This window comes from Burkholderia sp. Bp9004, assembly GCF_003858025.1.
GTDB classification, from domain to species: domain Bacteria; phylum Pseudomonadota; class Gammaproteobacteria; order Burkholderiales; family Burkholderiaceae; genus Burkholderia; species Burkholderia diffusa.
Window position 1 is genome coordinate 1 of the sequence record NZ_QTQD01000029.1, and the last position, 57,671, is coordinate 57,671.

Here is a 57,671-nt window from a genome sequence, read left to right on the forward strand (position 1 = left end):
CAACCCGGCCTCGGCCGTGATCAGCGCCGCGATCTCGGCGGTGCGCGCGCGCACGATGTCGGCCGCGCGGCGCAGGATCGCCGCACGCTCGTGGCGCGTGAACGTCGGCCGGTAGGCACGTGCCACCGCGAACGCGCGCCGCACGTCGTCCAGCGTCGCCTTCGGCACGGTGCCGACGAGCGTTCCGTCGTACGGGTTACGCACGTCGACGACTGCGTCGCGCCACACGCGCTGCCCGTCGATGCGCAACGCTTCGTGCCGCACGTCGGATGCGGGAATCGGCTTCAGGACCGTACTCATGTCGTCTCCTTCCTGGTGCAGCGTGATCGTGGCCACGCTTTCGGTTAATGCAGCGCGGCATGGCGCACCACGACCAATCCTTCGTATTCGAGGCAGCGGCACAGCGTCGACCACGCCGGCGTAGCGGGCCATGCACGCGCGCCGGCGTCGATGCGAATCGGCTGCCCGAATTCACGCGCCGCGCACGCGAGAAGCGTGTGCGCGATGCCGCTGCGCCGGTAGGCGGGTTCGACGTATAGCCGCATGAGCGACGGCGATCGGCCATCACCGCCGCCTGCGTCATCGATGTCGAGTTCTCCGATCGCGTCGCCGTCGCGATACGCGACGAACGTCTTGCCTGCATCGTCGAACACGATGCGGATCACGCGCTCGCAGCGATCCCTGAACACGACGACGTGCATGGCGTCCCTCTCCTTTTCATCACGCTGCAGGCGAACGCGATGCACGCACGCCCTCATGCGCCCGCGTACCGGGGAGTTATCCGGATCGTCCGGGCGCGACGAGTTGAGTATCGTCTTGCCACGTCGGCGCGCAGTAGTGCCAGACAACACATTTCATTGAGTCCACATCCGCGGCGCGACGCGCGTATTCTCGCGAAACCGCGCCACTCGCGGGTCACGTGCACACCACGCGCACCGCCTCGCGTTTCCCGTACCGATCACAGGAGGAAGCATGTCGAGTCGTACCCCGACCGCCTTATGGGCCCAGCAGTTCCGGCGGTCGTCGGCGTCGAGCCTGCAGGACCAGATCCGGCGGATGCTCGTGGCCGCGATCCTCGACGGCCAGCTCGCCCCCGATGCCGCGCTGCCGTCGAGCCGCGAGCTTGCCGACCAGCTCGGCGTCGCGCGCAACACCGTCGTGCTCGCGTACCAGATGCTCGTCGAAGAGGGCTACCTGATCTCGCGCGAACGCAGCGGGCACTTCGTGAACCCGAAGATGCTCGAAGGCGTGCCCGGCTTCGCGCAGGCCCGGGCCGGCGCGCTGCCCGCCGGTGGCGACGACGTGCCCGGACGCCCCGCCTGGGAAAAGCGCATCACGCATCCGCCGTCGAGGCAGCGCAACATCGTGAAGCCCGCAAACTGGCAGCACTACGAATTTCCGTTCATCTACGGGCAGTTCGACCAGTCGCTGTTTCCGACCAACGACTGGCGCGAATGCTGCCTGAAGGCGCTGTCGGTGATGGAGATCCGCAACTGGGCCCCCGACCTGATCGAACGCGACGACGAATCGCTGATCCAGCAGATCCGCACGCGCGTGCTGCCGCGGCGCGGCGTGTTCGCGATGCCCGACGAGATCGTCGTCACGAACGGCTGCCAGCAGGCGCTTTACCTGATCGCGGACCTGCTGTGCGGCAAGCACACGACGGTCGGTTTCGAGAACCCCGGCTATCCGGATGCGCGCAACATCTTCGAGAACCGCGACGCGCGGCTGCTGCCGCTGCCGGTCGACGGCCACGGGATCGCACCCGATGCGCTCGGCGACACGCTCTCGCGCTGCGACTACGTGTACGTGACGCCGAGCCACCAGTGCCCGACCACCGCGACGATGCCGGTCGAACGCCGCCGCGCGCTGCTCGATTGCGCGCAGCAGCATGACTTCGTGATCATCGAGGACGACTACGAGAGCGAAAACACGTTCTCTGGCACGCCGCATCCGGCATTGAAGAGCCTCGACACGGCCGACCGCGTGATCTACGTCGGCAGCCTGTCGAAGACGTTCGCGCCGGGGCTGCGGCTCGGCTACGTGGTCGGGCCGCGCGAGCTGATCCGCGAGTTGCGGGCGCTGCGGCGGCTGATGGTGCGCCATCCGGTTGCGTATATCCAGCGGGCGTTCGCAACCTTTCTCGCGCTCGGCCATCACGACGCGTTGCTGCGCCGGCTCGCGCATGCGTACAGCGAGCGCTCGCAGGCGCTGATGGCCGCGCTCGACGCGCACTTGCCGGAAGCGCGCTACGTGCCGGTGACGGGCGGCGCGTCGTGCTGGGTCGAGGGGCCGCCATGGCTCGACGCGGCGCGGCTCGCGGTGGACGCCCAGGAGGCGGGAATTCTGATCGAGCCTGGCGGCGTGTTCTTCATGAACGACGACAGCGACGCGCGTCGATGCTTCCGGATGGGGTTTTCCGCGATTCCGCTGGAGCGGATCGAGCCGGGGGTGCGGGCACTCGCGCAATGTGTGCGGGCGCAGAAGCCCGATCAGTGAGAGATGCCCGCGATGTCGCGGGCTTTGTCAGGATGGCGTGTAACGTCAACGCCCGGCAGGGCTGGGGCTCGAGGTTGAGCAACAATGGTCCGGGCATCCCGGACCCACATTGACCTCCACGCGCCGCCCGCTTTGATCGATCTCCGGAACCGGCTGGTAGATTCGACCGATCAATGCGCTTCGCCTGCCTTTGATCGCGAACTGGTCAAGCGCATTCATGACGTTTTCAGCGCGTCGGTACGCCAACTGCTGCGCGTTCCGTTCCGTCGATTCCGAAAGCCCTACAAGCCAGACAACATCGATAATCGGAAAGCGATTGCGTAAATCGCTCGACCATGCTGACAACCGTGCCAGTTCGGTCCTGGACATCTCGCTTGAATCACTTTCAAAGCGAACGTCGATGTATTGACCGGGAAGGTTTTGTGGTCCTTCGCACGCAAGCGCTGCCTGCGCAAGGATCAACGCGAGCACGACAGCAGCCAGGAAGTTAGTCGCCATCTACGACGTACCCCGCGATGCTTTCAGCATTGTTGATCGCCAAATCCGGATGTGATCGCCCCCATGCTGGAAGGAACGGAGTGATGTAGTACTGCTCGTCGGTTGCCGCCATCGTGTCCAGGAAATGACTTGCTTCGTGAATGATGACCGACACTTGCGAATCGGCGTACGCAGTCCATGGGCGCATCGTGCAAAACTCGGCGCTGATCGAGAACGTGTGACTCGCGGTATCCGGTGCGCAGACATGTGCGGCTTCCTGATCCGTTCCGAGCGGATGGGGTGTGCATCCCGTCGCCAGATCGGCAGCGCTGCCGGTACGAACGACGTTGTGCTCGTTGAACGAGCGAACGACATTCAGCACCTTCGCCAAGCCGGTAAGAAGTCGCCTGCGGGTTTGATCATCGTCGCGACCGAACCACTTGAACACACGATCCCTCTCGTACCGCGACCACCCTTTCAGGGAGGCAACGCGTGCCTCGAGTCGACTTACCGCAAGCACCTGTGCCTTGGCAAACATCATCCGAAACTCGGAGTTCGTCATGTTCTCGCAGATCGGCCGCATGTCAACGTCCGCGAATCGTTGCGATCCTTCAATGGTGTTGGTTGTTGTCTCGGCAACGGTGGTTTGATTCGCCATCTTCTCAGTCTCCAACTACGAGCTTCAACGTTTGCGCACCTTTGGTGCTCACACGCACGGTACATCCCTGAGCGTCGCTCATGCCGGATGCAAGCACGTTGCCGGTTAGATCCTTGATCCAGTATTCAACGTTACTCAATGGTTGCTTCGTCCGCTTGTCTCGGATCACGAACTGGTCGTCATGGATCATCTGCGCAACGGTTTGCGTGAATGCACTTGACGAACGTGTGCTGACTCCGGTCGCGCGGTCTGGATCATCGTAAAAGATCGTGCAATCGCTGCCCGCAAGGACCATGTTCATTCCACATGGACAGAGCACGGGGTCACCATCGAGGACAACGTTGCGTTCGTTCCACGTCATGTGCACAGCGCTTCCAACGATTTTGAACAATCCATCGCAATTGCCGCATGTTGCCTCGTCGCCGCTCACGGCGACATGCTTCCCTTCGCTAAACATCGTTGCTGTCGTTGCGATGACGAAGCCTCCCGTCGTCGTCGGGTCGCCGTTTCTGACTGCGCGTCGCGACATAGTCGATTCCTCGAATGAAGTTGGTAAAAGGCCGATCGCACGTCTGCGCTCCCGATTTGATCGGCAGCGCTTTACGTCAACTGAATCGGGCAATGGTCACGCAGACCCAACGAAACATCGAGCGAAGAAACCGCGCGCGGACCAGCAGATACTCAAGCTGTCAGTCGACCAAGCAGCACATTGAATTTCGGATTATTTCGATTTCATTCGATCGAATTCGAACAACTTCGACCCTCCCCTTTAATCCAAAAAAAATCAATTCTTACTTTTCACATAAAAACGCCTGCCCCCTCTGAAAATCATCTCGACACCTCCGCATACTTTGATACCCAGGGAAATAATCAAAAAGTGTGACGCAAGCCACCCTCTGCCGCCCTGCAGATAAGCATCCGACTCTGGCCCAAGCGAAACCTCCCGACTGGCGCTACCGCCAAAAACGAGCGCTCACTAACGTGTCGATACCGCGTGCCGCATGCGCGCCAGCGCCTTGCGCACCGCCCATCATTCGACAGGAGACACGTTATGTCCGACACGCTCACCGCCCCCGTCACGGCCGCCACGCTCGCGGCATTTTCCGAAGCATTCAACCGGCACGACGCCAACGCGTTGATGGGCTTCATGACCGAGGACTGCGTATTCGACGCGGCCGGCGGCCCCGACATCCACGGCACGCGCTTCGTCGGACGCGACGCGGTACGCGCCGCGTTCGAAGCCGTGTTCAAGACCTTCCCCGACGCACACTGGGGTCACGGTCGCCACACCGTCGCCGGCGAGCGCGGCGTCTCCGAGTGGGTGTTCACGGGCACGCACGCCGAAGGCTGGCGCATCGAGGCCGAAGGCTGCGACCTGTTCGAATTCCGCGACGGGCTGATCGCCGTCAAGCGCGCGTTCCGCAAGGAACGGCCGAAACAGCCGGCCTGAGCGTGCGCCTCGCGCGTCACTCGCGCCACCGCCCCCGCGCGCATTTTGAAACGAATCATTTCATTTCATTCCACATTCGCCGACTGCGGGCGGAATGACTTGACCGGCCTTCCCCAGCAAATAGCATCTGGAACAAGACGTTCCGTTAATTGAACAATCGGAGACAACCCATGAGCGAACAATCCACTTCCCTGCGTGCATCGGCCAACGGTCCGCAGGACATGACGCCGTCCGAAGCCTTCGTCGAAACCCTCGCGGCCAACGGCGTGACCGATATGTTCGGCATCATGGGCTCCGCGTTCATGGATGCGATGGACATCTTCGCGCCGGCCGGCATCCGCCTGATCCCGGTCGTGCACGAACAGGGCGCGGGCCACATGGCCGACGGCTACGCGCGCGTGTCGGGCCGCCACGGCGTCGTGATCGGCCAGAACGGCCCCGGCATCAGCAACTGCGTGACCGCGATCGCGGCCGCGTACTGGGCACATAGCCCGGTGGTGATCGTCACGCCGGAAGCCGGCACGATGGGCATCGGCCTCGGCGGCTTCCAGGAAGCGAACCAGCTGCCGATGTTCCAGGAATTCACGAAGTACCAGGGTCACGTCACGCACCCGGCACGGATGGCCGAATTCACCGCGCGCTGCTTCGACCGCGCGCAGGCCGAGATGGGCCCGACGCAGTTGAACATCCCGCGCGACTACTTCTACGGCAAGGTCAAGGTCGAGATTCCGCAACCGCGACGGCTCGACCGCGGCGCCGGCGGCGAACAGAGCCTGGACGACGCGGCCGCGCTGATCGCGCAGGCGAAGTTCCCGGTCATCATCTCGGGCGGCGGCGTCGTGATGGCCGACGCGATCGAGGAATGCAAGGCGCTCGCCGAACGGCTCGGCGCGCCGGTCGTCAACAGCTACCTGCACAACGACTCGTTCCCGGCGAACCATCCGCTGTGGTGCGGCCCGCTCGGCTACCAGGGCTCGAAGGCCGCGATGAAACTGCTGTCGCGCGCCGACGTCGTGATCGCGCTCGGCTCGCGCCTCGGGCCGTTCGGCACGCTGCCGCAGCACGGGATGGACTACTGGCCGAAGGACGCGAAGATCATCCAGATCGACGCGGACCACAAGATGCTCGGCCTCGTGAAGAAGATCTCGGTCGGCATCTGCGGCGACGCGAAGGCCGCGGCGATCGCACTCACGCAACGCCTCGAAGGCCGCACGCTCGTGTGCGATGGCTCGCGCGGCGAGCGCGCCGACCAGATCGCGACGGAAAAGGCCGCGTGGGAAAAGGAACTCGACGACTGGACGCACGAGCGCGACGCATTCAGCCTCGACATGATCGAGGAGCAGAAGCACGAGAAGCCGTTCAGCGGCGGCCAGTACCTGCATCCGCGCCAGGTGCTGCGCGAACTCGAGAAGGCGATGCCCGAGGACGTGATGGTGTCGACCGACATCGGCAACATCAACTCGGTCGCGAACAGCTACCTGCGCTTCAACAAGCCGCGCAGCTTCTTCGCGGCGATGAGCTGGGGCAACTGCGGCTACGCGTTCCCGACGATCATCGGCGCGAAGGTCGCCGCGCCGCACCGTCCGGCCGTGTCGTATGCGGGCGACGGCGCGTGGGGCATGAGCCTGATGGAAACGATGACATGCGTGCGCCACAACATCCCGGTCACGGCCGTCGTGTTCCACAACCGCCAGTGGGGCGCGGAGAAGAAGAACCAGGTCGACTTCTACAACCGCCGCTTCGTCGCGGGCGAACTCGACAACCAGAGCTTCGCGGCGATCGCGCGTGCGATGGGCGCCGAAGGGATCACGGTCGACCGCCTCGAGGACGTGGGCCCGGCCCTCAAGCGTGCCATCGACATGCAGATGAACGAAGGCAAGACCACGATCATCGAGATCATGTGCACGCGTGAACTCGGCGATCCGTTCCGTCGCGATGCGCTGTCGAAGCCGGTTCGGATGCTCGACAAGTACAAGGACTACGTGTAATGCCGCGTCGCTGACGCACCCCCGTTGCCGGTCGCGCGCCCCTCTCGCGCGGCCGGCCCTCCGGCCGGACGCCGTGCCCCGTGCGGGCCGCCGCATCCGGCCGTTTTTCCTTTCCTATCCGAGCGAACGATGAAAGCCCTCGACCGCATTCTCGAATCCGCGCGCCGCCAGCCGATGCGCATCGCGCTGTGCGAAGCCGACGATCCGCGCGTGCTGCAGGCCGCCGCGCGCGCAACGCGCGACGGCATCGCCCGCATCGTGCTCGTCGGCAACCGTGCGGCGATCCACGCGGCGGCCGCGCGCGACGCGATCGATCTCGACGGCATGACGCTCGTCGATCCGGCCAGCGCCGCCCAATGCGATGCCTATGCGGACGCGCTGCATGCGCTGCGCAAGCGCAAGGGCATGACGGCCGATGCCGCGCGCGACGCGGTGCTCGATCCGCTCTGCCATGCGAACCTGATGGTACGGCTCGGCGATGCGGACGGCTCGGTCGCGGGCGCCGTGCATGCAACGGCCGACGTCGTGCGCGCGGCGATCCAGCTGATCGGTGTCGATCCCGCGTTCCGGATCGTATCGAGTTTCTTCCTGATGATGCTGTGCGAACCGTTTCACACGATCAAGGGCGGACTGATCTTCTCCGACTGTGCGCTGGTCGTCGATCCGGATGCCAATCAGCTCGCCGAGATCGCGATGGCCGCCGCCGACAGCGCGCACGCGCTGCTCGGCGAGGAACCGCGTGTCGCGATGCTGTCGTTCTCGACGAGTGGCAGCGCGCATCACGCGGCGGTCGACAAGGTGACGGCCGCGACCGCGCAGGTACGCGAACTGCGCCCGGCGCTTGCGATCGACGGCGACGTGCAGCTCGACGCGGCGATCGTTGCGGAAATCGCCGAGCGCAAGATCGCGCATTCGCAGGTGGGCGGCCACGCGAACGTGCTCGTGTTCCCGAGCCTCGAAGCCGGCAACATCGGCTACAAGCTCGCCGAGCGGATCGGTCGCGCAAAGGCCGTCGGCCCGCTGCTGCAAGGCTTGCGCCGGCCCGCGAACGACCTGTCGCGCGGCTGCAGCGCCGACGACGTGTATCACGTGATCGCCGCAACCACCGTGCAGGCGCAGGCGGCCGCGCAGCGCGCCGCGACCGGCGAGGCCGCACACGCATGACAGCCGACAAACTGGCGATCCTGATCGCGGTGATCGGCGCCGGCAGCTATTTCCAGACCGTCACCGGCTTCGGGCTCGGGATGATCGTGATGGGCGCGACGAGCGGCTTCGGTCTCGCGCCGCTCGCCACCGTCGCCACGCTGATGAGCGTCGTGTCGCTCGCGAACGGCGCGACCGCGCTGCCCGGCCGGCTGCATCACATCGACTGGCGCGCGGTGGGCGCGGCGACGCTCGGCATCCTGCCGTCGGTCGTCGCGGGCGTGCTGCTGCTCGAATGCCTGAGCCGCTCGGCGGCCGACCTGCTGCAGCTCATTCTCGGCGCAGTCGTGCTGTACGGCGGCCTGAGTGCGGCGCTGCGGCCGGCGCCGCTCACCGAGCGCTCGGACAACCGCAGCTTCTTCGTCAGCGGCCTGTTCGGTGGCTTGCTGAGCGGGATGTTCGGCGTGTCGGGGCCGCCGCTGATCTTCCAGTTCTACCGGCAACCGCTGACGCTCGTGCAGATCCGCTGCGCGCTGATCGTGCTGTTTACGACGACCTCGGCCACTCGCGTGCTATACAGCGCGTGCGAAGGCCAGCTCGATCGCGACATCTGGCTGCTGGCGGCGATCGCGACGCCGGTCGTGATGCTCACGACGGTGGCCGCGCGCCACTACCCGCCGCCGCTGTCGCCGGTCGCGCTGCGCCGGCTTGCGTTCGGCGTGCTGATGGCGATCGGCATCGGGTTGATCGCGACGTCGCTGCCGCCGCTGCTGCGCGGCGCGTGATGCCGCGCGGCGCATGCCGCAGCGAACCGGCCTGCATACGGCATTCGGTCGAGACGCGTGCGTGTTGCCGCATCCGCCTTGCAGGCCGTCGCCTGCTTCATCGCCGCGCGCCGATCCAGCGTGCGATTTCGACGAGCCGCTTCATGTCCGGCGCTGATGCAAGGTCGATCGCGAGCCGGTGCCGGTAATACGGGCCGAGATCGAGCCCGACGCCGAGCCCGAGCACTTCGACGCGGCCGGCCGCCTCCTGGCGCGAGACCACCTGCTTCAGATGGTTGTCGAGGTAGAACGGATCGTTTGCGAGCGCCGTGGCGCCGTCCATCGGGCTGCCGTCCGAGATCACGACGAGGATCCTGCGCGCCTCCGGCCGCGCCGCAAGCCGTGCGCACGCCCATTCGACCGCTTCGCCGTCGACACCCTCACGGAACAGATCGGCCTTGAACAGCGCGGCGATACCCGTGCGCGCATGCCGCCAGCGCGTGTCCGCATCCTTGAACACCAGGTGGCCGGTTTCGTTGAGCCGGCCCGGATGGCGCGGCTTGCCGCGCGAGAGCCAGTCCTGCCGCGCGCGGCCGCCGTTCCATGCGAGCGTCGTGAAGCCGAGCACTTCGGTCGCGAGACCGGCGGCATCGCCCGCGCGGGCCAGCGTGTCTACCATCAGCGCGACGCCGTCGATCCACGTCTTCATCGATCCCGAGCAGTCGATCAGAAACGCGAGCGCGCAATCGGCGTGCGGCCGCACGCGTTCGAGCCGGAACAGCCGCCGTTCGGCCGGCGAACTGACGAGCTGCGCGAGCCGGCGGCCGTCGAGGCGGCCATGCTCCTCGCCGAACGACCAGCCGTCGGCCTGCGGTACGACGAGCGCCGCACGCAGCACACGTGCGAGCCGCGTGACGTTGATCCGCTGCGCGGTGACCTGGCCGTCGAGCCGGTCGCGGTACTCGCGCAGCAGTGCCGCGCGGATCTGCGCGGCCGGCCGGAGCTCGCGGTCGTAACGCGTCGTATAAGCACGGTAGACGGCATCGCCGCCCTGCAGCACGGCGCTGTCGCCCGTCTCCACGAGGGCTGGCAGGTCGATGCCCGTGTCGTCGAAATCGACCCACAGCGAGAAATTCGTCAGCGCATCGTCCTGCTCGCGCGCGTCTTGCGTCTCCGTTTCCACGACGGCCGCCCGCGCATCGCGAATCATCGATGCAATGCGCTTCGCGAGCGTCAGCGCATGTTCCGCGAATGCGCGCTGATCGTGCCGGCACCGCTTGAGCCCCGCGAGCTGCACGCCGATCTCGGGCACGATCGCCGCGCGCGACGCTTCGATCAGGTCTTCCGTCTCCTCGAGCACCGGCCACCCCGTCAGCCGCGACCATGCGATCTGCGCGACCGTGTAAACAAGGATTCCGACATGCGTATCGGCCTGTCCCGACCGATGGAACGCGCGCGACCAGGTGTCGAAACGATGGCGCAGGTTCTGCACGACGCCGCGCATGGCGGGTGGCGCCAGCGATTCGCAGCGCAGTTGCTCGAGCATTTCGAACAGCACGCGTTCGACCGGATCGTCGCCGGACAACGCGCGATGCAGGTCCGCATCGGAATGCAGGATGCGCAGCGCGGCGCCGTCGGCCGCACCGCGCCACGACGCGAGATCGTCGTCGGCCGCCTGCGCGCGCACGTGCGGCGCATGGATCGGCAGTGGCCGCAGGTCGCGACACACGCGGCCCGCACGGTAATGCAGCGCCGCGTCGCGTGTCAGTGCACGCACGGTCGACGCGCCCAGCGCTTCGCGCGCCGATGCACGGCGCGCGGCGTCGCGATCGGCGCTCACCGCCCCGCTCCCGGCTCGCCGCCGCCGGCACGCGACGCGACCGCCAGCTCCTCGCCGAAACAGCGCTGGTAATACTCGGCGACGACCGGCCGCTCGGCGTCGTCGCACTTGTTCAGGAACGTGAGCCGAAACGCGAGCGCCGGATCGCGGAAGATCTGGCAGTTCTCGGCCCAGTTGATCACCGTGCGCGGCGACATCAGCGTCGACAGGTCGCCGGTCGCGAAGCCGTTGCGCGTCAGCTCCGCGAGGCTCACCATCGATTCGAGCAGCGGGCGGCCGGCTTCGTCCGCGAGTTCCGGCACGCGCGCGCACACGATGCCGATTTCTTCGTCGCGCGGCAGGTAGTCGAGCGTCGCGACCACGTTCCAGCGATCCATCTGCGCATGGTTGAGCATCTGCGTGCCGTGATAGAGCCCGTTCAGGTTGCCGAGACCCACCGTGTTCGCGGTCGCGAACAGCCGGAACGACGGATGCGGATGGATCACGCGGTTCTGGTCGAGCAGCGTGAACTTGCCGTCGCGCTCGAGAATCCGCTGGATCACGAACATCACGTCGGGCCGTCCCGCATCGTATTCGTCGAAGATCAGAGCGACCGGACGCTGCAGCGCCCACGGCACGATCCCTTCCTGGAATTCGGTCACCTGCACGTCGTCGCGCACGACGATCGCATCCTTGCCGACAAGATCGAGCCGGCTGATGTGGCCGTCGAGGTTCACGCGCACGCACGGCCAGTTCAGCCGTGCCGCGACCTGCTCGATATGCGTCGACTTGCCGGTGCCGTGCATCCCCTGCACGAGCACGCGGCGATTGCGCGCAAATCCCGCGAGGATCGCGAGCGTGACGTCCGGGTTGAAACGGTAGGCGTCGTCGATATCGGGCACGTGATCGTCGCGCGCGCTGAACGCCGGCACCATCAGGTCCGAATCGAACCCGAAGCGTTCGCGGACCGACACCATGCAGTCCGGCTTGTTCGCCACCCCATCCATGCGTTGCGCTCCTGTCGTTGCTGATCGCGCAGGCATCGATCGTCGCGCCCGCGCCAGCCGTGTTTACGGAACGATTCGTTCCGTTGCCGAAAGTTCGGACCGGTTCAACGGGCCCGCTGCCCCGCGCGGCCGGCCTGCCGGGCCGTTCGGTACAATGGCCGCAGTCCAGTTTCCGGAACGCCTGCCATGCTGCCCGCGGATACGCCCACGCTGCGCGCCTTCGCGCTGCTCGAACATCTCGTCCAGGCCGGCGATGCCGTGTCGCTCGCCGATCTCGCGCGCGACGTCGATATCCCGAAGGCATCGCTGCACCGGATGCTTGCGTCGCTCGAAGCCGGCGGTCTCGTGATCCGCGAGCCGGGCCGCAAGAACGCGTACGCGATCGGCCCGCGCCTCGCGCGGCTCGGCACCGGCGTGATGCTGCATGCGGGCGCGCGCCGGCTGCGCCACGCGATCCTCGAACGGCTCGTCGCCGATCTCGGCGAAACCTGCAACCTGACCGCGCTGCACGACACGGAAGTCGTCTATCTCGACCGCGTCGAGGCCGACTGGCCACTGCGGCTCGACCTGAAACCCGGCTCGCGCGTGCCCGCACACTGCAGCGCCAGCGGCAAGCTGCTGCTCGCGCTGCTGCCGCGCGACGAACGCGCCGCGCTGGTGCGCGCGCTGGCACTGCCGCGCTACACCCCGAACACGATCTCGGATCCCGAACTGCTCGAAGCCGAACTCGACCGCACCGCACACAAGGGCGTCGCGATCGACAACGAGGAATTCGTCGCAGGCATCGTGTGCATCGCGGCGCCGATCGTCGGCGACGACGGCACGTGCATCGCCGCGGTCGCCGTGCATGCGCCCGTGTCGCGCGCGCCGCTGTCGCGGCTGCTCGACCACGTGCCGCGCCTGCAGGAAGCGGCCGGCGCGCTCGCTCAAACGTTCTAGTTCCCGCACGGCGTGGCGGCGCGCACGCACCGTCATGACGCGCGCTGGTAGTAGATGTTCTGCGGATGCCGCGCATCCGCGAAGAAGAACCAGCGTTCCGCGACCAGCCCCGCATACTGGATCACGAACGCGGCGCCGAGCGCGACGGCCGCCGCGACCGACGTCGGCGCGAGCGCGCCCGCGCCGGTCAGCGCGAACGGCACCGCGAACGCGCCGATCAGGAAGCCGGCCTTCACTGCCCGCAGCGTGCCGTTGCCCTGCCCGTGAAAGAACTCCCGCGTATTGAACGCGCTGGCCGTGAAGCCGCGCGACTTCTGTTCGACCTTCGCATGGCGGATCCCGGTCGCGCTCTGCACGGTCGACTTCGGCCGCAACCGGGCATTGCGCGCAAGCGACGCGAGCCGCGCCACGCCACCGGCGAGCGTCAGCGCGCACGCGGCCACGGCGAGCCGGCCGACCAGCGCCGGCGCGAGCCACGCGGCGCAAGCCGTCGCCAGCGTGCAGCCCGACGCGCAGCCGAGCAGCACGAAGTTCACGAGCGTCAGCGGGCTCGCCCATTCCTGCAGGAACCGCAGGCACGCGTAGATCATCGCGGTACACACGAACAGAACGACACTTGCGAGCGCGCCCGCCGCGCCGATCAGCAACGTGCCGGGCCAGCCGAACAGGTGTGCCGCGCCATACGCGAACGCGCATGCGAGAAACATCGGCAGTGCGATACATTCGCGTGACAGCCACGATGTGCGCCACATCGCGATCGCGCGCCATGCGCGCTCGGGGTGGCCGAGATGGAAGAACGACGCGAACAGGCCGAGCACGCCGAGCACGACCGACAGCGCGGCACCCGTCACGTAGAACGACGCAGCGATATCGACGCCCGCCGCGCGCGCAAGTGCCTCGACGGTCACGAGCGTCAGCAGCAGGCCCTGTGCGGCACCGCACAGCGTGGTGAGAAAAACGACCGAAAAGGCTGGGCGCATGGAAACTCCGTTTTTTCGTATGAATGAAGGGCCTTGCGCTCAGCGCTGCGTCGCGAGCGACACGAGATCGATGTCGCCGCGCGCCGCGCGGGCTTCGAACGACGCGTCCTCGTCACGGCCGTTCGACGCGCTGCCGCATCCGCCGCTACTCCCGCAACCGCACGACGCTTCGGTCTTCACGCGCGGCAGATAATGGTTCGACGGTCGCGTGCCCCATTCGGGCATCAGCGCATAGCCGCCGCGTTCGCGGATCGCACGCGACACGTCCGATTCGGGATCGTGCACATCGCCGAACAGCCGCGCGGACGTCGGGCAGGCGAGCACGCAGGCCGGTTTCCGGTCGCGTTCGGGCAGCGCTTCGTTGTCGATGCGGTCCGCGCACAGCGTGCACTTCGTCATCTCCTTGCGGCCTTCGTCGAGCTCGCGCGCGCCATACGGGCACGCCCACGCGCAGTACTTGCAGCCGATGCACTTGTCGTAGTCGACCAGCACGATCCCGTCCGACTTGCGCTTGTAGCTCGCGCCGGTCGGGCATACCGGCACGCACGGCGGATCCTCGCAGTGCAGGCACGATTTCGGGAAGTGGATCGTGTCGGTCATCGGGAACACGCCCGCTTCGTAGGTCTGCACGCGGTTGAAGAACGTGCCGGACGGATCGTCGTCGTACGGGCGCAGATCGGCGAGACTGCCGGCTTCGCCCGACGTGTTCCATTCCTTGCAGCTCGTTACGCAGGCATGGCAGCCGACGCATACGTTCAGGTCGATGACGAGGGCCATCTGGGTCATGGTTGCGCTCCTTCGATCAGCGGTCGTCAGACTGAGGGCCGGCCGACGTCGCGCGCCGCAGCCGCGCGGCGAATGCGCCGGTTCCCGCGAAATATGCCTGCACGCGCTGCAGCACGCGCGGCGTGCCCGGCAGCGCCGGCATCGGCGCGAACTGCGGCAAGGTCGTGGCCGCATCGGCTTCGGCCGGATAAACCCGCACCTGCACGTCGTACCAGCCGGCCTGCCCCGTGACCGGATCGGAGTTCGACAGGCGTGCGCCGTCGCGCGCCGCATCCGGCAACTCGTCAGTAATCACGTGGTTCAACAGGAAGCCGCGCTGCGACTCACCCGCTTGAGGCCCGAGGTTCCACGCGCCGGCTGCCTTGCCGATCGCGTTCCAGGTCCAGACGGTGCCGGGCTCGACGGCCTCGCTGTAGCGCGCGCGACAACGCACCTTGCCCCACGGCGATTCGACGTAGATCCACGCGCCGTCGTCGATCTGCTGCGCGGCGGCCGTCACGGGGTTCACGAACAGATGGTTCTCGCCGTGGATCTGCCGCAGCCACGCGTTCTGCGAATCCCACGAGTGGTACATCGCCATCGGCCGCTGCGTGATCGCCGCGAGCGGATAGCGGCTCGCATCGGTCAGCCCGCTTTCGAGCGAGCGATGCCAGAACGGCAGCGGATCGAAATAGCGTGCGATGCGCTCGCGCAGATGATCGGGCGGCTGGCGGCCCGACGTGCGGCCCTGCGCGGCGAGCCGGAATTTCTGCATCACGTCCGAGTAGAGCTGGATCACGATCGGCACGCCGAACTTGCGCATCCCGTTGTCGACCGCCCACTGCATGTACGGGCCATTGCAGTTGCGCATGTACTGCAGCGGCTCCGGCAACCGGTGGTGGTACACGCAGTTGTTCTCCGCGTAACGCTTCCACTGGTCGGGGTTCGGCTCGCCGACGACGGCCTTGTCGCCGTCCTTGCCGCGCCAGCCGATCAGGAAGCCGGTGCCCGAATCGGGCGCGGTCTGGAAGTTGACGACGAAATCCGGATAGTCGCGGTATTTGCGCTGCCCGTCCGCCGTCGTGAAGGCCGGAAACTTCAGCCGGCTCGCGAGCTCGATCAGCACTTCCTGGAACGGCTTGCATTCGCCGGTCGGCGGCACGACCGGCACGCGTACCGAGTCGACCGGCCCGTCGAATTCGGAGATCGGCCGATCGAGCACCGACATCACGTCATGCCGTTCGAGGTAAGTCGTGTCGGGCAGGATCAGGTCGGCGAACGCCGTCATTTCAGACGCGAACGCATCGCACACGACGAGGAACGGAATCCGGTATTCGCCGTCGTCGCGCTTGTCGACCAGCATCTTGCGCACTTCCGTCGTGTTCATCGACGAATTCCACGCCATGTTGGCCATGAAGATCAGCAGCGTGTCGATCGGATAGGGATCGCCGCGCCATGCATTGGTGATCACCGAATGCATGAGCCCGTGCACCGCGAGCGGGTATTCCCACGAGAACGCCTTGTCGAGCCGCGCGGGCGTGCCGTCCGGATGGACGAACAGGTCCTCGGGGCCAGCGGGCCAGCCGAGCGGGCCCGTGGCAAGCGGCGTGTTCGGCCTGATCTGCGCCGGGTCGTTCGGCGGTTTCGCCGACGGCGGCACCGCGCGCGGATACGGCGCCTTGTGCCGGAAGCCGCCCGGCCGGTCGATCGTGCCGAGCAGCGACATCAGCACGGCGAGCGCGCGGATCGTCTGGAAGCCGTTCGAATGCGCGGCGAGCCCGCGCATCGCATGGAACGCGATCGGCACACCCTTCACCGACGCGTGCTCCTTGCCCCAGGAATCGGTCCAGCACACCGGCAGCTCGATCGCGTGGTCGCGCGCGACCGTCTCCATCTCGCGGGCGAGGCGGCGGATCGTGTCGGCCGCGATGCCGGTGATGTCGGCCGCCCATTCGGGCGTGCACTCGGCCACCTGTTCGCGCAGCAGCGTGAACGACGGCGCGACGGGCGTGCCGTCGTCGAGCGTATAGCGGCCATCGAGCGCCGGCTCCGCGCCTTCCGTGTGATGCAGCACCGCGCGGTTCGTCTTCGTGTCCCACCACATCCGGTTCTGCGGATACAGCGCGTTGACCTCCGGCGCGCCGGCGTCGCGCACGAACAGCCCGAACGTGTCGGCGCCGTCGCGCTGGTCGACCAGCTCGGCCGCATTCGTGAAGCGCGACACGAATTCGAGGTCGAACGCGTTGCGCGCGATCAGCTCGTGCATCAACGCCATGAACAGCGCACCATCGGTGCCGGGACGAATCGGAATCCATTCGTCGGCGATCGCCGCGTAGCCGGTGCGCACCGGATTGATCGCGATGAAGCGGCCGCCCGCGCGCTTGAACTTGCCGAGTGCGATCTTCAGCGGATTCGAATGGTGGTCTTCCGCGGTGCCGATCATGAAGAACAGCTTCGCGTGGTCGAGATCGGGGCCGCCGAATTCCCAGAACGAGCCGCCGATCGTGTAGATCATCCCGGCCGCCATGTTCGCCGAGCAGAATCCGCCATGCGCCGCATAGTTCGGCGTACCAAACTGTTTCGCGAACAGGCCGGTCAACGCCTGCATCTGGTCGCGGCCGGTAAAGAGCGCGAATCGCTTCGGGTCGGTAGCGCGCAGGTGCCCGAGGCGCTTTTCGAGCACGTCGAATGCGACGTCCCACGACACCGGCTCGAACTGCGCGTCGCCGCGCTCGGCGCCCGGCTTGCGCATCAGCGGCTGCGTGAGCCGCGCGGGCGAATACTGCTTCATGATGCCCGACGAACCTTTTGCGCAGATGACGCCCTGGTTCAGCGGATGCGCGGGATTGCCGTCGATATAGCGCACCTCGCCGTCGCGCAGGTGCACGCGGATGCCGCAGCGGCATGCGCACATGTAGCACGTCGTCGTCTTGATCTCGGCCTGCTCGTCGCGCTCGCGTGCCCGATGTTCCATCGTCTGTCCTCGTTCGCGGATGAGGGCGCGCCCTGCCGGGGCGCACCCGTGAATCGGTTCGTTCATGCTATGCCGGCACGCGGCCGACATAAAGTCGCATCCTCTGATCGGTGGTATCGGCCGGCCCGATAGTTGCGCCAGCAATCCATCGGATCGGGCCGGCAGCCGCATGCGCGAAGGCCCGGCTTGCATGCCGGGCCTTCGGCGTCATGCGTGGCCGCGCATTACCGCGGCGGATAGGCGAGCAGTTCGCTGTCGTCGAGATGCTCGCGGCGGCTGCGGCGCGTCAGCCCGTAGGCGACGACCAGCACACCGAGGCTGGCGACGCCGAGCCACAGCGGCTTGCGCTGGTCCGGGATGAACGCCATCGCGACGAGGATGCCGACCATGCCGATGATCGCAACCCAGGTCAGGTACGGGTACGCCCACATCCTGACGCGCAGCTTGCTGGCGGCCACCGGGTCGAGACGCTTGCGCAGGCGCAGCTGCGAGAACGCGATCAGCACGTACACGAACAGCGCGACGGTGCCGTACGAATTGACGAGGAACGCGAACACGGTATCGGGCGACACGTACGACATCACCACCGACACGTAGCCGAACACCGTGCCGAGCAGGATCGCGCGCACCGGCACGCCGCGCTTGTTGACCTTCGCGAGCGCGGCCGGCGCGTCGCCGTGGCGGGTCAGCGCGAACAGCATCCGCGACGCCGCATAGAGGCCCGAGTTGAGGGCGGACAGCACCGCCGTCAGCACGATCGCGTTCATCACGTTGGCCGCGGCCGGCAGGCCCATCACTTCGAGTGCGCTCACGTACGGCGTGGCCATCTGATGCGAATTCCACGGTACCAGCGCGACGACGAGCGCGACCGATCCGACGTAGAACACCAGCACGCGCGTGATCACCGAATTGGTTGCCTTCGCAACCGCTTTCGCCGGCTCCTTGGCCTCGGCCGCCGCGATCGTGACGATTTCAGCGCCGAAGTAGAACCCGGTGGCCGCGACCGCCCCGCTCATCACCGGCCCGATGCCGAGCGGCATGAAGCCGCCGTGGCCGAGCAGCGTCGGCAGCACGGCCGTCGTGTGCATCGACGCGGGCCACAGGCCGAGCACGTAGAGGCCGCCGAGGAACAGGAACACGATGATCGCGCCGACCTTGATCGACGAGAACCAGAATTCGAATTCGCCGTAGCTGCCGACCGAGATCAGGTTCGTGAGCGTCAGCACGACCAGCAGCGCCAGGCTGATGATCCACGCCGGTGTATCCGGCAGCCAGAACTGGATCAGCTTGGCGCCGGCCACCGCTTCGAGCGCGACGACGATCACCCAGAAATACCAGTACATCCAGCCGGTCAGGAAGCCCGCCATCTTGCCGGGCCCACGCCAGTTGCCGAACGCGAGCCGTGCGTATTCGTAGAACGAACCGACGGCCGGCATCGCGCAGGCCATCTCGCCGAGCATCCGCATCACGAGCACGACGAGCCCGCCCGTGATCAGGAACGACAAGATCGCGGCCGGCCCGGTTTGCTGAATCACCACACCGCTGCCGACGAACAGCCCGGCACCGATCACGCCGCCAAGCGCGATCATCGTCATGTGGCGCTGCTTGAGCCCACACTTCAGGTCACTCTGGTTCGAGGGTTGCATGTCTTCTCCATATCCAGTTGTCCGGACGCCGCCCGCTTGCCACCGTCGGGTGAGCGCGGGCGCCGCCGGCGACGGCGCGTGCAGGGGCGCCTGCAGCCCCGGCCGCACGGATTTCTGTTGCTTTTATTGTGTTGGACAGCCGGGCGCGGGTTACGTCACGCCCGGCGATGAGCACTGCGTTCAGGGCTTTTCGTCATTCCTGAAGTACGACAGGTAGAGCATCCGCTGCCCGATGCGCCGGAACGGCGCGAACGGGTGGCCAGGCAGCGGCGACGTGAAGATCGGCAGCGTCTGGCGTGCCCCCTTCCCCGCGATCTGCTCGGCCAGCCGGCGGCCGGCCTGCTGCGAGTACGACACGCCGTTGCCGCCGTAGCCGAGCGCGTAGTACACCGACTGCCGCGGGTCGGGCTGGCACACGCGCGGCATCATGTCGTGGCTGACGTCGACCCAGCCCCACCATGAATAATCGATCTCCACGCCGCGCAGCGCGGGAAACTTGCGCGCCATCCCTTCCTTCAGCAATTCCAGATGACGCGGGTTCGGCGCATCGTCGCCGGTGATCGCGCTGCGACTGCCGATCTGCAGACGGCGATCGGGCAGGAACCGGTAGTAAAAGCGCAGCGTACGCGTGTCGGTCAGCACCTGCGTCGTGCGGAAATTGCACGCGTCGATCTCCGCGTCGGTGAGCGGGCGCGTGACCATCGAGTTCGACAGGATCGGCATCACCTTGCTGCGCAGCGACGGATGCAGCGTCTGCGCGGTGTACGCGCCGGTCGCGATGCCGACCGCGCGGGCCCGCACGACGCCGCCGGGCGTGCGCAGGTGATGCACGCCATCGATCGTCTCGAAGCCGAGCACGGGGCTGCTTGTATGCACCTTCGCGCCGGCTTCGCGCGCGAGGCGCAGGTAGCCGAACGCGAGCTTCAGCGCATGGATGCCGATGCCTTCCGGCTCGTGCAGCGCGCCGGCCGCCTCGTGGTCGTTGATGAATTCGCGGCGGAAGGTTTCCGCGCTCAGCAGCTCCGACGGATAGCCGAACACGTCCTTCCACACCTTCGCCTCGGCCGCGAGCTTCGCCATGATGCGCGGACGGTGCGCGATCAGGAAATGGCCGCCCGGCTGCGGGTCGCAGTCGATTTCCGACACGAGCGACTTGAAGTGCTCGAAGCCTTCGAGGATCTCGTCGTGCATCTTCAGCGCGACGTCCTTGCCCCAGCGCTCGATCCACTGCGAGCGCGACAGCCGGCCCGACGCGTTCTGCCCCTGCCCGCCGTTGCGGCTGCTGCAGCCCCAGCTCGTGCGGTTGGCTTCGAGCACGACGGCCTTGATGCCGTGGTCCCGCGCGAGGCACAGCGCGGTCGCGAGGCCCGTATAGCCGGCGCCGATGATCGCGACGTCGACATCGAGATCGCGCGTGACGGGGCCGTCGTCGGGCGGCGGGGTGCCGGCCGTCGCGACCCAGTAGGTCGGCGCGTACTGCTTGCCGCACCCGGGCCCCGGCGACACGAGCGGATCGTAGGTCGGGTCGTAACGCGTATCGTTCGGCCGGCCGCCGGCGAAGGCGCTCGCGGTGCGTTCGATGGATGAGGTCGACATGGTCATACCTCCGACGCTGGCGTGCCCGCCGCGCCGCAACGGGCGCACGAGGCGATTCGACTGACTGATGCGGGGCGCGCGCTCGCCGCACGGGCGAATGCTGCCGACTGCGTGTTGGTCATGCCTGTCTCCTGATCGTTCTCTTCGGGTCGATCGTGTGCAGATGCTTCAATGCGGCGATCTGTCGAGGAAAGTGTAGGCAGGCCGATTTTTCACAGGTAGGGCCAGTGGACCGGATTCGCTTGGACCAGCGCGCGGGCGGCCGAGTGGCGGACAACAGCGGGCGACCGGCGGTGGGCGACGATCGGCTGCGGTCGCGGCGCGGGCGCGGCACCGCGAGGCAACCGGGACGCCGAACGGCGTGCCGCATCGGACAACCGGCTGACCGGCCGACGGCAACGGTCAGCGGCACGGACGCGGCACCGACCGACGACCGCGCCGCCGATACGACCCCGCGCCGCACCCCATCCCATCCACCCTGCCCGCCATCACATCGCGCGCGCCGCGACGCCGGCCACGCCGCCGCGCTTCTCGATCGCCCGCGCGGACACGATCGACAGGAGTGCAGACAACATCACGTAAACCCCGACGAGCCACGGCGCACCGCCGTTCACCCGCATCAACGCGGTCGCGACGATCGGCGTCAGGCCGCTCGCGAAGATGCCCGACACCTGGTAGACGAACGAGATGCCCGTGTAACGCACGTTCGCGTCGAACAGCTCCGCGAACAGCGCGGCCTCCGGCCCGTAGGCCATCGCGTAGAAGATCCCGAACGGGATCACCAGCGCGAGCCACACGGCGGGCAGGTTCGTCGATTGCGTCTGCAGCAGCCAGAATGCGGGCAGCACCGACAGCCCGCACAGGGTCGCGCCCCATCGGTACACACGCGCGCGGCCGAGCCGGTCCGACAGGCTGCCGAACACGGGGATGAACACGCACATCACCACCGCCGCGCTCATCACGCCGAGCAGCGCGTCGCCGCGCGAGATCGACAGGTTGCGCGTCATGTAGCCGATCGAGAACACCGCGAACACGTTGAAGAACACGCCGTCGATGTAGCGTGCGCCCATCCCGAGCAGGATCGCCTGACGATAATTTCCAAGCAGTTCGACGATCGGCAGCTTCGTATCGCGCCGCTGGCGCTTGAGCGCGACGAATTCGGGCGTATCGGCCACGCGCGTGCGGATGTAGAAGCCGACCGCGACGAGCAGCAGCGATGCCGCGAACGCGACGCGCCAGCCCCACGCCAGGAACGCGGCGTCCGGCAACGCACGCGACAGCGCCGCGACCACACCGGCCGCGAGACACAGCCCGATCGCGAGCCCGATCTGCGGCAGGCTCGCATACAGCCCGCGCCGGTGCGGCGGCGCGTACTCGTAGGCCATCAGCACCGCGCCGCCCCACTCGCCGCCCAGGCCGATGCCCTGCAGCACGCGCAGCGTCAGCAGCAGCACCGGCGCCCACATGCCGATCTGCGCGTAGGTCGGCAGGAACGCGACGCCGGCCGTCGACACACCCATGATCAGCATCGTCAGGATCAGCGCGGACTTGCGCCCGACGCGGTCGCCGAGATGGCCGAACAGCAGGCCGCCGAGCGGCCGCGTGACGAAGCCGACCGCGAACGTCGCATACGCGAGCATCGTCGACACGAACGCGTCGCCGGCCGGAAAGTACTGTTTGTCGAACACGATGCCGGCGACCACGCCGTACAGGAAAAAGTCGTACCACTCGACGGTCGCGCCAATCACGCTGGCCGCGGCCACGCGTCGGACGACCCGGGAATCGATTGCCATGCGAGCTTCTCCAGGTAAGGATGCGCCGCAACCTGCCCCGGCGCCGTGCCGGCGGGGGCATCGATAAACGCGCGGCGGCCGTCCGGGCGCAGGAGCACGGGCCGCGCGGGTGGATGGGCGGCGATGCCTTACGCGAGCGCCTCGGCGGCCGGTGCAGCGCTGCGGCCGCGATCGACCGCGCGTGCATCCTCGAGGATCATGTCGGACGCCTTCTCGGCGACCATCACGATCGGCACGTTGGTATTGCCCGATACGAGGGTCGGCATGATCGAGCAGTCGACCACGCGCAACCCGCGCGTGCCGTACACGCGCAGCCGCTCGTCGACGACCGCGAGCGGATCGCTCGCGACGCCCATTTTCGCGGTGCCGGATGGATGGAAGATCGTCTGCCCGTATTCGCGGCAGAACTCGAGCAGTTCGTCGTCCGTCTGCGCGTCCGCGCCCGGCCGCACCTCGCGCTTCATCAGCGGCGCCATCGGCTCGGCCGCCGCGACGCGCCGCGCGAAGCGCACGCCGGCCACCGTCGTGCGGCGGTCGCGCTCGATGTCGAGATAGTTCGGCTGGATCGACGGCGCGTCGCGCGCATCGTCGGTGCGGATTCGCACGGTGCCGCGCGATTCGGGCCGCAGCTGGCAGATCGAATACGTGCAGCCGGGAAACGCATGCACGCTGCCGCCCGCCGAATCGGCCGACAGCGTCGAGAAATGGAACTGGATGTCGGGCGTCGCCGATTCGTCCGGCAGCGCACGGCAGAACATGCCGCCCTGGTTGATGCCGATCGCGAGCGGGCCGCCGCGGAACAGCGCCCATTGCAGCCCCATCTTTGCGCGGCCGACCCACGAATTCAGTTCGTCGTTGGTCGTGATCGGCTTCGTTACTTCGTAGATCAGACGAATCTGCAGATGATCCTGCAGGTTCTCGCCAACGCCCGCGCGATCGGCGACGACCGGAATCCCGTGCCGGTTCAGCAGCGCGGCCGGCCCGACGCCCGACACCTGCAGCAGTTGCGGCGATTGCAGCGCGCCGGCCGCGAGGATCACCTCGCGCAACGCACGCACCTCGCGAACCTTGCCATGCTGGACATAGCGCACGCCGGACGCCTGCGCGCCGTCAAACAGCACCTTCAGCGCCTGCGCATCGGTTTCGACATGCAGGTTCGGCCGCCCGCGCGCGGGCTTCAGGTAGGCCACCGCCGTCGAGCAGCGCAGTCCGTTGCGCGTGGTGAGCTGGTAATAGCCGACGCCTTCCTGATCGCCCGTGTTGAAATCGTCGACCGTGCGCACGCCGAGCCGGTTCGATGCGGCGACGAACGCATCGACGAGTTCGTGCCGCTGCCGGATCACGGACGCCCACAGCGGGCCGCCGGTGCCGCGTGTCGGCCCCTCTCCGAGCGTGTTGTGTTCGAGCTTGCGGAAATACGGCAAGCACTCGCGCCAGCTCCAGCCGCGATTGCCGAGCGCGGCCCAGTGATCGTAGTCCTGCTGCTGCCCGCGCACGTAGATCAGCCCGTTGATCGAGCTGCAGCCGCCGAGCGTGCGGCCGCGCGGCCAGTACAGGCGGCGGTTGTGCATGTTCGGATCGGGATCGGTGTGGAAGCCCCAGTTGTACACGGGGTGGAACATCGTCTTGCCGTAGCCGATCGGCACGTGGATCCACATGTAGTTGTCGGCGGGGCCTGCTTCCAGCAGGCACACCGTATGGCGGCCGCCGTCGGACAGCCGGTTGGCGAGGACGCAACCGGCCGATCCCGCGCCAACCACCACATAGTCGAAGCTGCGTGTCATACGTGTCTCCGTCCCGGGGTATTGGAAAAATCCGGTATGTTTTGTCCAAATTTATTGAGCACACGGAACGCATACAAGCCGATTTATTGTCCACGGCGCGAATGTGGTACAAAAACCGTTCAATTCGTTTCATTTCCATCGCACACCATCCCGGGACGCACGCCGATCCCGATGGAGGAGACACATGCGCGAAACCGCCCCCGCGCCGCCCGATGGCGCGCTCGCCGACGACGCGCGCGTCCTGCGCGCCCTCGCCGTGCTCGAAGCGCTCGCGTCGGCCGGGCAGCCGTACACGCTGTCGCAGCTCGCCGCGCGGCTGCGCATTCCAAAGGCGACGCTGCTGCGCCTGATCGAGTCGCTCGAAACGCGCGGCTACGTGATCCACATGCCCGACTCGCGCGGCCACGACCGCGGCATCGCGCTCGGCCCGCGCGCCGCGCAGTTCGCGCTCGCGGCGCTGTCGAACAACACCTTCACGCGCGGCTGCCGCTCGGTGCTGCGTGCGCTCGTCGACGTGCTCGGCGAAACCTGCAACCTCACCGCGCTCGATGGCGACACGGTGCTGTATGTGGAACGCGTCGAGACGACCGAGCCGCTGCGGCTCGAGATGCGGCCCGGCATGCGCGTGCCGCTGCATTGCACGGCGAGCGGCAAGCTGTTCCTGTCGCAGATGAATGCGCTGGAGCGCAACGCGATGCTCGCGCGGCTCACGCTGAAGAAGATGACCTACCGGACGCTGACCGACGCGCAGTTGCTCGCGGCCGAGCTTGACCGGCTCGCGGCGCGCGGCGTCGGGATCGACAACGAGGAATTCGTGCGCGGGATGGTGGCTGTTGCGGTGCCGGTGAAGGATGCCGCAAGCGGTCGCGTGCTCGCGGCGCTCGCCGTGCATGCGCCGACCGCGCGCGCGACACTCAACGATTTACTGGAGAACGTGCCGAAGATGCGGGAGGCGGCTACGCGGCTCGCGCCGCTGTTGCATGCGAGCGATGGCGCGCCGCCGGGGTGAAGAGGCTATGCGCGGTCACGCGGTCACGCGGTCACACAAGGTGATAACGCAGCCAGAAGGTTTCACGGCATGCATTGTCGAACGTCATCCGCGTCGGGCCGATCGGTTGCGCATCGGGATGGCGGAGCACGTCGTAATCGATCCAGCATTCGGCGCACAGCAGATCGGACGGCGCGCGGTCCTGCTCGACCGAGCGGCGCACGATCGCGCCGTTGTCGAAGCGGTATTCGGTTTCGTCGCGCGTGACCTCGACATCGTCGTCGGTCCAGCGCTCGTGCGACGTTGCATGCGACACGATCGACACCGGGCCCGCGAGCCCGTGGATCGCGGCGATATAGGAAATGAGCTTGTCCATGGCGAGGCGGCAACGAAACGGATGGCCGCATCGCGCAACGCATGCCGCGCGATACAACCCGAGCGGCGAGTATAGCCGCGCGCCGAAGACCTTGCCGCCGGCGGGGTTTCGCGCGCTACGCCTCCAGCGCGAGCACCGCGAACGTCGCGAGCCAGTGCTCGCCCATGTAGTCGCCGGCCACGTGCGCGAGCGCGCTCGCGAGATGCCGGTCGGCCGCATCGAGCAGCTTCGCGCGTCGCGCATCGCCTTCCGGCAGCGCGCCGGCGAGCGAACGCTGGCACCACGCGCGGCTCAGGTTCAGCCCGTCGAGGTGCGCGATCTTGCCGTCGCTGCGATCGCTGACCGTTGCCGGCTCGAACAGCGTCGCCGGCTCGCCGCGCGCAAGATCGGGCAGGAAACGCGCGAACCAGCCGTCGAATTCGGCGGCCGGCAACACGCGCCGCATCAGCTCGGCTTCCATCAGCGCCGGCGACAGGAATTCGTCGCCCGACGGCTCCCACGCCTGGCAGGCGACGTCGTTCAGGTGCCAGCGCTTCGCGGTATCGACGATCAGCGCCGCAAGCCCGTCGCGCTGCGTGTCGCGCGCGAAGTCGAGTGCGAGCGCCAGCGCGAACGCGGTGTTGAAGTGCGTGCCGACGCGCAGCGGATAGGTCGCTTTCGGCAGGAAGGTTTCGAAGCGCGCCACGAACAGGTCGGTGAGCGGCGCCATCGTCTTTGCCCAGCGCGCGGCCTGCGGCAGCGCGCCCTTCAGCGCGAGCCGCTCGAGCTGCGCGGCGAGCGCGAGCAGCCACGCCCAGCCGTACGGCCGCTCGAAGCCGGCGTTGTGCGGCAGCGCGAGATACGCGCGCTCGCCGGCGACGTTCGCATCGGTGAAGTGCGCATCGACGATCGCGATGATTCGCTCGGCCTCGGGCAAGGCCCGATAGCGTTCGAGCACGCGCAGCACGAGCCAGTAGCCGTGCACGCACGAGTGCCAGTCGTAGCTGCCGTAGAAGATCGGGTGCAGCGCGCGCGGCGCCTGCACGTCGTGCGGCCCTTCGAGCGAATGCGTGAGCTTGTTCGGGTATTCGCGGGTCAGGTGCGCGAGTGCGAGCGACGCGAATGTCGAGGCGAGTTCGGGTGTGAGTCGGTCGGTCATGAGCATCTCGTCCATCGGGTCAGAAGCGGAGTCACAAGCGGACTCAGAAGCGGAAAGCGAACGCGTACATCAGCAGCGTGTTCACGGCCAGCAGCAGCACGGCCGTCGGCCATTGCGCCTTGATCACGCCGTTCTTGTCCTTCAGCTCGAGCAGCGCCGCCGGCACGATGTTGAAGTTCGCGGCCATCGGCGTCATCAGCGTACCGCAGAAGCCGCTCAGCATCCCGATCGCGCCGACGATCGCCGGGTTGCCGTGAAACTGGTGGACGATCAGCGGCAGGCCGATGCCGGCCGTCATCACCGGGAACGCGGCAAAGCCGTTGCCCATGATCATCGTGAACAGCGCCATGCCTACCGTGTAGGCCGCGACCACCGCGAACGGCGAATCGATCGGCACCCACTCCTTCACGAGCCCCGACACCACGCCGCCGACGCCCGCGACCGCGAACAGCGCGCCGAGCGCCGCGAGCATCTGCGGCAGGATCGCGGCCCAGCCGACCGCGTCCATCGTGTGGCGAGCCTCCTTCACCGCATGCACCGGCGAATCGCGCAGCATCGCGAGCGCGACGGCGAACGCGACGAGCGTGCCGAGCACGAGCGAGATCAGCGTCACGCTCTTCTGGTCGACGAACGGCACGTGCTTCAGCGCGAAGGTGCCGATCAGCGTGACGACCGGAATCAGCAGCGCGGGCAGGAACAGCTTGTTGCCGAAACGCTGTGCGAGCGTCTCGCGTCGCAGGGCCGCGGCCTCCCCGGCTTCGTCGGACTTGCCGCGCCCGAGCTTGCCCGAGCCGGCAATGACCGCGAGCGCGATCGCGAGGCAGCCCGTCACGAAATGCGGCAGCAGCGCACCGAACAGGAACGTGAGCGCGTAGATCGCCCAGAACGCGAAATTGACGACGCGGCGCGGGTTCGTGCGATCGGTCAGGTTGAAGAATGCAAATGCGGCGAACATCAGCCCCGCGAGCGTGTACAGCGATTCGAGGCCGATCATCGCGCGCCCTCCTGCGCCAGCAGGCCGCAGCCGCGCGCCAGCCGGCGGTCGAGCAGCGCGAGGCGCGCGCAGTGGATCAGCAGCGCGGCGATCGCGGTCGGAATCGCCCACACCGACAGGTGCAGCGGCTCGATGGAGATCCCGTTCTGCTCGAGAAAGCCCTTGATCAGCAGGATCGACTGGATCGCGATGAAGATGTCCTCGCCGAAGAACACGGCGACGTTGTCGGCGGCCGACGCGTGTGCGCGGATCTGCTGGCGCACCGACTCCGGCAGCTCGCCGCGCCGGTTGACGGCGGCGGCCTCGGCCATCGGCGCGATCAGCGGCCGCACCATCTGCGCATGGCCGCCGAGTGACGTGAGGCCGAGTGCGGCCGTCACCTGGCGCAGCACGAAGTACAGCATCAGCACGCGGCCCGTGGTGGCCGCCTGCACGCGCGAGATCATCCGCTTCGCCTGCTCCTTGAGCCCGTTGCGCTCGAGCAGCGCGATCACCGGCAGCGTGAGCCAGATCAGCCCCATGTAGCGGTTTTCGGTGAACGCCTTGCCGAACGCGCTGACGATGTCGACGAGATTCAGCCCGCCCGCCAGCCCTGTCGCAAGTCCCGCGATCGTGACCACCAGCAGCGCGTTGAAGCGCAGCGCGAAACCGATCACGACGATCGGCACCCCAATCAGCACCAGCATTGCCCCTCCTTGTGATGGATGCGCGGCGCCGTGAAGGCGCGCCGCCCGCCCGGTTTCGACCGGCTTCAGGCGGAAAAATCTAACACGAGACTTTATCGATAAAAAGTCGACAATTTGAGGCTTCGGGTAAACGTTGAAATCAGCGCCACGTTGCGTCGCCCGTGTGTCCGGGGTGTTTCGGCGGGACGATTCACGGCGGGCGGCGGGCGGCGGCAACGCGCGCGCGGCACGCACGATTCCGGCCGGCGTGCCGGGGCCGGCCCGCGCCCCGCCGCGCATGGCGGAGCGTCGGTGCGCCGACTACACTGGAAGGCATCGCAACGTTCGGGAGAGCCGCCATGATTGACGTATTCCAGACCATCGGCAGCCGCGCGTTCTCCGCTCATCTGGCGAAGGACGGGATGGTGACGCTGATGGAACAACGCCATGAAGTCGATCGCGTGACGCTCGCGACCGCCTATGCCGCGCTCGTCGAGGAATCGGAGCAGGAAGCCGACCTGCTCGACGCAACGGTCGAAGGGATGATGCGCGCGCTGATCCAGGGGTACGCCCGCAGCCATTGAACGACTGAACGCGCACCGGGCGCGGTGCGCCGGCCTGCTCGCGGCCGGCTCGCCGGTGCCTGCGCGTGCGCCCGTGCCGGGCGCCGCACTTCCCGCCGTCACGAACGCGTCGGCGACGGATTGCCGCGCGGCCGCATCATCCGGCACATCGCTGTCCGGCGTCCCGGGCGGCAAGAAATGCACCTGGCCATCGAGGAAAGGGTCGGAACCGACGCAATGCGCAATTTTTTCGATTGCCGCCGCTCGCGCCGCATGACAGCATTCGGGGCGTCGCCAGTCCAAAAGAATTCCGTGCCGTCCGCCCGCCGATGCCGTTCGGCGGCGCCGACCGGCGCTGCCTTTCATGAACCCGGCCCACATCCAACACTACGAACCGACCGGAGTATCCCGCTTGTGAACATCGGCATCGTCAACGACCTCCCGCTTGCCGTCGAGGCGATGCGCCGTGCGCTCGCGCGCCGGCCCGAGCATCGCGTGCTGTGGGTCGCGACCGACGGCGCGCAGGCCGTCGAACTGTGCGCCGCGCAACCGCCCGACGTCGTGCTGATGGACCTGATCATGCCGAAGTTCGACGGCGTCGAGGCGACGCGGCGGATCATGCGTTCCAGCCGCCCGTGCGCGATCCTGATCGTGACGAGCTGCATCGGCGCGAACGCGTGGCGCGTGTTCGAAGCGATGGGCGCCGGCGCGCTCGATGCGGTCGACACGCCGCGCCTCGGCGAAGCCACGGGCGGCGACACCGCGCAGCTGCTGCTCGCGAAGATCGACCAGATCGGCCGGCTGCTCGAGGCACCCGGCGGTGTCCGCGCGGCCGGCACGGCCTCGCGCGCGAGCGGCGGCCCGCTGATCGCGATCGGCGCATCCGCCGGCGGCCCCGGCGCGCTCGCGTCGATCCTCGGCAGCCTGCCGGCCGACTTCAGCGCGCCGATCGTGATCGTCCAGCACGTCGACCGCGCGTTCGCCGAAGGAATGGCGCAATGGCTCGACGGCCAGACGCCGCTGACCGTGCGCGTCGCGCACGAAGGCGACCGCCCTCAGCCGGGCGTCGCGCTGCTCGCGGCGACCGACGATCACCTGCGCATCACGCGCACCGGCACGCTCGAATACACGCGCGAACCGGCCGCCACGCCGTACCGGCCGTCGGTCGACGTGTTCTTCAACAGCCTGACCGAGCGCTGGCCGGGCCGCGTGATCGGCGTGCTGCTCACCGGCATGGGACGCGACGGCGCGATCGGCCTGAAGGCACTGCGAATGAAGGGCTGTCACACGATCGCGCAGGACGAGGCGACCAGCGCCGTCTACGGCATGCCGAAGGCGGCCGCGACGCTCGGCGCCGCGCGCGCGATCCTGCCGCTCGAGCGCATCGCGGGCGAGCTGGTGGCACTCGCGCGGATCTGATCCCGATGAAACCCTGTCACACCCATCGCTGCCCTGGCGCAACCCTGCATCAATCATGACTAGCGACTTCACCCGCGCGCCCGGCGGCCTGCACGCGGCGTTCGACGCCGCGCACGCGACACCCGCGCCGCATGCCGACGCCCCCGCGATGGTCCTGCTGGTCGACGACCAGACGATCGTCGCGGAAGCCGTCCGGCGCGCGCTCGTCGACGAGGACGGCATCGACTTCCACTACTGCCCGCGCTCGGACGACGCGCTGGCGACCGCGATCGAGACGCGGCCGACCGTGATCCTGCAGGATCTCGTGATGCCCGGCACCGACGGGCTGAGCCTCGTGAAGGCGTACCGCGCGAATCCGGCGACGCGCGACGTGCCGATCATCGTGCTGTCGACGCAGGAAGAGCCGGTGATCAAGAGTGCCGCGTTCGCGGCCGGCGCGAACGACTACCTCGTGAAACTGCCGGACCGCATCGAGCTGATCGCGCGGATCCGCTATCACTCGCGCTCGTACATGAACCTGCTTCAGCGAGACGAGGCCTATCGCGCGCTGCGGCAATCGCAGCAGCAACTGCTGGAGGCCAATCTCGAGCTGCGGCGCCTCACGCATTCGGACGGCCTCACCGGGCTGTCGAACCGCCGCTATCTCGACGAATATCTGGCCGCCGAATGGCGGCGCGGCACGCGCGAGCGCAGCGAGCTGTCGCTGCTGATGATCGACGTCGACAACTTCAAGCTGTACAACGACACGTACGGCCACGTGTCGGGCGACGGCGTGCTCAAACAGGTCGCGACCACCATCGAACGCTGTCTCGGGCAGTCCGGCGATCTCGCCGCGCGTTTCGGCGGCGAGGAGTTCGCGGTCGTGATGCCGGCCACGTCGCCGGGCGCCGCGCGGCTGCTCGGCGAGAAGATCCGCCTCGCGGTCGAGTCGCTGCGGCTCGAGCACGCGAACTCGTCGACGGGTCGCCACGTGACGATCAGCATCGGCGGCGCGAGCATCGTGCCGGCCGCCAGCCTGCCGACGACGTCGCTGATCGAGGCGGCCGATCGCGCGCTGTACCGCGCGAAGCACGACGGCAAGAATCGCGTCGAGGTCGATGCGCCGCCCGCACCGCCGGCTCCCGCTGCCCCACCGGACGGCGGCGGTTTCGCGTGAACCCCTAGACGGCGACGAGCCGGCGTGCGTAGTCGGCCGGATCGAGCGGCCTGCCGAACAGGTAACCCTGCTGCATGTCGCAGCCGATCTGCTGCAGGAACCACGACTGCGCCTCGGTTTCGACGCCTTCGGCCGTGACCTTCATCCCGAGCGAATGAGCCATCGCGACGACGGCCTGCGTGATCGCGACGGAGTCGCGATGATCGGGCACGCCCGACACGAACGAACGGTCGACCTTCAGGTTGTGCAGCGGAAAACGCTTCAGGTACGCAAGCGACGAATAACCGGTGCCGAAATCGTCGACCGAGATCCGCACGTTCATGTCCGTGAGCGCCTCGAGCATCGGCAGCACCGTGTCCGTGTCGTTCATCAGCAGTCCTTCGGTAATCTCCAGTTCGAGCGCGCCCGGATCGAGCCGCGTCTGTTCGAGGCAGCGGTCGACCGACTCGACGAGCCCATCGTGGAACTGCCGCGGCGACAGGTTGACCGCCAGCATCAGGTCGGGTGCGATCGTGCGGCGCCATTCGGCGGCCTGCCGGCAGGCCGTTTCGAGCACCCACTGGCCGATCGCGACGATGAGCCCGGAATCTTCCGCGACCGGGATGAATTCCGCAGGCGACATCGGCCCGAGCTCCGGGCTCGTCCAGCGCAGCAGCGCTTCGGCACCGACCGTGCGGCCGCTGCGCGCATCGACGACCGGCTGGTAGACCAGCCGCAGCGCATCCGAGGCGATCGCGCGCCGCAGCGACTGCTCGATCGCGAAGCGGCGCTGCAGGCGCAGGTTCAACTGCGCGGTGAAGAACGTGAAGTGGTTGCGGCCGCGCTGCTTCGCGTCGTACATCGCGGAATCGGCGTTGCGCATCAGCGTGGCCGCATCATCGCCGTCGCGCGGCGCGACGCTGATCCCGATCGACACGCCGAGCCAATACTCGTTGTTCGCGATCGCGAACGGCTTCGCGATCGTGTCGATCACCTCGCGCGCAAGCACGGCGAGCGCGTCGGGATCGTCGCAATCGTCGACGAGGATCACGAACTCGTCGCCGCCGACGCGCGTGAGCGAATGGCACCCGCCCCCGCAGGCCGCGAGGCGCGCCGCGACGCTGCGCAGCAGCGTGTCGCCGGCGTCGTGCCCGGCCGTGTCGTTGACCTTCTTGAAGCCGACGAGATCGATGAACAGGATCGCGACACGCGCGGACCCTGCCGCCGCATCGCGCGCGCCGAACAGCTCGCGCATCCGGTCGGAGAGCCAGCGCCGGTTGTAGAGGCCCGTCAGCGCGTCGCGCGTCGCCAGATAGCGCAGTTGCTGCTGCGCTTCGCGCACGGGGCCGATGTCGTGAAACGACACGAGCACCGATTCGGGCTGCGTCTCGCCCGGCTTCACGATCGGCACCGCGTTGCCGCGCACCCAGATGACGTCGCCGTCGGCGAGCCCGAAGCCGACCGTGTAGTCGAGCTGCGGCATGGCCGTGGTGAACGCGCGCCGGCTCGGCCAGTCGTCGGGCGCGACCGGCGTGCCGTCCTCGTACAGCTTGTACAGGATCACCGTCGACAGCCGGCGGCCGACGAGGTCGCCCTTCACGCGCATCATCCGGTTCGCGCTCGGATTGCTCGCGACCACCACGCCGTCGGGCGACACGACGAGAATCCCTTCGTTCAGGCTGTTGACGACCAGGCGGTGATGTTCCTCGCTGCGCACGAGCTGCCGCGCGATCGAGTCCTGATGCACCGCGAGGCCGACGCTGTTGCCGATATCGCGCAACAGGTCGGTTTCCGCGTCGGTGGGCCGCCGCGGCGTGCGGTGATAGACGGCGAACGCGCCGAGCACGGTGCCCGAGTCGTCCAGAAACGGCACCGACCAGCACGCACGCAGGCCGAGCGGCAACGCGAGCGAACGAAAGTCGGCCCACAGCGGATCGGTTTCGATGTCTTCGACGGCGATCATCCGCCGCTCGTACATCGCCGTGCCGCACGAGCCCGCGGCCGGCCCGATCGATGCGCCGTCGATCGCCGCGCTGTACTGCGCGGGAAGCGACGGCGCGGCGCCGACGTGCACGTGCACGCCGTCCGTGTCGAGCAGCAGGATCGTGCACGAGGCGCCGTCGCCGAGCAGTGCCTCGGCGCGCCGGCAGACCTCGACGAGCAGTTCCGGCAGCGGTGTGTTGCGCGTGATCAGCCTCAGCACGCTCTGCTCGGATGCGAGCACTTCCGCCGCGAGGCCGAGGCTGTAGCGAGAACTTTGCGGTTCGGTATTCAAGCTGAATCCTGCCGTCAGTTCAACCGGGTCTGATGCGCCCGATTCGTGAGCGATGCTTCGTGCCGTTTTCCGCGCCGGGCTTAGCGACCCCGGTGCGTCCCCATTCCGGCGCGCCCCTGATGCGCACCAAAATACATTTAACACCAATCCGTGCAGCCCTGCGCGTCCCTGCGCATCAGGGCTAACGCGCGGTCGCGGCTGGCCTGCCGCCGGAACCCGATTCGTCCGATGATTGCGCCGCCGTCAGTCCTTGCGGATATGTTCGGCGAGGAAGTCGATCAGCAACCGCACGCGCGGCAGGAGCCCGCGCCGGGACGGAAACACCGCGTGAATCACGCCGCCCTTCGGCGCCCACCCCGGCAGCACGTCGATCAGCGTGCCGTCGCGCAGGGCGTCCTCGACGACCATGCACGGCAGCTGCACGATGCCGACGCCGTGCATCGCCGCGTCGCGCAACGCGTGCATGTCGTCGGAGATGTAGCGCGGGTGATGGCGCAGTTGCGCCTGCTCGCCGTTCGGCCCGATCAGTTGCCACACATGATGCCGCGGCGGCCCCCAATCGAGGCTCGGTTCGCCGGCCAGCTCGGCCGGTTCGGTCGGCACGGCGCGCCCGTTCAGCCACTGCGGCGCGGCCACCAGCCGCTGCGGGCTGTCGGCGAGGATCCGCATCACGAGGTCGCTGTCCTCCAGCGGCGGGAAACGCACGCGCAGCGCCAGGTCGAAGCCTTCGCTCAACAGGTCGACGCGGCGGTTCGTCGCTTCGAGATGCACGTGCACCGCCGGATGGATCGCCATGAAGCGCGCGATGAGCTCGCTCACGCGATATTCGAGCAGCGCGGTCGGGCAGCTCACCCGGACGACCCCGCGCGGCTCCGCGTGCCGGCGCTCGATCACCTCGCGCGCCGCGTCGGCTTCAACCAGCACCGCGAGGCAGCGCTCGTAGAATTCGCGGCCGGTTTCCGTGACCGTGAAATGACGCGTCGTCCGCTGCAGCAGCCGCACGTCGTATTGCGCTTCCAGCGCGGCGATGCGCCGGCTCAGCGTCGACTTCGGGACATTCAGCACGCGCCCCGCCTGCGTGAATCCGCCGTGCTCGACCACCTTCACGAAATAGTAGAGGTCGTTCAGGTCATCCATGATTGTTCCACTCATAGAACACTGACGGCATTTTAAGGGGCTGGAAACCCGTTTGTTGCGCGAATAGCATCTTTATTCGATGGCCAAGCCGGCAGCATTCGGCCGCCGTGCAGCCGCATCGGACGTCTGCGACGGCACGGGCGTACCGCCGCGACGACGATCCCGACGCCACGGCGGCACTCCCCCGGACCGTCGGGATTTCCCCCACTTCCTGCTCTGTCTCTGGAGGCAACCATGGCAAGCGAACCGATTCGCGATCCCGCGAACGACCACCTGCTCACCCCGCAGAACGCGGCGTTCATCGTCATCGATTACCAGCCGGTCCAGGTGAACTCCATCGCGTCGATGGATCGCCAGCTGCTGATCAACAACATCGTCGGCGCATCGAAGGCCGCGGTCGCGTACAACCTGCCGATCGTCCACTCGACCGTCAACGTGAAGACCGGCCTGAACAAGCCGCCGATCCCGCAGTTGCGCGCCGCGCTCGAAGGCTACCCGACCTACGACCGCACCAGCATCAACTCGTGGGAAGACGTCGAGTTCCGCAAGGCCGTCGAGGCCACCGGCCGCAAGAAACTGATCATGACCGCGCTGTGGACCGAGGCATGCCTGACCTTCCCGGCACTCGACGCGCTGAAGGCCGGCTATGAAGTCTATGTGGTCGTCGACGCGGTCGGCGGCACGTCGGTCGCCGCGCACGAGGCCGCGCTGCGTCGCATCGAGCAGGCCGGCGGCCAGATGATCAGCGTCGCGCAGCTGTTCTGCGAGCTGCAGCGCGACTGGGCGCGCAGTGAAACCGTTCCCGCGTTCATGAAACTGTTCATCGAAACCGGCGGCACCGCGGGCATCCAGTTCGCGTACGACAAGAGCTGATTCCGGCGCGGACCCGATACGCGTCGCGGCCGCAAGCGCGCGCTGCGTGACTTGACCCGCCCGAGCCGGTCGCCCGGGCGGGTAGCGCGCCGACGGGTAAGCCGTCTCCAGCGCGGGCCCGAGATCCGCGTCTGACGCCGTGCCCGCCCTCCCAGGCACCTTCGATGCCGCACCGCGCGCTTCACTCGCGACGACACGGCCAGCCGCGTTCGCGGATACGTGCTTCAATGTCGTTCGAACCGGCGTCGCGCGTTGCCACCCCGCCGCGCATCGCCTCCCCCGACCGACCTGCACGGAATCCCATGACGAACCCTGCCGACATCAAGGCGCTCGTTTTCGACGTGTTCGGAACGATCGTCGACTGGAGAAACGGCGTCGCGCGCGAAGCCGCCACGTTCCTGGCGCGCCATGCGCCGGATCGCGATCCGTTCGAATTCGCCGATACATGGCGCCGCGAATATTCGCCGTCGATGGAGGAAATCCGCAGCGGGCGCAGGCGCTACGTGCGGCTCGACGTACTGCATCGCGAGAACCTCGTGCGCACGCTCGACCGCTACGGGATCGACGGCGTGCCCGACGCGGAGATCGACGCGCTCAACCTCGCGTGGCACCGGCTCGATCCATGGCCCGATTCCGTCGCCGCGCTGCAGCGGCTGAAACAGCGCTACATGATCGCGCCGCTGTCGAACGGCAACATCCGGCTGATGGTCGACGTCGCGAAACACGGCGGGCTGCCGTGGGACGCGATTCTCGGCGCCGAAGTCGCGCACGCATACAAGCCGTCGCCGAAGGTCTATACCGAAGCGGTCGAGATTCTCGGCGTCGCGCCGGCCGAGCTGTGCCTGGTCGCCGCGCACAACGGCGATCTGGCCGCCGCGCGGCAACTGGGGCTCGCGACCGCGTTCGTGCTGCGGCCGACCGAACACGGGCCGAACCAGACGACGGATCTGAAAGCCGACGGCGCGTGGGATTTCGACGTCAAGGACCTGCACGAACTCGCGGACCGGCTCGGTTGTCCGGGTTGACGCACGGCCACGTGCCCGGATGGCGTTCGCGACGTGAACGTGCAAGCGTCACCGCGGCCCGGTCAAGTTCGTCGTCGTAGCTGATCGACACGGGACGGTTGGCCCGTGACGCACCGCCGCGCTCAATCCCCGATGAATCGCAATTGCTCGGACTCTCCCATCAGCAATGCCCGATTCGCGTCCGCCGCCGCGCGCAGGTAATCCCACAGCGCCGTCACGCGGCGCAGCTTGCGCAGGTCCTCGCGACACGTCAGCCAGAAGCACCGCGTGACCACCACGTCGTCCGGCAGCACCGGCGCCAGCGCCGGCTGCGTGGCCGCCATGAAGCACGGCAGGATCGCGAGCGCGCCGCCCTGCAACGCCGCGAACACCTGCGCGATCACGCTCGTCGTGCGCAATCCGGCGGTCGCGCCGGGCACCGCGCGCTCCAGGTACAGCAGCTCGCTGCTGAACGCGAGATCGTCGACGTAGCTGATGAACGCATGGTGCGCGAGATCGTCGGTGCAGGTAATCGGCGCGTGGTTCGCCAGATAGTCGCGCGTCGCATAGAGCCGCAACTGGTAGTCGCACAGCTTCGTGACCACGTAAGGCCCGCGTTCGGGCCGCTCGAGCGTGATCGCCAGGTCGGCCTCGCGCTTCGGCAGGTTGACGAAATGCGGGACCGGCAGCAGATCGACCGTCACGTGCGGGTGCTCGACGCGAAACCGCGCAAGCTGCGGCGCAAGGAAAAAGCAGCCAAACCCTTCGGTCGACCCGATCCGCACGTGGCCCGACAGCGCCTCGCCGGTATTCGCGACCTGGTCGCACGCGGACTGCACGGTCGTCTCCATCGCATCCGCATACGCGACGAGCCGCTGCCCCTCGGCCGTCAGCGTGAAGCCACCGGAGCGTGACTTGTCGAACAGCAGCGTGCCCATCGCGGCCTCGAGCGCGCGAATGCGCCGCGCGACGGTCGTGTAGTCGACGCCGAGACGCTTCGCCGCCCCGCTCGCGCGCTGCGTGCGGGCGACTTCGAGGAAGAAGCGCAGGTCGTCCCAGTTCAGGTTGCCGGAAACCGGCTCGGTGGCGTGTCGCATCTGCGGGAAAAAGGGCAGGAATTTCCGGGCCGGCCGTCGATATGCATAAATGCACATCCAACCGGTTTTCTTGTCGGTACATTGTGGATCTGCGCATAACTATACTCGACCGTGACCTGCGGACCATGAGCCGCGGGCAAAAAATACGGAGACACCATGCAGACACGATCCACCCTCGATGAGCATGCAGCCGTCGCGACGCCGGCCCCCGCCCGCACCGCGAGGCACTACCTGCTGGCCGGCTGGGCCAGCATGGCCGGCACCACGATCGAGTGGTACGACTTCTTCCTCTACGGCACCGCCGCCGCGCTGGTGTTCAACCGCATCTTCTTCCCGTCGCTGGACCCCGTCGTCGGCACGCTCGCCGCGTTCGGCACGTTCGCGGTCGGCTTCATCGGGCGGCCGATGGGCGGCATCGTATTCGGCCACTTCGGCGACCGCATCGGCCGCAAGTCGATGCTCATGATCACGCTGCTGCTGATGGGCGTGCCGAGCATGATCATCGGGCTGATCCCGTCGTACGACCGCATCGGCTACTGGGCCGCCGCCTTGCTGATCGCGATGCGCTTCCTGCAGGGGATGGCGGTCGGCGGCGAATGGGGCGGCGCGGTGCTGATGGCCGTCGAACACGCGCCGAAGGGTCGCAAGGGGCTGTTCGGCAGCCTGCCGCAAACGGGCGTCGGGCTCGGGCTGATCCTCTCGTCGGTCGCGATGGCCGCGGTGGCCGCGCTGCCGGAAGCCGACATGCTGTCGTGGGGCTGGCGCGTGCCGTTCCTCGCGAGCATCGCGCTCGTCGGCCTCGGCTGGTTCATCCGCGCGAAGGTGCCCGAGTCGCCGGACTTCGAGAAGATGCAGCGCCAGGGCAAGGCCGAGAAGTCGCCGGTGACGGCCGCGCTGCGTCGCCATCCGCGCGAGGTGCTGACGATCGTCGGCGCGCGCGCCGCCGAGAACACGTGGTTCTACATGGTCGTCACGTTCGCGCTCGCCTATGCAACGCAGCAGTTGCATCTGCCGAAGGCCGAAATGCTGCACGCGATCACGGCCGGCGCGGCGCTGTCGCTCGTCACGATGCCGCTGTGCGGGCATCTCAGTGACCGCATCGGCCAGCGCCGGATGTTCGCGATCGGCCTCGTGCTGATGTGCGCGTTCGCGGCACCGTTCTTCATGATGCTCGGCACGCAGCAGACGTCGTACGCATGGTGGGCGATCGTGCTCGGCCTCGGCGTCGTGTTCCCGATTCTTTATGCACCGGAGTCGCTGCTGTTCGCGCAGCAGTTCCCCGCGGAGATCCGCTACAGCGGCATCTCGCTGTCGGTGCAGCTCGCCGGCGTGATCGGGGGCGGCTTCGCGCCGATGATCGCGACGTCGCTGCTCAAGGCCGGCGGCGGCCAGCCGCACTACGTGATCGCGTACCTCGTCGGCTTCGGTGTGTTCGCGCTCGTGTGTACCGCACTGATGCGGCCGGCACGTACATAACGCATCGACATACGCCGGCCCGTCTTTACCCGGTTTTCCATACGACTTGCCGTCCGCCGTGGCTGCACGCGCGACGGACGCAAGCCACCCCTTTTTCGTCGCACCATCGTTTCCCGGAGAGTTCCATGAACGCCGCAGTTCCCCAGACCACCCTCGCCCTGCCCACCGCCAAGCTGCTGATCGACGGCGCGTTCGTCGATTCGCAAAGCGCCGAATGGGGCGACATCGTCAACCCCGCGACGCAGGAAGTGATCGGCCGCGTGCCGTACGCGACGCTCGACGAGGTCGATGCCGCGATCGCGTCCGCGCAGCGCGCTTTCCAGACCTGGAAGACGACGCCGATCGGCGCGCGGCTGCGCATCATGCTGAAGTTCCAGGATCTGGTGCGCCGCAATCTCGAACGGATCGCGCACACGCTGACGGCCGAGCAGGGCAAGACGCTGCCCGATGCGCAGGGCGACATCTTCCGCGGCCTCGAAGTGGTCGAGCACGCATGCTCGATCGGCACGCTGCAGCAAGGCGAATTCGCGGAGAACGTCGCGGGCGGTGTCGACACCTACACGCTGCGCCAGCCGATCGGCGTGTGCGCGGGCATCACGCCGTTCAACTTCCCCGGCATGATCCCGCTGTGGATGTTCCCGATGGCGATCGTGTGCGGCAACACGTTCGTGCTGAAGCCGTCCGAACAGGATCCGCTGTCGACGATGCAGCTCGTCGAACTGGCGATCGAGGCCGGCGTGCCGCAAGGTGTGCTGAACGTCGTGCACGGCGGCAAGACGGTGGTCGATCGCCTCTGCACGCACCCGGACATCAAGGCGATCTCGTTCGTCGGCTCGACGCGCGTCGGCACGCACGTGTACAACCTCGGCAGCCAGCACGGCAAGCGCGTGCAGTCGATGATGGGCGCGAAGAACCACGCGGTCGTGTTGCCGGATGCGCATCGCGAGCAGTCGATCAACGCGCTGGTCGGCGCGGGCTTCGGCGCGGCCGGTCAGCGCTGCATGGCGACGTCGGTCGTCGTGCTGGTCGGCCGCGCGCGCGACTGGCTGCCCGATCTGGTCGAGAAGGCGAAGGCGCTGAAGGTCAACGCCGGCGCCGAAACCGGCACGGACGTCGGCCCGGTCGTGTCGAAAGCGGCGAAGGCGCGCGTCCTGTCGCTGATCGACGCGGGCGTGAAGGAAGGCGCGACGCTGCTGCTCGACGGCCGCGACGTGAAGGTGCCCGGCTACGAGCAAGGCAACTTCGTCGGCCCGACGATCTTCTCGGGCGTGACGACCGACATGTCGATCTACACGGAAGAAATCTTCGGGCCGGTGGTGGTCGTGATGGAAGTCGACACGCTCGACGAAGCGATCGCGCTCGTGAACCGCAACCCGATGGGCAACGGCGTCGGCCTCTTCACGCAGAGCGGCGCGGCCGCGCGCAAGTTCCAGAGCGAGATCGACGTCGGCCAGGTCGGCATCAACATCCCGATCCCGGTGCCGGTCCCCTACTTCAGCTTCACCGGCTCGCGCGGCTCGAAGCTCGGCGATCTCGGCCCGTACGGCAAGCAGGTCGTGCAGTTCTATACGCAGACGAAGACGGTCACCGCGCGCTGGTTCGACGACGACGCGACGGCCGGCGGCGTGAACACGACGATCGCGCTGCGCTGATCGCGAAGCATGGGACCGGGCGAAGCGCTTAAGCGTCTAGTTCGGTTGATCGTGAAGCATGGGACCGGGCCAAGCGCCAAAGCGTCAAGTTCGGTTGATCGCGAAGCATGGGACCGGACCAAGCGCTGAAGCGTCAAGTCCGGTTGATCGCGAAGCATGGGACCGGACCAAGCGCTGAAGCGTCAAGTTCGGTTGATCGCGAAGCATGGGACCGGACCAAGCGCTGAAGCGTCAAGTCCGGTCGACCGCGAAGCATGGGACCGGACCAAGCGCTGAAGCACCAAGTCCGGTCGACCGCGAAGCATGGGACCGGACTAGGCGCTAAAGCGCCAAGTCCGGTCGACACTGGAGCCTGTACATGGAAATTGCATTCATCGGACTCGGCAACATGGGCGGCCCCATGGCCGCCAACCTGCTCAAGGCCGGACACGCCCTGACGGTGTTCGACCTCGACGCGAACGCAGTCGACGCCGCGACGCGCGCGGGCGCGACGGCGGCCGCGTCGCCGCGTGAGGCGGCCGCCCGCGCGTCGCTGGTGATCACGATGCTGCCGGCCGCGCAGCACGTGCGCGCGGTTTATCTCGGCGACGACGGCGTCCTGGCCGGCGCGCGCGCCGGCGCAACGTTCGTCGACTGCAGCACGATCGATCCGGGCACCGTGCGCGCAGTGGCCGACGCCGCCGCGCAACGCGACTTCCCGCTCGCCGATGCGCCAGTGTCGGGCGGCACCGGCGGCGCGCAGGCCGGCACGCTGACCTTCATGGTCGGCGCGGAAGGCGCGCTGTTCGAGCGCATCCGCCCGGTACTGCTCGACATGGGGAAGAACGTCGTGCACTGCGGCGGCACCGGCACCGGGCAGATCGCGAAGATCTGCAACAACCTGCTGCTCGGGATCTCGATGATGGGCGTGTCGGAAGCGATGGCGCTCGGCGCCGCGCTCGGCATCGATCCGGCTGTGCTGGCCGGCATCATCAACACGTCGACCGGCCGCTGCTGGAGTTCGGACGCATATAACCCGTACCCGGGCGTGAACGACTCGGCGCCCGCCGCGCGCGGCTACTCGGGCGGTTTCGCCGCGAACCTGATGCTGAAGGATCTCGGGCTCGCGACCGAAGCCGCGCGCAGCGCACGGCAACCGGTGTGGATGGGCGCGCTCGCGCAGCAGCTTTATCAGTCGATGAGCCAGCAGGGGCTCGGCACGCTCGACTTCTCCGCTTGCGTGAAGCTGTACGAAGCGCACCCCGCGTAACGCGGCCGACGGACGTGCGCCGACCCGCGATGCCCATCAACGGCATCGCGGGTCGATTCACTTCCGGAGCAACGCGGGCGCGCAGGCCGCGGCCGCACGGGCGACGCGGCGCTTATCCGCGCGGGTTCGACGCCGTCTCGAAGGTCGGATGGCACTCGAACGCGAGTTCCGAGCGCGCGTCGACGCGGCGGCCGCCGGTCACGGACTCCTGCTTCAGGCTCGCGCGCATGCCGCGCTGCGTGCAATAGTTGGTCGCTTCGTTGACGGCTTTTTCATGGGCGTCGGCCCACGTCGTCGACACGCCGAGCGTGCGCGTCGTCACGGTGAAGACGTTCGGGTTCGACGTCGTGGTCACGTCGGAAGCGGTCGAACACGCGGCGAGCAAGCATGCAGCGGCCGCGATGGTCAACCCTCGCAGGGATCGAAAAGGTACAGGGATGGACATGGGAGGCAAGCGCACGTCGATTCGACGGCATTGAGCAACATAGGCGACAGTATGCCTGCCCGATTGCCGGAGATCATGCCCTTTTCGGTGAACACATTGTTTCGAATGGTTAAACGATGGGTGATCCAGGCAAGATTTACGGGCCGCGTCGCGCCTGGCGTTGCCCCGTGAGTCGCTTTTCCCGGCCGCCGTGCGCCTTCTTCACGTGCGCCGGTCAGTGCGAGCGCGCCTGCCGGATTGTCGCCGAGGCCTCCTCCAGGTTTTGCCACGCCGGTTGACCGGGCGCGTAGCGCGCGCGGATATATGCGGCGAGCTCGGCCATCTGCCGGTCGTCGAACGCGTCGCGGAAGCCCGGCATGTAGCCGAGCGCGTCGGTGGCCGGATGGTCGATCCCGTCGTGCAGCACACGCAGCAGGTTGTCGGGCGCCGCCTGGCTGACGCTCGTGTTGAGCCCCATCAGCGGACGCACGCCGAAATGCCCGACCCCGCCCGATTCCGCGTGACACACCGCGCACGCGGCATCGAACGCACGCCGGCCGCTCTCGAGGCCGAGCGTCGCGACGGCTTCCGCACCGTGCGCACGGCGGGTCGCCGCGTCGGCCGCCATGGCCGCATCGACGGGCGGTGACAGCGACGTCAGATAATGCGCGATCGCCCGAACGTCCGATTCGGGCAGCGCCGCGAGCCCCGCGACGACCGGCGCCATCGGCCCGGCCGCGACGCCGTGCTGGGCGGAGAAACCGGTGCGGAGGTAGTCGAACAGCGCGCCTTCGGTCCACGGCACCGGCGACGCCGGCGACGCGATGAGCGGCGGCGCGACCCATCCCTCGGCCTCGCCGCCGGCCAGGTACGCGCGCCCGCCCTGTTCCGCACCGAGCGCGTTGCGCGGCGTGTGGCACGCGCCGCAGTGCCCGGCGCCGTCGACCAGATACTTGCCGCGATTCCACGTCGCGGAGCGCGCCGGGTCCGGTGCGAACGGCCGCGCATCGTGAAACAGCCAGTTCCATCCGGCGACGAGGCGCCGCTGGTCGAGCGGGAACGGCAGCTTCGTCTTCGGCGGTGCATGCGTCACCGGCGGCTGCGACATCAGATAGGCATAGAGCGCGAGCAGGTCGGGCTCGCTCAACTTCGCGAACGCGGTGTACGGAAATGCCGGATACAGATGCGATCCGTCGCGGCCGATGCCTTCGCGCATCGCACGCGCGAACGCCGGATACGACCATGCGCCGATGCCGGTTTCCGGATCGGGCGTGATGTTGGTCGTGTAGATCGTGCCGAACGGCGTGTCGAGCGCGAGACCACCCGCGTTGGGCGCCCCGCCGGGCGTGGTATGACAGACCGCGCAATCGCCGGCGAGCGCAATCAGGCGGCCGCGTTCGAGCGTCGCCGCGCTCCACATCGCGCCGTCCGCACCGCCAGCCGCGACCGGCGCAATCGGTGCCGGGCCCGGCAGGATCGCGCACGCGAGCCCGATCAGCCCGCCGACCACCCCGCCCGCGCCGCCACCGGCCAGCCAGCGGCGCCAGCGCGATGACGCACGACGCGGCGTGCCGGAATGGCTCTCACCTGAATCGACCGGCGCCGGCCGGGCCAGCGCCTCGCGAATGCGCGCGGCATCGAACGGCGGCGCGCGAAAACGCACGCCCGTCGCGTCATGCAGCGCGTTCGCGATCGCAGCCGCGGCCGGCGCAGCGGCCTGCTCGATCCGTTGCGCATCGTATGCCGACAGCGACCGGATGCGATCCGCGCCCGGTGCGGCGGCGTCGAACGCGACGAGTTCATGCGCGATCGCATCCGGCGCGACATCGCCGCCGGTCTCGTCATGGGCCGGCCGTGCGGACAGCCGTGCGCCCATCACGCGCGAAATCGCCGCCTCGATCTGCCATGCGGGCAAGCCCGCCATCGACGCCTGCCCAGGTTCGCCCGCGCCCTGCCCGGCGACGACGCGGCGCACCGCGACGTCGCCGGTCGCGCGATCGACGTCGAGATCGACGACCCACGCGGACCAGTGGGGGGCGTTGTCACCGCCCGCATCGGTTTGCGGGTTTTCGTCCGCGGACAGCGCATCGGGCGCACCGGCACCGTCGAACGCAAAGCCGCGTCCGCTCAAGCGGTCAGGCATGCGGGCCGTCGCCGGTTCGCCCCACGCGGCGCGTTCGCTGACCATCCGGATAATCTCGCGCGGCCCTGCATCGCGCGACGCATCGAGATGCTGCAGACGCAATGCGACCGGATCGCGCTTCAGTGCACCGGCCAGCTCGTCGACGAACGATTCGCGCGCGAATGCGTGCGCGTGGCCGGGAATCGTGTGGTGGGTGTCGGCCATCTCGATCGACGTCTGCGCATGTCGATAGACGAACGGCGACGATGGCGTCGACACCCCGCCCTCCGCCGTCGCGCGCCGCGCGTCCGCCACCGTGCCGGCCTGCGCGCGATAGCGCCACGTCGTCATCCGGCCGTCGGCGGCGGTCCGTGTTTCGACATCGAACGACGCCTGCGCGCGCGCATCGCCGATCGGCCACTCGTAACGCGCGCGATGCGTGCGCGCCGCGTCGTCCGCACGCCGCGCCGAACCCACCGCCACTTCATCGCATCGCACATCGCCTGCATCCGTTTCGGGCGGCGCGAGCACGCTCGGGTCATGCTTCATCGCCGTCGTCCCGCAGATAGCGCGCGGCCCGATGCACCGCGCGGATGATCTCCAGGTGCGTGCCGCAGCGGCAAAGATTGAAGCGCAGCGCGTCGCGGATCGCTGCATCGTCCGGCGACGGATTGCGGTCGAGCAGCGCTTTCGTGCTCATGATCATCCCGTTGAGGCAATAGCCGCACTGTGCGGCCTGCTCGTCGATGAAGGCGCGCTGGATCGAATGCGGCGCCTCGCGCGCGCCGAGCCCTTCGAGCGTCGTCACGTCGCGCCCGTGCGCGGCGGCGGCCGGCACGACGCACGCGCGTGTGGCCTGCCCGTCGACCAGCACCGTGCACGCGCCGCACTGCCCGAATCCGCAGCCGTACTTCGGGCCGTTGAGCGCGCAGTCGTTGCGCAGGATCAGCAGAAGCGGCGCGTCGGGCGCGGCTGCGTCGAACGTATGCGGCATGCCGTTCACGCGAAAAGCGAGCGGCCGCGACGGGGAAGCGGGATGGGACATGAACGGGTCCGGAATGGGGGCGCTGGCCGGAAGACCGGCGGGCCGATGCCTGGGGCCGGCGGCGGGCACGGCCGCCGGCTCGCGATGGCCGGCGTCGCGCACAGCGCTCAGGTATAACACGCCGAAATGCGCGCGTATCGCCGCATCGATCGACGATGCGGCGGCGTGGCATCCGGCTCGGACACGGCGCGTGTCAGGCGACGGCCGCCACGTTGCCACGCGACGGCGACGGCGACGGCGACACGAGCGGCACGTCGAACACGTCGTAGCCGAACACCCACGACGGATCCTCGTTCGTGCGCAGCCACGTGTTGTTGTGCGACACGAGCTGCACCTTCGACGCGCGTGCCGCGCGATTCGCCTCGTACAGCGCGAACGCGCCTGCGTGATCGCCGATGCCGACTTCGTCGAGACAGCGCGCGAGCATCGCCGCATCCTCGATCGCCATCGCCGCGCCCTGCGCCATGTGCGGCTTCATCGGATGACACGCATCGCCGAGCAGCACGAGGCGGCCGCGGCTCCACAACGGAAGCGGGTCGCGTTCGAGCAGCGGCCACTTGGTGATCGAGGGCGACACGTCGATCAGATGCTGGATGTCGGCATGGAAACCCGCGAACGCCTCGCGCATTTCATCGCGGCTGCTGTCGACCATCGACACGCCTTCCGGCCACTCGGCCTGCGGCACGCCCGTCACGTAGTAGTACTCGTCGCGCTTCTCGGTCACGTAGTAGACCATCATGTGACGATCCTCCGACCACCACTTCACGCACATGTCGTACGGCTTGTTGCCGAGCAGCGATGCCGGGAACACCGCGCGATGCGCAACGTAACCCGTATAGCGCGGCGGTTCCGCGCCAAGCAGATGCTCGCGGATCCGCGAATTCACGCCGTCCGCGCCAATGACGATGTCGGCCGTGTCGACGCTGCCGTCGGTGAACGTCAGGCGCACCGCGTCTCCGGTGTCCTCCACCGACGCGAGCCGCTTGCCGAAGCGGATCGTGCCGGGCGTCACCGCCTGCGTCATCAACGCATGGAAATCGCCGCGGTGCACGGTCAGGTAGCTCGCGCCATAGGTCGTGCGCGCGTAGTCGCCGAGCGGAATTTTCGACAGCACGTCGGCCGTCCGCCAGTCGCGGCTGTACCAGCAATCCGGATGGGAACCCATCTTCTCCAGCGCGTCCTCGCAGCCGATGCGCCGCATGATCTTCATCACGTTCGGGCCGAGATGAATGCCCGCGCCGAGGCGCGAGAACGCCGGCGCCTGCTCGTACAGCGCGACATCGTAGCCGCGGCGCTGCAGCAGCGCCGCGGCGGCCGTGCCGCCGAGACCGGCGCCGATGATTGCGATACGGGGTTTGCTCATGCGGATCTCCTGATCGTGAGCCCGTCGCCGAACGCGGTACGAGAACGGGCGGATTGAATGGCTTGCATGTAGCGTACACACTCAATTTATTCAGGACAAGCGGATTGTTTTTGGCAATCCAGTTATTCGGGAAAACACCAATGAATTCACGAATTCATGCAGTAATCAACGATGACGGCCGGACGGAAATCTTTTTGATCCATTGTCATTTTCAAATGTACACACTAGACTTTGCTCGAAACCAGGCGATCTCGCGCCAGCGTGCCGCCCCACTCTTACCGACACGGAGCCTCCCGTCATGAACAAGACCTACCGCATCGGCCAGATCGTGCCGAGTTCCAACACGACGATGGAAACCGAGATTCCCGCGATGTTGCGGTTGCGCGAGGCGATCCGGCCCGAGCGCTTCACGTATCACTCGAGCCGGATGCGGATGAAGAAGGTCGTCAAGGAAGAACTCGCGGCGATGGATGCCGAATCCGACCGCTGCGCGGTGGAGCTGAGCGATGCGCGCGTCGACGTGCTCGGCTACGCGTGCCTCGTCGCGATCATGGCGATGGGCCACGGCTATCACCGCGTGTCTCAGGCGCGCCTCACGAAGCACACGGCGGACAACGGCGCGCAGGCGCCCGTGCTGACGAGCGCGGGCGCACTCGTCGACGCATTGAAGGTGATCGGCGCGAAGCGCATCGTGGTGGTCGCACCGTACATGCTGCCGCTGACCGAACTCGTGGTCGACTACATCCGCAACGAAGGCTATGAAGTGATCGCGTACCGCGCGCTCGAGATTCCCGACAACCTCGAAGTCGGCCGCCACGACCCGGCACGCCTGCCGGACATCGTGAAGACGCTGCCGTACCAGGAGGCCGATGCGATCGTCCTGTCTGCGTGCGTGCAGATGCCGTCGCTGCCGGCGGTCGCGACGGTCGAGGCGATGACGGGCAAGCCCGTGATCACGGCCGCGATCGCGACGACCTACGCGATGCTGCGCGAACTCGATCTCGAACCGGTCGTACCCGGCGCCGGCGCGCTGCTGTCCGGCGCGTACTGAGCATCCCGCCACTTCGGAGCCTCTCCATGCCCTCGACTTTCCTGTACGGCGCGAACATCCGCGCGAACGGCATCCGCCAGCACTATCTGCGCTACGGCGGCGCGACGGGCGCACGCGCGTCGCGCCCCGCGATCGTGCTGATTCCCGGCATCACGAGCCCCGCGATCACGTGGGGCTTCGTCGGCGACGTGTTCGGCGCGGCATTCGACACCTATGTGCTCGACGTGCGCGGCCGCGGGCTGTCCGACGCGTCGCCGTCGCTCGACTACGGCCTCGACGCGCAGGCCGACGACATCGCGGCGCTCGTCGCCGCGCTCGGCCTGCCGCGCACGAGCCTCGTCGGCCATTCGATGGGCGCGCGGATCGCCGCGCGCGCGGCGCTGCGCGGCATCGGCGGGCTCGAGTCGGTCGTACTCGTCGATCCCCCGGTGTCGGGCCCGAACCGCCGCGACTATCCGGGCAAGCTGCCGTGGTACATCGACTCGATGGCGCTCGCGCGCGCCGGCACCGACGCCGGAGGGATGCGCGCGTTCTGCCCGACCTGGACCGATGCCGAACTGCAACTGCGCGCCGAATGGCTGCATACCTGCGACGAGCGCGCGGTGCGCACGTCATACGAAGGCTTCCACACCGACGACTTCCACGCGGATGCCGCGCGACTGACCGTGCCGTCGCTGCTGATCACGGCCGAGCGCGGCGACGTGGTGCGCGACGACGACGTCGCCGAACTGCAGCGCGCGACGCCGTCGATGCGGCACGTGCGCGTGCCCGACGCGGGCCACATGATTCCGTGGGACAACGCGGCGGGCTTCTACGCGGCGTTCGGCGATTTCCTCGGCGCGCCGCTCGCGGCCTGATCGCGCGGCGCCCACCCCTTTCTCTCACGCCTTTACCGGAGCCGACGATGCCAGTCAGCGATACCCAACTGATCGACGCGTGGAAGCAGGTCCTCACGCTGTCGCGCCTCGAACCGGGCCAGACCGTCACGATCCTGACGAGCGCGGCCACCCATCCGCAGACGCTGTCGTGCGCGCTGATCGCGACGCAATCGATGGGCGCGATCGTCAACCGGCTCGACCTGCCGCCCGCCAATGGCGACAAAGCGTTCAGCCGGGACCCGCTCGCGTATCTCGGCACGACGCCGCTGACCGGCAACAAGGCCGCGATCGCCGCGCTGCGCGAGAGCGACCTCGTGCTCGACCTGATGACGCTGCTGTTCTCGCCCGAACAGCACGACATCCTGAAAGCGGGCACGAAGATCCTGCTCGCGGTCGAGCCGCCCGAGGTGCTGGTGCGCATGGTGCCGACGCTGGCCGACCGTACGCGCGTGCTCGCCGCTGCGAAAAAAATCGCTGCCGCGCGCGAGATGCGCGTGACGTCGGCCGCCGGCACCGCGCTGGTATGCCCGCTCGGCGAGTTTCCGCCGACGGCCGAATACGGCTTCGTCGACGCGCCGGGCCGCTGGGACCACTGGCCGAGCGGCTTCGCGCTGACCTACCCGAACGACCGCACCGCGCGCGGCACGATCGTGATCGACCGCGGCGACATCCTGCTGCCTCAGAAGCACTACGTGAGCGAGCCGATCGCGCTGACCGTCGAAGGTGGTTACGCAACGCGCATCGAAGGCGGCGTCGACGCCGACCTGCTGCGCGACTACATGGAAACCTTCGCCGACCCCGAAGGCTATGCGATCTCGCACATCGGCTGGGGGTTGCAGCCGCGCGCCCGCTGGTCGACGCTCGGCCTGTACGACCGCGAGGCGACGATCGGGATGGATGCGCGCGCGTTCGAAGGCAACTTCCTGTTCTCGCTCGGCCCGAACAACGAAGGCGGCGGCAGCCGCACGACGACCTGCCATGTCGACATCCCGCTGCGCCGCTGTACGGTCGAACTCGACGGCGAGACCGTCGTGCGCGAAGGCCGCGTGACCGATCAACCCGCCTGACAGACGAGTGCCCGACACCATGACCGATCTTTCCCACCACGCCGAAGCGAACGTCTACCGCCAGCAGGGTTTCGGCACGCCGCTGCCGCCGCACGGCAACATAGGGCTGCTGATCGTCGACTTCGTGGTCGGCTTCGCCGATCCCGCGACGTTCGGCGGCGGCAACATCGCGCCGGCGATCGCGCGCACGACGCGGGCGCTCGCGCTCGCGCGCGAACGCGGCTGGCCGGTCGCGCACAGCCGCATCGTGTATGCGGACGACGGCAGCGACGACAACGTGTTTTCGCTGAAGGTGCCGGGCATGGCGACGCTGACCGAGCACCATCCGAACAGCGCGATCGTGCCCGAACTCACGCCCGCCGCCGGCGAACTCGTCGTGCGCAAGACCGTGCCGTCGGCGTTCTTCGGCACGCAGCTCGCACCCTGGCTCGCGCAGCGTGCGGTACAAACGCTGCTCGTTGCCGGCGCGGTGACGAGCGGTTGCGTGCGCGCGAGCGTGGTCGACGCGATGTCGCACGGGTTCCGTCCGCTCGTGCTCGCAGATTGCGTCGGCGATCGCGCGATCGCGCCGCACGACGCGAACCTGTTCGACATGCAGCAGAAATACGCGGCCGTGATGCCGCTCGACGATGCGATCGCGGCAATCGATGCCGTGCACGCGCGCTGAGCCGCCGCGCCGCGCGGGCGGCGGCCCGGCCGTCGCCCGCACCCTCACCCGCCCGTGATTGACGCTGCGGTTTTGGCGACCTAGATTGACCGCGTGCGCCGTCGCGCAAGCCCAGGCCGTCACCGCGCGCGCGGCACGCCGCGTCCGCGCACCAAAGCCCGCGCGCCCGCCGACCGCCCCTCCCCGACAGGACACCTCGATCGTGAACCGCTCCGAACTGCTTGCGCGCGACGGCTGCCTGACCGTGATCCGGCCACCCGCGCCGCCCGTCAAGCCGGCGCCCGGCCAACCGGGCAGCCTGTCGTCGTACGTGCCGGCGCTGCCCGAGGTGTTCGTCGCGATTCTCGACGACGGACGCATCCTCGCGTTCAACGGCCACGTCGATCTCGGCACCGGCGTTCGCACGTCGCTCGCGCAAATCGTTGCCGAGGAACTCGACGTGCCGCCCGCGCGCGTGACGATGGTGCTCGGAGATACGGCCGCGACACCGAACCAGGGTCCGACCATCGCGAGCGCGACAATCCAGATTTCCGCGACGCCACTGCGTTGCGCGGCCGCTCAGGCACGGCACGCATTGCTGGCGCTGGCCGCCGAGCGTTTCGGTGTCGACCTCGCGCAGTTGAGCATCGACGACGGAACGATCTCCGCGCCGGCACACGGGCACGCCGCGACGTTCGCCGCGCTCGTCGCGGGGCACCGCGTCACGCTGACGCTCGACCCGGGCGCCCGCACGAAGGACCCCGCCCACTACCGGATCGTCGGCCGATCGTCGCCGCGCGTCGACCTGCCCGCGAAAGCAACGGGCCAGCTCACGTTCGTGCATGACATGCGCGTGCCGGGCATGCTGCATGGCCGCGTCGTGCGGCCGCCGTATGCGGGCCACGACAGCGGCGCGTTCGTCGGCACGTCGCTGGTCGACGTCGATCGCGCGTCGGTCGCCGACGTGCCGGGGCTCGTCGCGGTCGTCGCGATCGGTGATTTCGTCGGCGTCGTCGCCGAGCGCGAGGAACACGCGATCCGCGCGGCGCGCCAGCTGCGCGTCGCATGGCGGCCGCATCCCGCGCTGCCGCCGCTCGATACGCCCGCGGCCGCGATCGCCGCCGCGCCCGCGCAACGCCGCGTGCTGCTCGACGAAGGCGATGTCGACGCGGCACGCACGCAACCCGACACGATCACGGTGTCGCGCACCTATGCATGGCCGTTCCAGATGCACGGCTCGATCGGCCCGTCGTGCGCGCTCGCCGACTATCGCGCGCCGGGCGACGGCCGGATCACCGTATGGTCCGGCACGCAGAACCCCGTATCGCTGCGCTACGACCTCGCGACGCTCGTGGCGCGCGACGAGGCCGATTTCGACATCGTGCGAATGGAAGCAGCCGGCTGCTACGGCCGCAACGGCGCGGACGACGTATGCGGCGACGCGTTGCTGCTGTCGCGCGCGGTCGGCCGTCCGGTGCGCGTGCAACTGTCACGCGCGGACGAACATCTGTGGGAACCGAAGGGCGCCGGGCAATTGATGCGGGTGACGGGCACCGTGACGCGCGACGGCCGCCTGCTGGGCTACGACTTCACGACGCGCTATCCGTCGAACGACGCGCCGCTCCTCGCGACGCTCCTGACCCGCGCGATCGCGCCCGAGCCGCGCGTATTCGAGATGGGCGACCGCACTGCCGTGTCGCCGTATGAAAGCCCGAACCGTCGCATAGTCTGCGAGGATCTCGCGCCGCTCGTGCGCGCATCGTGGTTGCGCGGCGTGTCGGCGTTGCCGAACTCGTTCGCGCACGACGCGTTCATCGACGAATGCGCGGCGCTGGCCGACATCGATCCGCTCGCGTTCCGGCTTCGGCATCTCAAGGACACGCGCGCGAGCGAACTGCTGCAGGCCGTGGCCGATCGCGCGGGCTGGACGCCGCGCGCGGGCCGCAACCATGAACACGACGGATCGCGCGTCATGCGCGGACGCGGCGTCGCGTATGCGCGCTACGTGCACAGTCGCTTCCCCGGTTTCGGCGCGGCATGGTCCGCATGGATCGTCGACCTGAGCGTCGATCGCGTGTCCGGCGAAATCCGCATCGAACGCGTGACGGTCGGCCAGGACACCGGCACGATGATCAACCCGGACGGCGTGCGCCACCAGATTCACGGCAACGTGATCCAGGTATTGAGCCGCACGCTGAAGGAGCGTGTGCGGTTTGCCGAAGGCAAGGTCGCGTCGCGGGAATGGGCAAGCTATCCGATCCTGACGTTCGACGAAGTGCCGGAGGTCGACGTGGTGCTGATGCCGCGGCAAGGCGAGCCGCCGCTCGGCGCGGGCGAATCGGCGTCGGTGCCGGGGCCCGCCGCCGTCGCGAACGCGCTGTTCGACGCGACCGGCGTGCGCTTCTACGCGCCGCCGTTCACGCCCGAGACGGTGCGCGCCGCGCTTCGCGAGGCCGGCCGGCTTCCCGGTATGAAAGCGCCTGTCCCAGCACGCGCCGTGTAAGGGAGGTATGCGTCGAGGGCCCCGCCGCGCCGCGCGTCACGCGTCGCCGTCGGCCTCCATCATCTTGCGCAGCAGGTACTGCAATGCGACGCGCTCGCCCGGATTGAGCGGCCCGTACGTGCGCTCGGTCACCTGCCGCGCGAACGGCACCGTGCGGTCGATCAGCGCGAGGCCTGCCGCGGTCGCGCGCACGATCAGCTTGCGGCCGTCGTTCGGGTCGGGCAGCACCTCGATCAGCGCGCGCGTCTTCAACCGATCGACGACGCCGCGGATCGTCGCCTGGTCGATCGCGGTCGCCTTGACGATGTCGTTCAGCGAACACGCCTGCTTTTCCTTGACCGCGCACAGCGCGACGAACTGCGCGGCCGTCAGGTCCGAATCGGGGATCGCTTCCTGGAAGATCGCAACGTGCCGCTGGTAGGCGCGGCGCAGCAGGTGCCCGACCTGGTCGTGAAAGTCGTAGGAATCCTTGGAAGACGCCATGAAGATGAAGGCCCGCGCGGCATGAATGAGAAAGGCAAGCAGTGTACACCCTCGAATCGGCACGATCGTTCGCGCGCCGGCCGCTTCGTTGCGGTACGTCAGGTTCGTCGCGCCCTTTCCGTCTTTCACCTGACGATTGCCCGACCGCGCAGGCCCGCTCACGAAAATCGCACCGCGGGGCCAGCCATTCGCGCCGTTCGGCGGGTCGCCGGACGCACGAAGCCGGGCGCACGTATGCGCAGCGCCGGAGCACTTGCGTGCATACACTTCACTTTTGAGTGCATACGCACGAATTTCGTGCATCCGGACCCGTTCACGACGCTCACCGAGATACGTGCATTTTTCCGAATAATTCCCCGAAAAACATGAGGTTTATCCGGCCCATCAAGCGATCTTCATCCGTCCGTTTTCATGCCTGTCCGATTCCGTATTTTCTAGTGTGTACGCTATGTAATTGGCGTGCTATACAGACTCCAGCGCGCGGTGAATCTTCGCTCGCGTCGAACGGCCACCCACTTCATCCGTCACATTCGAACAGGGGCAATCCCATGTCTACCGCACACCCGAGCGCCGCCGTCTCCGCCGACGACACGCTGCACGGCGCGCTCTACCGCAAGGTCACGCTGCGCCTGATCACGCTGTTCTGCCTGTGCTATTTCGCGGCCTATCTCGACCGCATCAACATCGGGCTCGCGAAGCTGCAGATGCTCGACGCGCTGAAGTTCAGCGACACCGTGTACGGGCTCGGCGCCGGCCTGTTCTTCGGCGGCTACATCCTGTTCGAAGTCCCGAGCAACCTGGTGCTGCAGCGCGTCGGCGCGAAGCTGTGGATCGCGCGGATCATGATCACGTGGGGCCTGCTGTCGGGCGCGACGATGTTCGTGCAGACGCCGATGCAGTTCTACGTCGTGCGCTTCCTGCTCGGTGCCGCCGAAGCCGGCTTCCTGCCCGGCGTGCTGTTGTACCTGACGCAGTGGTATCCCGATGCGCGCCGCGCGCGGATCGTCGCGCTGTTCATGGTCGGCCTGCCGCTGTCGAGCATGATCGGCAGCCCGATTTCCGGCTGGATCATGCGCGCGTTCGACGGCGCGCACGGGCTCGGCGGCTGGCAGTGGCTGTTCCTGCTCGAGGCATTGCCGTCGGTGCTACTCGGCTTCGCGGTACTGCGCTGGCTGCCCAATGGCATCGAAACCGCGCACTGGCTGAACGCCGACGAAAAGCGCGCGCTGCGCGCGAACCTCGACGCCGACCCGTCCGGCAACAAGAGCCATGCGCTCGGCCGCGCATTCACCGACCCGAAGGTGTGGGCGCTCGGCCTCATCGACCTGTGCGTGCTGCTCGGGCTGTATGCGGTGAGCTTCTGGCTGCCGACGATCCTGCGCGACACCGGTGTGAAGGACGCGTATCACATCGGCTGGCTGATGGTGATCCCCAATGCCGCGGCCGTTCTCGCGACGCTATATTGCGGCGCGAGCTCCGACCGTGCGCGTGAGCGCCGCTGGCATATCGTCGTGCCGTTCCTGGTGTCGGCCGTCGCGCTCGCACTTGCCGCCGCGTCGTCGCACGGCACGCTCGCGACCGTGCTGCTGTTCTCGTTGATCAACGCGGGCGCGGCCGCCGCGATGCCGGTCGTCTGGGCGTTGCCGTCCACGTTCCTGAAGGGCTCGGCCGCGGCCGGCGGGATCGCGTTCGCATGCTCGATCGCGAACCTCGGCGGCTTCGGCAGCACTTACTTCATCGGCTGGCTGCGCGACACGTTCCATTCGCAAAGCGCGGGACTGTATGCCTTCGCCGCATGCATGCTGGTCGGTTGCGCACTCGCGCTCGCGTATCCGGCGAAGCTCGTGAATCGCTGATGCACATCACGCGCGCGGCGCCGCCAGGTCGTCGCGCGACTGCACGATTCTCCTCATATCGATGCGCACGCAACGATATGCGCAAAAATCGTCGCCCGCAGCGCACAACGTTCGACGTTTGAAACGCCCTTGCGGCGCGCGTCGCTCTCTCGCTGGTTGCATCGCCTTTTTACAAGCATGCAACCCGGACTCGCACGATCCGGCACGGCACGCCACTGCACTGCGCGCCACACCTTCGCCATACGGGCCCGCGCGCCGATTCCGTCGCGCGGGCACGTCGCTTGCGACATCCGTGCGCCCGCCACCCCGGCGGACGGCAATTCCTTCCTTCAATCCGGCGCTGCGTACCGCGCGATGCCTCGCGCGGCAACACCGCATCGCAATCAGGCTCCCTGAACGAGAGGACGACAATGAAATCCATTCGAACGATAGTGGCCCTGTGCTCGGTCATTTCCGTGCTCGCGGCATGCGGCGGAGACGGCAACGACGTCGGCACCGAACTCGGCATCTCGAAACCGCAGGCGCGCTTCATCAACGCGGTGCCGGCCGGCCCGAATCTCGATTACTACCTGAATGCGAAGGTCGACGCGTCGGGTGTCGCGTACAAGGGCGTGACCCGCTATCACGACATCGACTCGGGAACGACGACTGCAAGCTACGACATCTCGGGCACGACCGCGACGGTCGCGTCGCAATCCTTCGGCGCGGCGAACGGCCATCACTACACCACGATCGCATTGCCCAGCACGTCGTCGGCGATTTCGGTGATCGACGATCCGTTCGACAAGAAGCTCCTGTCCGACAAGGCGCGCGTGCGCAGCTTCAACGCGTCGCCGAACGCGCAGAACGTCGACGTGTACGTCGTGCCTCCCGGCACCGACATCAACGCGCAAAGCCCGACGCTGGCGGGCGCGGCGTATCAGAACGCCGTGCCGGCCTCCGGACAGGATTCGATCTACCTGAACGGCGGCAGCTACCAGGTGATCGTCACGACGGCCGGCAGCAAGACGCCGATACTGAAGACCGCGCCCGTGAGCATCAACAACAACGCCGACTGGCTGCTGGTGACGATTCCGTCGGGCGGCATCGGCGACGTGACACCGAACGACGTCCACGTGCTCGTCGCGCAAGGCAACGATGCGGACACGTCCGCGCAGGAACTCGGCCCGCAGTAATGGCCATCGGCGGACCGCCGGCCGGCGGTCCGCCCGGCACCCATCGATACGTCAGTCGGTCCGCTCGAGGCGGATCACGTGCTCGGCCCGCGTGCTGTCGCCATGCTCGACATCGACGTCGCCGACATACCGGACGCGCCAGCCCGGCCGCGTCGCGATCTGCGGCACGTTACCGCCCGGCCGGCTCTCGATCCCGCCGAGCCCTTCGTCGGGCGTGTCGACCGCGTCGTCGAGCGACGCGTTCGAATAGATCACGTTGTCGTGCCACTCGGTCGCGCCTGCGCGCGCCTCCAGGCCCTTGCCGTCGACGTCGACCGTGTTGTCCGTCATCGCCATGTTGGCGTTGTCGAGCGTGACGATCCGGCCGGCCGCGCGACGCACGGGGTCGCCGCTGTCGACCGCATGTGCGTCGACGTCGATCGGCGGCAGGCCGGTCGGCATTTTCGCCGCGACCGCCTCCGGCGTCAGCGGCCGCTTCGCGACCTCGGCAACCTGGGTCGCCGCATCCGGCATGTCGCCGGCCGCCGGCGTCTTCACCGGGCTCTTCTCGATCTGTTCTCGCTGCTGTTCCGGGGTTGGATTCGATTCCGCGTTCTGCATCGCACCTCCTGCTCCCGACGGCGTGCGCCGGCATGACGCATGCCGGCGCCGCGCCGGGAATCGCTACAACGGTCCTTGCAAATCTTTCACGCGCGGCGCACTGTCCGCGCGTCCTGGGACGCACGGACCGAGCCG

At 67.9% G+C, this 57,671-nt stretch carries 49 protein-coding genes; 22 read left to right on the forward strand and 27 right to left on the reverse strand.

From position 1 onward, the window contains the following. Positions 1-300 (reverse strand): aldehyde dehydrogenase family protein (locus DIE08_RS26495; RefSeq protein ID WP_124904441.1); only part of this gene is annotated, 300 nt, incomplete at its 3' end. A gap of 44 nt (positions 301-344) precedes the next feature. Continuing rightward, positions 345-701, reverse strand: a complete 357-nt coding sequence (locus tag DIE08_RS26500) for a GNAT family N-acetyltransferase (protein WP_124904443.1) — start codon at positions 699-701, stop codon at positions 345-347. A gap of 271 nt (positions 702-972) precedes the next feature. Between DIE08_RS26500 and DIE08_RS26505 the strand changes: the two genes are divergently transcribed. After that, complete coding sequence (locus tag DIE08_RS26505; RefSeq protein WP_124904445.1) at positions 973-2,499, forward strand: PLP-dependent aminotransferase family protein; 1,527 nt, start codon at positions 973-975, stop codon at positions 2,497-2,499. Positions 2,500-2,544: 45 nt separating this feature from the next. On the opposite strand, the gene DIE08_RS26510 is transcribed toward DIE08_RS26505, so the two are convergent. Genes DIE08_RS26510 through DIE08_RS26520 form a run of 3 tightly spaced genes read right to left on the reverse strand, consistent with a single transcriptional unit; the run spans position 2,545 to position 4,163 of the window. Beyond that, entirely contained in the window at positions 2,545-2,997 is a 453-nt protein-coding gene (locus tag DIE08_RS26510) for a hypothetical protein (RefSeq protein WP_124904447.1), read from the reverse strand. Continuing rightward, positions 2,987-3,634: a M35 family metallo-endopeptidase gene (locus tag DIE08_RS26515; RefSeq protein WP_124904449.1), complete on the reverse strand. Its 648-nt coding sequence runs from the start codon at positions 3,632-3,634 to the stop codon at positions 2,987-2,989. The genes DIE08_RS26510 and DIE08_RS26515 overlap by 11 nt, the downstream gene beginning before the upstream one ends. Positions 3,635-3,638: 4 nt before the next feature. After that, the gene (locus DIE08_RS26520) at positions 3,639-4,163 is read right to left on the reverse strand and encodes a PAAR domain-containing protein (RefSeq protein ID WP_124904451.1); all 525 of its coding nucleotides are present in this window, start codon (positions 4,161-4,163) and stop codon (positions 3,639-3,641) included. 522 nt (positions 4,164-4,685) lie between these two features. Here DIE08_RS26520 and DIE08_RS26525 point away from each other — a divergent pair. The 4 genes from DIE08_RS26525 (at position 4,686) to DIE08_RS26540 (ending at position 9,000) form a co-directional block, all read left to right on the forward strand. Then, positions 4,686-5,084 carry a nuclear transport factor 2 family protein gene (locus DIE08_RS26525; protein ID WP_059598809.1) on the forward strand — a complete coding sequence of 133 codons (399 nt, stop codon included), beginning with the start codon at positions 4,686-4,688 and terminating at the stop codon, positions 5,082-5,084. A 170-nt stretch (positions 5,085-5,254) separates the two neighbouring features. Beyond that, positions 5,255-7,072: a sulfoacetaldehyde acetyltransferase gene (xsc, locus tag DIE08_RS26530; RefSeq protein ID WP_059598808.1), complete on the forward strand. Its 1,818-nt coding sequence runs from the start codon at positions 5,255-5,257 to the stop codon at positions 7,070-7,072. 129 nt (positions 7,073-7,201) lie between these two features. Then, a complete protein-coding gene (gene pta / locus DIE08_RS26535) occupies positions 7,202-8,236 on the forward strand; it encodes a phosphate acetyltransferase (RefSeq protein ID WP_124904453.1) in 1,035 nt (344 codons plus the stop codon). Continuing rightward, positions 8,233-9,000: a sulfite exporter TauE/SafE family protein gene (locus DIE08_RS26540; protein WP_059598806.1), complete on the forward strand. Its 768-nt coding sequence runs from the start codon at positions 8,233-8,235 to the stop codon at positions 8,998-9,000. Before pta ends, DIE08_RS26540 begins: the two co-directional genes overlap by 4 nt. A 97-nt stretch (positions 9,001-9,097) precedes the next feature. Here DIE08_RS26540 and DIE08_RS26545 read toward each other — a convergent pair whose 3' ends face one another. Both DIE08_RS26545 and DIE08_RS26550 read right to left on the reverse strand, forming a co-directional pair. Then, on the reverse strand, positions 9,098-10,819 hold the full coding sequence (locus DIE08_RS26545; protein ID WP_124904455.1) for a cobaltochelatase CobT-related protein: 1,722 nt from the start codon (positions 10,817-10,819) through the stop codon (positions 9,098-9,100). Continuing rightward, positions 10,816-11,805, reverse strand: coding sequence for an AAA family ATPase (locus DIE08_RS26550; RefSeq protein WP_124904457.1), 990 nt, complete (start codon positions 11,803-11,805; stop codon positions 10,816-10,818). The genes DIE08_RS26545 and DIE08_RS26550 overlap by 4 nt, the downstream gene beginning before the upstream one ends. 186 nt (positions 11,806-11,991) lie before the next feature. On the opposite strand from DIE08_RS26550, the gene DIE08_RS26555 reads away from it, so the two are divergent. Continuing rightward, entirely contained in the window at positions 11,992-12,744 is a 753-nt protein-coding gene (locus tag DIE08_RS26555) for an IclR family transcriptional regulator (protein WP_124904459.1), read from the forward strand. Positions 12,745-12,776: 32 nt separating this feature from the next. On the opposite strand, the gene DIE08_RS26560 is transcribed toward DIE08_RS26555, so the two are convergent. The 7 genes from DIE08_RS26560 to DIE08_RS26600 form a co-directional block, all read right to left on the reverse strand. Continuing rightward, positions 12,777-13,724, reverse strand: a complete 948-nt coding sequence (locus DIE08_RS26560; protein WP_124904461.1) for a DmsC/YnfH family molybdoenzyme membrane anchor subunit — start codon at positions 13,722-13,724, stop codon at positions 12,777-12,779. A gap of 39 nt (positions 13,725-13,763) precedes the next feature. Then, positions 13,764-14,510 carry a 4Fe-4S dicluster domain-containing protein gene (locus tag DIE08_RS26565; protein ID WP_124904463.1) on the reverse strand — a complete coding sequence of 249 codons (747 nt, stop codon included), beginning with the start codon at positions 14,508-14,510 and terminating at the stop codon, positions 13,764-13,766. A gap of 16 nt (positions 14,511-14,526) precedes the next feature. Continuing rightward, positions 14,527-17,463, reverse strand: coding sequence for a molybdopterin oxidoreductase family protein (locus DIE08_RS26570; RefSeq protein ID WP_124904465.1), 2,937 nt, complete (start codon positions 17,461-17,463; stop codon positions 14,527-14,529). Positions 17,464-17,687: 224 nt separating this feature from the next. Next, positions 17,688-19,109, reverse strand: coding sequence for an amino acid permease (locus tag DIE08_RS26575; protein WP_124904467.1), 1,422 nt, complete (start codon positions 19,107-19,109; stop codon positions 17,688-17,690). 180 nt (positions 19,110-19,289) lie between these two features. Then, complete coding sequence (locus tag DIE08_RS26585; RefSeq protein WP_124904469.1) at positions 19,290-20,705, reverse strand: FAD-binding oxidoreductase; 1,416 nt, start codon at positions 20,703-20,705, stop codon at positions 19,290-19,292. Between the two features lie 488 nt (positions 20,706-21,193). Next, entirely contained in the window at positions 21,194-22,498 is a 1,305-nt protein-coding gene (locus DIE08_RS26595) for an MFS transporter (protein WP_124904474.1), read from the reverse strand. A gap of 128 nt (positions 22,499-22,626) precedes the next feature. Continuing rightward, positions 22,627-24,282 (reverse strand): GMC family oxidoreductase, encoded by a 1,656-nt coding sequence (locus DIE08_RS26600; protein WP_124904476.1) that lies wholly within the window; start codon positions 24,280-24,282, stop codon positions 22,627-22,629. A 184-nt stretch (positions 24,283-24,466) separates the two neighbouring features. On the opposite strand from DIE08_RS26600, the gene DIE08_RS26605 reads away from it, so the two are divergent. Beyond that, the gene (locus DIE08_RS26605; protein ID WP_059598796.1) at positions 24,467-25,291 is read left to right on the forward strand and encodes an IclR family transcriptional regulator; all 825 of its coding nucleotides are present in this window, start codon (positions 24,467-24,469) and stop codon (positions 25,289-25,291) included. Between the two features lie 31 nt (positions 25,292-25,322). On the opposite strand, the gene DIE08_RS26610 is transcribed toward DIE08_RS26605, so the two are convergent. The 4 genes from DIE08_RS26610 to DIE08_RS26625 form a co-directional block, all read right to left on the reverse strand. After that, positions 25,323-25,646, reverse strand: a complete 324-nt coding sequence (locus tag DIE08_RS26610; protein ID WP_124904478.1) for a hypothetical protein — start codon at positions 25,644-25,646, stop codon at positions 25,323-25,325. Between the two features lie 115 nt (positions 25,647-25,761). After that, on the reverse strand, positions 25,762-26,784 hold the full coding sequence (locus DIE08_RS26615; RefSeq protein WP_124628331.1) for a DUF2891 domain-containing protein: 1,023 nt from the start codon (positions 26,782-26,784) through the stop codon (positions 25,762-25,764). A gap of 43 nt (positions 26,785-26,827) precedes the next feature. Then, positions 26,828-27,778, reverse strand: a complete 951-nt coding sequence (locus DIE08_RS26620) for a DUF979 domain-containing protein (protein ID WP_124904480.1) — start codon at positions 27,776-27,778, stop codon at positions 26,828-26,830. Then, positions 27,775-28,464, reverse strand: a complete 690-nt coding sequence (locus DIE08_RS26625) for a DUF969 domain-containing protein (RefSeq protein WP_059598793.1) — start codon at positions 28,462-28,464, stop codon at positions 27,775-27,777. Before DIE08_RS26625 ends, DIE08_RS26620 begins: the two co-directional genes overlap by 4 nt. Positions 28,465-28,802: 338 nt before the next feature. On the opposite strand from DIE08_RS26625, the gene DIE08_RS26630 reads away from it, so the two are divergent. The 3 genes from DIE08_RS26630 (at position 28,803) to DIE08_RS26640 (ending at position 31,581) form a co-directional block, all read left to right on the forward strand. After that, complete coding sequence (locus DIE08_RS26630; protein WP_039357299.1) at positions 28,803-29,027, forward strand: hypothetical protein; 225 nt, start codon at positions 28,803-28,805, stop codon at positions 29,025-29,027. A gap of 393 nt (positions 29,028-29,420) precedes the next feature. Next, positions 29,421-30,425 carry a chemotaxis response regulator protein-glutamate methylesterase gene (locus DIE08_RS26635; RefSeq protein WP_124628337.1) on the forward strand — a complete coding sequence of 335 codons (1,005 nt, stop codon included), beginning with the start codon at positions 29,421-29,423 and terminating at the stop codon, positions 30,423-30,425. Positions 30,426-30,480: 55 nt separating this feature from the next. Beyond that, the gene (locus tag DIE08_RS26640) at positions 30,481-31,581 is read left to right on the forward strand and encodes a diguanylate cyclase (RefSeq protein WP_124904482.1); all 1,101 of its coding nucleotides are present in this window, start codon (positions 30,481-30,483) and stop codon (positions 31,579-31,581) included. Positions 31,582-31,585: 4 nt separating this feature from the next. Here the strand turns inward: DIE08_RS26640 and DIE08_RS26645 are convergent, their stop codons facing one another. Together DIE08_RS26645 and DIE08_RS26650 are read right to left on the reverse strand one after the other, a co-directional pair. After that, complete coding sequence (locus DIE08_RS26645; RefSeq protein ID WP_124904484.1) at positions 31,586-33,835, reverse strand: bifunctional diguanylate cyclase/phosphodiesterase; 2,250 nt, start codon at positions 33,833-33,835, stop codon at positions 31,586-31,588. Positions 33,836-34,078: 243 nt separating this feature from the next. Beyond that, the gene (locus DIE08_RS26650; protein WP_124904486.1) at positions 34,079-34,972 is read right to left on the reverse strand and encodes a LysR substrate-binding domain-containing protein; all 894 of its coding nucleotides are present in this window, start codon (positions 34,970-34,972) and stop codon (positions 34,079-34,081) included. 234 nt (positions 34,973-35,206) lie between these two features. On the opposite strand from DIE08_RS26650, the gene DIE08_RS26655 reads away from it, so the two are divergent. Both DIE08_RS26655 and DIE08_RS26660 read left to right on the forward strand, forming a co-directional pair. After that, positions 35,207-35,845 carry a hydrolase gene (locus tag DIE08_RS26655; protein WP_059679170.1) on the forward strand — a complete coding sequence of 213 codons (639 nt, stop codon included), beginning with the start codon at positions 35,207-35,209 and terminating at the stop codon, positions 35,843-35,845. Between the two features lie 302 nt (positions 35,846-36,147). Then, entirely contained in the window at positions 36,148-36,870 is a 723-nt protein-coding gene (locus DIE08_RS26660) for a haloacid dehalogenase type II (RefSeq protein WP_059598787.1), read from the forward strand. A 122-nt stretch (positions 36,871-36,992) separates the two neighbouring features. Here the strand turns inward: DIE08_RS26660 and DIE08_RS26665 are convergent, their stop codons facing one another. Then, positions 36,993-37,946, reverse strand: coding sequence for a LysR family transcriptional regulator (locus tag DIE08_RS26665; RefSeq protein ID WP_124904488.1), 954 nt, complete (start codon positions 37,944-37,946; stop codon positions 36,993-36,995). A gap of 156 nt (positions 37,947-38,102) precedes the next feature. Between DIE08_RS26665 and DIE08_RS26670 the strand changes: the two genes are divergently transcribed. The 3 genes from DIE08_RS26670 (at position 38,103) to mmsB (ending at position 42,323) form a co-directional block, all read left to right on the forward strand. Then, positions 38,103-39,422: an MFS transporter gene (locus tag DIE08_RS26670; RefSeq protein WP_124904490.1), complete on the forward strand. Its 1,320-nt coding sequence runs from the start codon at positions 38,103-38,105 to the stop codon at positions 39,420-39,422. 125 nt (positions 39,423-39,547) lie between these two features. Further along, positions 39,548-41,074 (forward strand): CoA-acylating methylmalonate-semialdehyde dehydrogenase, encoded by a 1,527-nt coding sequence (locus DIE08_RS26675; RefSeq protein WP_124904492.1) that lies wholly within the window; start codon positions 39,548-39,550, stop codon positions 41,072-41,074. A 358-nt stretch (positions 41,075-41,432) separates the two neighbouring features. Continuing rightward, on the forward strand, positions 41,433-42,323 hold the full coding sequence (gene mmsB, locus DIE08_RS26680; RefSeq protein WP_124904494.1) for a 3-hydroxyisobutyrate dehydrogenase: 891 nt from the start codon (positions 41,433-41,435) through the stop codon (positions 42,321-42,323). A 112-nt stretch (positions 42,324-42,435) separates the two neighbouring features. On the opposite strand, the gene DIE08_RS26685 is transcribed toward mmsB, so the two are convergent. The 4 genes from DIE08_RS26685 to DIE08_RS26700 form a co-directional block, all read right to left on the reverse strand. Further along, positions 42,436-42,768 carry a hypothetical protein gene (locus DIE08_RS26685; RefSeq protein WP_059524879.1) on the reverse strand — a complete coding sequence of 111 codons (333 nt, stop codon included), beginning with the start codon at positions 42,766-42,768 and terminating at the stop codon, positions 42,436-42,438. A gap of 214 nt (positions 42,769-42,982) precedes the next feature. Continuing rightward, entirely contained in the window at positions 42,983-45,418 is a 2,436-nt protein-coding gene (locus DIE08_RS26690) for a c-type cytochrome (RefSeq protein WP_124904496.1), read from the reverse strand. After that, the gene (locus tag DIE08_RS26695; protein ID WP_124904498.1) at positions 45,408-45,914 is read right to left on the reverse strand and encodes a (2Fe-2S)-binding protein; all 507 of its coding nucleotides are present in this window, start codon (positions 45,912-45,914) and stop codon (positions 45,408-45,410) included. The genes DIE08_RS26690 and DIE08_RS26695 overlap by 11 nt, the downstream gene beginning before the upstream one ends. A gap of 193 nt (positions 45,915-46,107) precedes the next feature. Next, positions 46,108-47,277, reverse strand: a complete 1,170-nt coding sequence (locus DIE08_RS26700; protein WP_124904500.1) for an FAD-dependent monooxygenase — start codon at positions 47,275-47,277, stop codon at positions 46,108-46,110. Between the two features lie 298 nt (positions 47,278-47,575). Here DIE08_RS26700 and DIE08_RS26705 point away from each other — a divergent pair, with 298 nt between their 5' ends. The 5 genes from DIE08_RS26705 (at position 47,576) to DIE08_RS26725 (ending at position 53,422) form a co-directional block, all read left to right on the forward strand. After that, on the forward strand, positions 47,576-48,328 hold the full coding sequence (locus tag DIE08_RS26705; RefSeq protein ID WP_124904502.1) for an Asp/Glu racemase: 753 nt from the start codon (positions 47,576-47,578) through the stop codon (positions 48,326-48,328). Positions 48,329-48,354: 26 nt separating this feature from the next. Then, positions 48,355-49,185: an alpha/beta fold hydrolase gene (locus DIE08_RS26710; RefSeq protein WP_124904504.1), complete on the forward strand. Its 831-nt coding sequence runs from the start codon at positions 48,355-48,357 to the stop codon at positions 49,183-49,185. A 47-nt stretch (positions 49,186-49,232) separates the two neighbouring features. Further along, a complete protein-coding gene (locus tag DIE08_RS26715) occupies positions 49,233-50,273 on the forward strand; it encodes a 2,5-dihydroxypyridine 5,6-dioxygenase (RefSeq protein ID WP_124904506.1) in 1,041 nt (346 codons plus the stop codon). A 19-nt stretch (positions 50,274-50,292) separates the two neighbouring features. Beyond that, positions 50,293-50,940 carry an isochorismatase family protein gene (locus DIE08_RS26720; RefSeq protein ID WP_124628362.1) on the forward strand — a complete coding sequence of 216 codons (648 nt, stop codon included), beginning with the start codon at positions 50,293-50,295 and terminating at the stop codon, positions 50,938-50,940. Between the two features lie 202 nt (positions 50,941-51,142). Continuing rightward, positions 51,143-53,422 carry a molybdopterin cofactor-binding domain-containing protein gene (locus DIE08_RS26725; RefSeq protein ID WP_124904508.1) on the forward strand — a complete coding sequence of 760 codons (2,280 nt, stop codon included), beginning with the start codon at positions 51,143-51,145 and terminating at the stop codon, positions 53,420-53,422. A gap of 36 nt (positions 53,423-53,458) precedes the next feature. On the opposite strand, the gene DIE08_RS26730 is transcribed toward DIE08_RS26725, so the two are convergent. After that, positions 53,459-53,905, reverse strand: a complete 447-nt coding sequence (locus tag DIE08_RS26730; protein WP_059598821.1) for a MarR family winged helix-turn-helix transcriptional regulator — start codon at positions 53,903-53,905, stop codon at positions 53,459-53,461. Positions 53,906-54,453: 548 nt separating this feature from the next. Here DIE08_RS26730 and DIE08_RS26735 point away from each other — a divergent pair. Beyond that, the gene (locus DIE08_RS26735; RefSeq protein ID WP_124904510.1) at positions 54,454-55,761 is read left to right on the forward strand and encodes an MFS transporter; all 1,308 of its coding nucleotides are present in this window, start codon (positions 54,454-54,456) and stop codon (positions 55,759-55,761) included. Between the two features lie 410 nt (positions 55,762-56,171). Continuing rightward, positions 56,172-56,936 carry a DUF4397 domain-containing protein gene (locus tag DIE08_RS26740; protein WP_059598774.1) on the forward strand — a complete coding sequence of 255 codons (765 nt, stop codon included), beginning with the start codon at positions 56,172-56,174 and terminating at the stop codon, positions 56,934-56,936. 51 nt (positions 56,937-56,987) lie between these two features. On the opposite strand, the gene DIE08_RS26745 is transcribed toward DIE08_RS26740, so the two are convergent. Beyond that, the gene (locus tag DIE08_RS26745; RefSeq protein ID WP_124904512.1) at positions 56,988-57,536 is read right to left on the reverse strand and encodes a DUF3005 domain-containing protein; all 549 of its coding nucleotides are present in this window, start codon (positions 57,534-57,536) and stop codon (positions 56,988-56,990) included. Positions 57,537-57,671 lie beyond the last annotated feature (135 nt).

Coding starts and splice junctions, on each gene's coding strand:
- DIE08_RS26500 (WP_124904443.1), bottom strand. CDS start 701: ATGCACGTCGTCGTGTTCAGGGATCGCTGCGAGCGCGTGATCCGCATC.
- DIE08_RS26505 (WP_124904445.1), top strand. CDS start 973: ATGTCGAGTCGTACCCCGACCGCCTTATGGGCCCAGCAGTTCCGGCGG.
- DIE08_RS26510 (WP_124904447.1), bottom strand. CDS start 2,997: ATGGCGACTAACTTCCTGGCTGCTGTCGTGCTCGCGTTGATCCTTGCG.
- DIE08_RS26515 (WP_124904449.1), bottom strand. CDS start 3,634: ATGGCGAATCAAACCACCGTTGCCGAGACAACAACCAACACCATTGAA.
- DIE08_RS26520 (WP_124904451.1), bottom strand. CDS start 4,163: ATGTCGCGACGCGCAGTCAGAAACGGCGACCCGACGACGACGGGAGGC.
- DIE08_RS26525 (WP_059598809.1), top strand. CDS start 4,686: ATGTCCGACACGCTCACCGCCCCCGTCACGGCCGCCACGCTCGCGGCA.
- xsc (WP_059598808.1), top strand. CDS start 5,255: ATGAGCGAACAATCCACTTCCCTGCGTGCATCGGCCAACGGTCCGCAG.
- pta (WP_124904453.1), top strand. CDS start 7,202: ATGAAAGCCCTCGACCGCATTCTCGAATCCGCGCGCCGCCAGCCGATG.
- DIE08_RS26540 (WP_059598806.1), top strand. CDS start 8,233: ATGACAGCCGACAAACTGGCGATCCTGATCGCGGTGATCGGCGCCGGC.
- DIE08_RS26550 (WP_124904457.1), bottom strand. CDS start 11,805: ATGGATGGGGTGGCGAACAAGCCGGACTGCATGGTGTCGGTCCGCGAA.
- DIE08_RS26555 (WP_124904459.1), top strand. CDS start 11,992: ATGCTGCCCGCGGATACGCCCACGCTGCGCGCCTTCGCGCTGCTCGAA.
- DIE08_RS26560 (WP_124904461.1), bottom strand. CDS start 13,724: ATGCGCCCAGCCTTTTCGGTCGTTTTTCTCACCACGCTGTGCGGTGCC.
- DIE08_RS26565 (WP_124904463.1), bottom strand. CDS start 14,510: ATGACCCAGATGGCCCTCGTCATCGACCTGAACGTATGCGTCGGCTGC.
- DIE08_RS26570 (WP_124904465.1), bottom strand. CDS start 17,463: ATGGAACATCGGGCACGCGAGCGCGACGAGCAGGCCGAGATCAAGACG.
- DIE08_RS26575 (WP_124904467.1), bottom strand. CDS start 19,109: ATGCAACCCTCGAACCAGAGTGACCTGAAGTGTGGGCTCAAGCAGCGC.
- DIE08_RS26585 (WP_124904469.1), bottom strand. CDS start 20,705: ATGTCGACCTCATCCATCGAACGCACCGCGAGCGCCTTCGCCGGCGGC.
- DIE08_RS26595 (WP_124904474.1), bottom strand. CDS start 22,498: ATGGCAATCGATTCCCGGGTCGTCCGACGCGTGGCCGCGGCCAGCGTG.
- DIE08_RS26600 (WP_124904476.1), bottom strand. CDS start 24,282: ATGACACGCAGCTTCGACTATGTGGTGGTTGGCGCGGGATCGGCCGGT.
- DIE08_RS26605 (WP_059598796.1), top strand. CDS start 24,467: ATGCGCGAAACCGCCCCCGCGCCGCCCGATGGCGCGCTCGCCGACGAC.
- DIE08_RS26610 (WP_124904478.1), bottom strand. CDS start 25,646: ATGGACAAGCTCATTTCCTATATCGCCGCGATCCACGGGCTCGCGGGC.
- DIE08_RS26615 (WP_124628331.1), bottom strand. CDS start 26,784: ATGACCGACCGACTCACACCCGAACTCGCCTCGACATTCGCGTCGCTC.
- DIE08_RS26620 (WP_124904480.1), bottom strand. CDS start 27,778: ATGATCGGCCTCGAATCGCTGTACACGCTCGCGGGGCTGATGTTCGCC.
- DIE08_RS26625 (WP_059598793.1), bottom strand. CDS start 28,464: ATGCTGGTGCTGATTGGGGTGCCGATCGTCGTGATCGGTTTCGCGCTG.
- DIE08_RS26630 (WP_039357299.1), top strand. CDS start 28,803: ATGATTGACGTATTCCAGACCATCGGCAGCCGCGCGTTCTCCGCTCAT.
- DIE08_RS26640 (WP_124904482.1), top strand. CDS start 30,481: ATGACTAGCGACTTCACCCGCGCGCCCGGCGGCCTGCACGCGGCGTTC.
- DIE08_RS26650 (WP_124904486.1), bottom strand. CDS start 34,972: ATGGATGACCTGAACGACCTCTACTATTTCGTGAAGGTGGTCGAGCAC.
- DIE08_RS26655 (WP_059679170.1), top strand. CDS start 35,207: ATGGCAAGCGAACCGATTCGCGATCCCGCGAACGACCACCTGCTCACC.
- DIE08_RS26660 (WP_059598787.1), top strand. CDS start 36,148: ATGACGAACCCTGCCGACATCAAGGCGCTCGTTTTCGACGTGTTCGGA.
- DIE08_RS26665 (WP_124904488.1), bottom strand. CDS start 37,946: ATGCGACACGCCACCGAGCCGGTTTCCGGCAACCTGAACTGGGACGAC.
- DIE08_RS26670 (WP_124904490.1), top strand. CDS start 38,103: ATGCAGACACGATCCACCCTCGATGAGCATGCAGCCGTCGCGACGCCG.
- DIE08_RS26675 (WP_124904492.1), top strand. CDS start 39,548: ATGAACGCCGCAGTTCCCCAGACCACCCTCGCCCTGCCCACCGCCAAG.
- mmsB (WP_124904494.1), top strand. CDS start 41,433: ATGGAAATTGCATTCATCGGACTCGGCAACATGGGCGGCCCCATGGCC.
- DIE08_RS26685 (WP_059524879.1), bottom strand. CDS start 42,768: ATGTCCATCCCTGTACCTTTTCGATCCCTGCGAGGGTTGACCATCGCG.
- DIE08_RS26690 (WP_124904496.1), bottom strand. CDS start 45,418: ATGAAGCATGACCCGAGCGTGCTCGCGCCGCCCGAAACGGATGCAGGC.
- DIE08_RS26695 (WP_124904498.1), bottom strand. CDS start 45,914: ATGTCCCATCCCGCTTCCCCGTCGCGGCCGCTCGCTTTTCGCGTGAAC.
- DIE08_RS26700 (WP_124904500.1), bottom strand. CDS start 47,277: ATGAGCAAACCCCGTATCGCAATCATCGGCGCCGGTCTCGGCGGCACG.
- DIE08_RS26705 (WP_124904502.1), top strand. CDS start 47,576: ATGAACAAGACCTACCGCATCGGCCAGATCGTGCCGAGTTCCAACACG.
- DIE08_RS26710 (WP_124904504.1), top strand. CDS start 48,355: ATGCCCTCGACTTTCCTGTACGGCGCGAACATCCGCGCGAACGGCATC.
- DIE08_RS26715 (WP_124904506.1), top strand. CDS start 49,233: ATGCCAGTCAGCGATACCCAACTGATCGACGCGTGGAAGCAGGTCCTC.
- DIE08_RS26720 (WP_124628362.1), top strand. CDS start 50,293: ATGACCGATCTTTCCCACCACGCCGAAGCGAACGTCTACCGCCAGCAG.
- DIE08_RS26730 (WP_059598821.1), bottom strand. CDS start 53,905: ATGGCGTCTTCCAAGGATTCCTACGACTTTCACGACCAGGTCGGGCAC.
- DIE08_RS26735 (WP_124904510.1), top strand. CDS start 54,454: ATGTCTACCGCACACCCGAGCGCCGCCGTCTCCGCCGACGACACGCTG.
- DIE08_RS26740 (WP_059598774.1), top strand. CDS start 56,172: ATGAAATCCATTCGAACGATAGTGGCCCTGTGCTCGGTCATTTCCGTG.
- DIE08_RS26745 (WP_124904512.1), bottom strand. CDS start 57,536: ATGCAGAACGCGGAATCGAATCCAACCCCGGAACAGCAGCGAGAACAG.